This is a genomic window from Streptomyces sp. NPDC021224, assembly GCF_044332905.1.
Classification (GTDB): Bacteria; Actinomycetota; Actinomycetes; order Streptomycetales; family Streptomycetaceae; genus Actinacidiphila.
The window spans coordinates 1-57,671 of record NZ_JBIRPW010000010.1; the positions used below are offsets into that span (position 1 = coordinate 1).

At 73.3% G+C, this 57,671-nt stretch carries 45 protein-coding genes (1 of these 45 running past the window's edge); 15 read left to right on the forward strand and 30 right to left on the reverse strand.

The features are described from left to right. Positions 1-230 precede the first annotated feature (230 nt). The 3 genes from ACH4PY_RS24170 to thyX form a co-directional block, all read right to left on the reverse strand. Positions 231-1,916, reverse strand: a complete 1,686-nt coding sequence (locus ACH4PY_RS24170; RefSeq protein WP_398186524.1) for a ribonuclease J — start codon at positions 1,914-1,916, stop codon at positions 231-233. Positions 1,917-2,081: 165 nt separating this feature from the next. Further along, the gene (dapA, locus tag ACH4PY_RS24175; protein ID WP_398186526.1) at positions 2,082-2,981 is read right to left on the reverse strand and encodes a 4-hydroxy-tetrahydrodipicolinate synthase; all 900 of its coding nucleotides are present in this window, start codon (positions 2,979-2,981) and stop codon (positions 2,082-2,084) included. Positions 2,982-3,167: 186 nt separating this feature from the next. Further along, positions 3,168-3,956 (reverse strand): FAD-dependent thymidylate synthase, encoded by a 789-nt coding sequence (thyX, locus tag ACH4PY_RS24180; protein WP_398186529.1) that lies wholly within the window; start codon positions 3,954-3,956, stop codon positions 3,168-3,170. A gap of 152 nt (positions 3,957-4,108) precedes the next feature. Between thyX and ACH4PY_RS24185 the strand changes: the two genes are divergently transcribed. After that, a complete protein-coding gene (locus ACH4PY_RS24185) occupies positions 4,109-4,648 on the forward strand; it encodes a hypothetical protein (RefSeq protein ID WP_398187068.1) in 540 nt (179 codons plus the stop codon). 47 nt (positions 4,649-4,695) lie between these two features. On the opposite strand, the gene ACH4PY_RS24190 is transcribed toward ACH4PY_RS24185, so the two are convergent. The 6 genes from ACH4PY_RS24190 to eccD all read right to left on the reverse strand — a co-directional run bounded on the left by ACH4PY_RS24190 (position 4,696) and on the right by eccD (position 11,895). Continuing rightward, positions 4,696-5,145, reverse strand: coding sequence for a hypothetical protein (locus ACH4PY_RS24190; protein ID WP_398186532.1), 450 nt, complete (start codon positions 5,143-5,145; stop codon positions 4,696-4,698). 3 nt (positions 5,146-5,148) lie between these two features. After that, positions 5,149-5,922, reverse strand: coding sequence for a 4-hydroxy-tetrahydrodipicolinate reductase (gene dapB / locus ACH4PY_RS24195; RefSeq protein WP_398186534.1), 774 nt, complete (start codon positions 5,920-5,922; stop codon positions 5,149-5,151). Positions 5,923-6,028: 106 nt separating this feature from the next. Continuing rightward, positions 6,029-7,405 carry a M16 family metallopeptidase gene (locus tag ACH4PY_RS24200; protein WP_398186537.1) on the reverse strand — a complete coding sequence of 459 codons (1,377 nt, stop codon included), beginning with the start codon at positions 7,403-7,405 and terminating at the stop codon, positions 6,029-6,031. Then, positions 7,402-9,624: a polyribonucleotide nucleotidyltransferase gene (locus tag ACH4PY_RS24205; RefSeq protein ID WP_398186540.1), complete on the reverse strand. Its 2,223-nt coding sequence runs from the start codon at positions 9,622-9,624 to the stop codon at positions 7,402-7,404. Before ACH4PY_RS24205 ends, ACH4PY_RS24200 begins: the two co-directional genes overlap by 4 nt. Before the next feature lie 345 nt (positions 9,625-9,969). Further along, complete coding sequence (gene rpsO / locus ACH4PY_RS24210) at positions 9,970-10,257, reverse strand: 30S ribosomal protein S15 (protein WP_031521677.1); 288 nt, start codon at positions 10,255-10,257, stop codon at positions 9,970-9,972. 249 nt (positions 10,258-10,506) lie between these two features. Next, positions 10,507-11,895, reverse strand: a complete 1,389-nt coding sequence (gene eccD, locus ACH4PY_RS24215) for a type VII secretion integral membrane protein EccD (protein ID WP_398186544.1) — start codon at positions 11,893-11,895, stop codon at positions 10,507-10,509. Between the two features lie 205 nt (positions 11,896-12,100). Between eccD and eccCa the strand changes: the two genes are divergently transcribed. The 4 genes from eccCa to ACH4PY_RS24235 all read left to right on the forward strand — a co-directional run bounded on the left by eccCa (position 12,101) and on the right by ACH4PY_RS24235 (position 19,292). Further along, positions 12,101-16,003, forward strand: a complete 3,903-nt coding sequence (eccCa, locus tag ACH4PY_RS24220) for a type VII secretion protein EccCa (protein WP_398186548.1) — start codon at positions 12,101-12,103, stop codon at positions 16,001-16,003. Positions 16,004-16,351: 348 nt separating this feature from the next. Next, entirely contained in the window at positions 16,352-16,858 is a 507-nt protein-coding gene (locus ACH4PY_RS24225) for a hypothetical protein (protein ID WP_398186551.1), read from the forward strand. Further along, positions 16,855-17,484: a hypothetical protein gene (locus tag ACH4PY_RS24230; RefSeq protein ID WP_398186554.1), complete on the forward strand. Its 630-nt coding sequence runs from the start codon at positions 16,855-16,857 to the stop codon at positions 17,482-17,484. The genes ACH4PY_RS24225 and ACH4PY_RS24230 overlap by 4 nt, the downstream gene beginning before the upstream one ends. Then, positions 17,484-19,292: a putative T7SS-secreted protein gene (locus ACH4PY_RS24235; RefSeq protein ID WP_398186556.1), complete on the forward strand. Its 1,809-nt coding sequence runs from the start codon at positions 17,484-17,486 to the stop codon at positions 19,290-19,292. The genes ACH4PY_RS24230 and ACH4PY_RS24235 overlap by 1 nt, the downstream gene beginning before the upstream one ends. Positions 19,293-19,733: 441 nt before the next feature. Here the strand turns inward: ACH4PY_RS24235 and mycP are convergent, their stop codons facing one another. The 6 genes from mycP to eccB form a co-directional block, all read right to left on the reverse strand. Continuing rightward, entirely contained in the window at positions 19,734-20,969 is a 1,236-nt protein-coding gene (gene mycP, locus ACH4PY_RS24240; protein ID WP_398186559.1) for a type VII secretion-associated serine protease mycosin, read from the reverse strand. A gap of 5 nt (positions 20,970-20,974) precedes the next feature. Further along, entirely contained in the window at positions 20,975-21,271 is a 297-nt protein-coding gene (locus ACH4PY_RS24245; RefSeq protein WP_398186562.1) for a WXG100 family type VII secretion target, read from the reverse strand. A 67-nt stretch (positions 21,272-21,338) separates the two neighbouring features. Next, positions 21,339-21,677, reverse strand: a complete 339-nt coding sequence (locus ACH4PY_RS24250) for a WXG100 family type VII secretion target (RefSeq protein ID WP_398186564.1) — start codon at positions 21,675-21,677, stop codon at positions 21,339-21,341. Positions 21,678-21,834: 157 nt separating this feature from the next. Continuing rightward, a complete protein-coding gene (locus ACH4PY_RS24255) occupies positions 21,835-23,190 on the reverse strand; it encodes a hypothetical protein (RefSeq protein ID WP_398186566.1) in 1,356 nt (451 codons plus the stop codon). Between the two features lie 20 nt (positions 23,191-23,210). Further along, entirely contained in the window at positions 23,211-23,663 is a 453-nt protein-coding gene (locus tag ACH4PY_RS24260) for a hypothetical protein (protein ID WP_398186568.1), read from the reverse strand. 84 nt (positions 23,664-23,747) lie between these two features. After that, positions 23,748-25,247, reverse strand: a complete 1,500-nt coding sequence (gene eccB / locus ACH4PY_RS24265; protein WP_398186570.1) for a type VII secretion protein EccB — start codon at positions 25,245-25,247, stop codon at positions 23,748-23,750. A 119-nt stretch (positions 25,248-25,366) separates the two neighbouring features. Here eccB and eccE point away from each other — a divergent pair, with 119 nt between their 5' ends. The 7 genes from eccE to ACH4PY_RS24300 all read left to right on the forward strand — a co-directional run bounded on the left by eccE (position 25,367) and on the right by ACH4PY_RS24300 (position 35,215). Next, the gene (eccE, locus tag ACH4PY_RS24270; protein WP_398186573.1) at positions 25,367-26,638 is read left to right on the forward strand and encodes a type VII secretion protein EccE; all 1,272 of its coding nucleotides are present in this window, start codon (positions 25,367-25,369) and stop codon (positions 26,636-26,638) included. Continuing rightward, the gene (locus tag ACH4PY_RS24275) at positions 26,635-27,414 is read left to right on the forward strand and encodes a hypothetical protein (protein WP_398186575.1); all 780 of its coding nucleotides are present in this window, start codon (positions 26,635-26,637) and stop codon (positions 27,412-27,414) included. The genes eccE and ACH4PY_RS24275 overlap by 4 nt, the downstream gene beginning before the upstream one ends. Before the next feature lie 365 nt (positions 27,415-27,779). Continuing rightward, the gene (locus tag ACH4PY_RS24280; protein ID WP_398186578.1) at positions 27,780-31,055 is read left to right on the forward strand and encodes an SCO5717 family growth-regulating ATPase; all 3,276 of its coding nucleotides are present in this window, start codon (positions 27,780-27,782) and stop codon (positions 31,053-31,055) included. Positions 31,056-31,325: 270 nt separating this feature from the next. Further along, positions 31,326-32,255 carry an ATP-binding cassette domain-containing protein gene (locus tag ACH4PY_RS24285; protein WP_398186581.1) on the forward strand — a complete coding sequence of 310 codons (930 nt, stop codon included), beginning with the start codon at positions 31,326-31,328 and terminating at the stop codon, positions 32,253-32,255. Beyond that, positions 32,252-33,100 (forward strand): ABC transporter permease, encoded by an 849-nt coding sequence (locus ACH4PY_RS24290; RefSeq protein WP_398186583.1) that lies wholly within the window; start codon positions 32,252-32,254, stop codon positions 33,098-33,100. The genes ACH4PY_RS24285 and ACH4PY_RS24290 overlap by 4 nt, the downstream gene beginning before the upstream one ends. Positions 33,101-33,110: 10 nt before the next feature. Beyond that, entirely contained in the window at positions 33,111-34,478 is a 1,368-nt protein-coding gene (locus ACH4PY_RS24295) for a sensor histidine kinase (protein ID WP_398186586.1), read from the forward strand. Positions 34,479-34,549: 71 nt separating this feature from the next. Continuing rightward, positions 34,550-35,215 carry a response regulator gene (locus ACH4PY_RS24300; protein ID WP_398187071.1) on the forward strand — a complete coding sequence of 222 codons (666 nt, stop codon included), beginning with the start codon at positions 34,550-34,552 and terminating at the stop codon, positions 35,213-35,215. An 18-nt stretch (positions 35,216-35,233) separates the two neighbouring features. Here the strand turns inward: ACH4PY_RS24300 and ACH4PY_RS24305 are convergent, their stop codons facing one another. The 9 genes from ACH4PY_RS24305 to rimP all read right to left on the reverse strand — a co-directional run bounded on the left by ACH4PY_RS24305 (position 35,234) and on the right by rimP (position 48,289). After that, positions 35,234-36,220, reverse strand: a complete 987-nt coding sequence (locus tag ACH4PY_RS24305) for a bifunctional riboflavin kinase/FAD synthetase (RefSeq protein WP_398186589.1) — start codon at positions 36,218-36,220, stop codon at positions 35,234-35,236. Positions 36,221-36,385: 165 nt separating this feature from the next. Then, positions 36,386-40,546, reverse strand: coding sequence for a trypsin-like peptidase domain-containing protein (locus ACH4PY_RS24310; protein ID WP_398186592.1), 4,161 nt, complete (start codon positions 40,544-40,546; stop codon positions 36,386-36,388). Positions 40,547-41,098: 552 nt separating this feature from the next. After that, positions 41,099-42,001, reverse strand: a complete 903-nt coding sequence (gene truB / locus ACH4PY_RS24315; RefSeq protein WP_398186595.1) for a tRNA pseudouridine(55) synthase TruB — start codon at positions 41,999-42,001, stop codon at positions 41,099-41,101. Then, positions 41,998-42,531 (reverse strand): 30S ribosome-binding factor RbfA, encoded by a 534-nt coding sequence (rbfA, locus tag ACH4PY_RS24320; RefSeq protein WP_398186597.1) that lies wholly within the window; start codon positions 42,529-42,531, stop codon positions 41,998-42,000. The genes truB and rbfA overlap by 4 nt, the downstream gene beginning before the upstream one ends. A 105-nt stretch (positions 42,532-42,636) precedes the next feature. Then, on the reverse strand, positions 42,637-42,930 hold the full coding sequence (locus ACH4PY_RS24325) for a DUF503 domain-containing protein (RefSeq protein WP_398186599.1): 294 nt from the start codon (positions 42,928-42,930) through the stop codon (positions 42,637-42,639). A gap of 76 nt (positions 42,931-43,006) precedes the next feature. Continuing rightward, positions 43,007-46,117, reverse strand: a complete 3,111-nt coding sequence (gene infB / locus ACH4PY_RS24330; RefSeq protein ID WP_398186602.1) for a translation initiation factor IF-2 — start codon at positions 46,115-46,117, stop codon at positions 43,007-43,009. A 162-nt stretch (positions 46,118-46,279) separates the two neighbouring features. Continuing rightward, the gene (locus ACH4PY_RS24335; RefSeq protein WP_398186604.1) at positions 46,280-46,561 is read right to left on the reverse strand and encodes a YlxR family protein; all 282 of its coding nucleotides are present in this window, start codon (positions 46,559-46,561) and stop codon (positions 46,280-46,282) included. A 112-nt stretch (positions 46,562-46,673) separates the two neighbouring features. Further along, on the reverse strand, positions 46,674-47,705 hold the full coding sequence (gene nusA, locus ACH4PY_RS24340; protein ID WP_398186606.1) for a transcription termination factor NusA: 1,032 nt from the start codon (positions 47,703-47,705) through the stop codon (positions 46,674-46,676). 2 nt (positions 47,706-47,707) lie between these two features. Next, entirely contained in the window at positions 47,708-48,289 is a 582-nt protein-coding gene (gene rimP, locus ACH4PY_RS24345) for a ribosome maturation factor RimP (protein WP_398186609.1), read from the reverse strand. Between the two features lie 113 nt (positions 48,290-48,402). Between rimP and ACH4PY_RS24350 the strand changes: the two genes are divergently transcribed. From ACH4PY_RS24350 to ACH4PY_RS24360, 3 genes are read left to right on the forward strand one after another with little or no spacing between them, the layout of a single operon-like run. Beyond that, complete coding sequence (locus ACH4PY_RS24350) at positions 48,403-48,972, forward strand: hypothetical protein (protein ID WP_398186611.1); 570 nt, start codon at positions 48,403-48,405, stop codon at positions 48,970-48,972. 11 nt (positions 48,973-48,983) lie between these two features. Further along, complete coding sequence (locus tag ACH4PY_RS24355; RefSeq protein ID WP_398186614.1) at positions 48,984-49,403, forward strand: ferritin-like domain-containing protein; 420 nt, start codon at positions 48,984-48,986, stop codon at positions 49,401-49,403. 50 nt (positions 49,404-49,453) lie between these two features. Continuing rightward, the gene (locus ACH4PY_RS24360) at positions 49,454-50,404 is read left to right on the forward strand and encodes an aminoglycoside phosphotransferase family protein (protein ID WP_398186617.1); all 951 of its coding nucleotides are present in this window, start codon (positions 49,454-49,456) and stop codon (positions 50,402-50,404) included. Between the two features lie 39 nt (positions 50,405-50,443). Here the strand turns inward: ACH4PY_RS24360 and ACH4PY_RS24365 are convergent, their stop codons facing one another. The 6 genes from ACH4PY_RS24365 to ACH4PY_RS24390 all read right to left on the reverse strand — a co-directional run. Then, complete coding sequence (locus ACH4PY_RS24365; RefSeq protein WP_031521623.1) at positions 50,444-50,977, reverse strand: GNAT family N-acetyltransferase; 534 nt, start codon at positions 50,975-50,977, stop codon at positions 50,444-50,446. An 82-nt stretch (positions 50,978-51,059) separates the two neighbouring features. Next, positions 51,060-51,905, reverse strand: coding sequence for a GNAT family N-acetyltransferase (locus tag ACH4PY_RS24370; protein WP_398186622.1), 846 nt, complete (start codon positions 51,903-51,905; stop codon positions 51,060-51,062). Positions 51,906-52,071: 166 nt separating this feature from the next. Further along, positions 52,072-53,226 (reverse strand): flavodoxin-dependent (E)-4-hydroxy-3-methylbut-2-enyl-diphosphate synthase, encoded by a 1,155-nt coding sequence (gene ispG / locus ACH4PY_RS24375; protein ID WP_398186624.1) that lies wholly within the window; start codon positions 53,224-53,226, stop codon positions 52,072-52,074. 100 nt (positions 53,227-53,326) lie between these two features. Further along, a complete protein-coding gene (locus ACH4PY_RS24380) occupies positions 53,327-54,646 on the reverse strand; it encodes a M50 family metallopeptidase (RefSeq protein WP_398186627.1) in 1,320 nt (439 codons plus the stop codon). Further along, entirely contained in the window at positions 54,643-55,896 is a 1,254-nt protein-coding gene (gene dxr, locus ACH4PY_RS24385; protein WP_398186630.1) for a 1-deoxy-D-xylulose-5-phosphate reductoisomerase, read from the reverse strand. The genes ACH4PY_RS24380 and dxr overlap by 4 nt, the downstream gene beginning before the upstream one ends. Before the next feature lie 78 nt (positions 55,897-55,974). Next, positions 55,975-57,671, reverse strand: the 3' portion of a protein-coding gene (locus ACH4PY_RS24390; protein WP_398186633.1) for an acyl-CoA dehydrogenase family protein. It continues 226 nt past the right edge of the window; the window shows 1,697 of its 1,923 coding nt (coding positions 227-1,923); its start codon lies beyond the right edge, outside the window — the gene reads right to left on this strand; it ends in the stop codon at positions 55,975-55,977.

The window sequence follows — 57,671 nt, forward strand, 5'->3', positions numbered from 1 at the left end:
TGAGTTCTCAAGGAACGGAAGCTTCCTTCGAGACCGTTTCACCGGCCCCTCCGGGCTTTCCCTTCGTTGTGTTCCGACTCTATCAGAAGATTTTCTGTCGGAATTACCACCCCCGATTCAAGAGCGCGCGTTTCCGCGGGTCTCGTTCGGAGCGGTTGTGCCAACGTACTGGAGCGGGCCGCCGGATGCAAATCCGGCGGCCCGCTCGTGGTGGGGATGTTGACGGTGGGTCAGACCTCGACGACCACCGGGAGGATCATCGGGCGGCGTCGGTAGGTGTCGGACACCCACTTTCCGACGGACCGTCTGATGAGCTGCTGGATCTGGCGGGTCTCCATCACTCCGTCCGAGGCGGAACGCGACAGGCCCTCCTCGATCTTCGGGATGACCGCGGCGAAGGCCTCGTCCTCGATACCCGAGCCTCTCGCGTGGATGTTCGGGCCGCCGACGATCTTGCCGGTGGTCGTGTCGACCACGACGAAGACCGAGACGATGCCCTCCTCGCCGAGGATCCTGCGGTCCTTGAGCGAGGACTCGGTGATGTCGCCGACCGAGAGCCCGTCGACGTACACGTAGCCCGCCTGGACCTTGCCGGCGATTTTCGCCTCACCGCCGACGAGGTCGACCGCGACGCCGTCCTCCGCGATGACCGTGCGGTTCTTGGGAATGCCGGTCAGTTGTCCCAACTCGGCATTCGCCCGCAGGTGGCGCCATTCGCCGTGGATCGGCATCAGGTTCCGCGGCTTGCAGATGTTGTAGAAGTACAGCAGCTCGCCGGCCGAGGCGTGGCCCGAGACGTGCACCTTGGCGTTGCCCTTGTGGACGACGTTGGCTCCCCACCGGGTGAGGCCGTTGATGACGCGGTACACCGCGTTCTCGTTGCCCGGGATCAGCGAGGAGGCGAGGACGACGGTGTCGCCCTCGACGATGCGGATCTGGTGGTCGCGGTTGGCCATCCGGGAGAGCGCCGCCATCGGCTCGCCCTGGGAGCCGGTGCAGACGAGGACCACCTGCTCGTCCGGCAGGTCGTCGAGCACCTTGACGTCCACGATGAGGCCGCCGGGGACCTTGAGGTAGCCGAGGTCGCGGGCGATGCCCATGTTCCTGACCATGGAGCGGCCGACGAAGGCGACCTTGCGGCCGCGCTCGTGGGCCGCGTCGAGCACCTGCTGGATACGGTGCACGTGGCTGGCGAAGCTCGCGACGATGATGCGCTTCTCCGCCTTGGCGAAGGTCTGGCGCAGCACCTGCGAGATGTCGCGCTCCGGCGGCACGAAGCCCGGGACCTCGGCGTTCGTGGAGTCGGAGAGCAGCAGGTCGATGCCCTCCTCCCCGAGCCGGGCGAAGGTGGGCAGGTCGGTGAGGCGGCCGTCGAGCGGGAGCTGGTCCATCTTGAAGTCGCCGGTGACGACGACCATGCCCGCGGGGGTGCGGATGGCGACGGCGAGGGCGTCCGGGATGGAGTGGTTGACGGCGACGAATTCGCAGTCGAAGGGGCCGATGCGCTCCCGGTCGCCTTCCTTCACCTCAAGGGCGTAGGGGCGGATACGGTGCTCCTGGAGCTTGGCCTCGATCAGCGCGAGGGTGAGCTTGGAGCCGATGAGCGGGATGTCGTCCTTCTCCCTGAGCAGGAAGGGGACGGCTCCGATGTGGTCCTCGTGGCCGTGGGTGAGGATCACGCCGACGACGTCGTCGAGGCGGTCCCTGATGGAGCTGAAGTCGGGAAGGATGAGGTCGACGCCCGGCTGCTCCTCTTCGGGGAAGAGGACGCCGCAGTCGACGATCAGCAGCTTGCCGCCGAATTCGAAGACGGTCATGTTGCGACCGATCTCACCGAGACCGCCGAGCGGCGTGATGCGCAGGCCGCCTTCGGCCAGCGGCCGCGGCGGGCCGAGTTCTGGATGCGGATGACTCAAAGGTTTTCTCCCTGTCGCGCACGCCGAAAGGGCCTTCCTGGGCCGTGGCGTGCGGCACTGTGTGTGATCGTCATACGTCCGGCGCGCAGCGTGTCGCTGGTCGGGTTTCGTCCCGGGCGGCGCGGCTGCGGTCGGGTCCTGCGTATTCAGTTGTGAAGTCTGTGTTCAGAGGTGTACCCCGCCGGCGGCGAGATCCTTCCTGAGGCGTTCCGTGGCGTCCGGATCCAGTTCGGTGAGCGGGAGCCGGAGCGGGCCCGCGGGCAGTCCGCGCAGCGCGAGGGCGGCCTTGGTGGTCATGACGCCCTGGGCGCGGAACATGCCGGTGAAAACCGGCAGCAGCCGCTGGTGGATCTCGGCCGCCTTGGCGACGTCACCACCGGTGTACGCGTCCAGCATCGCACGCAGCTCGGGTGTGACGAGGTGGCCGACGACCGAGACGAAGCCGACGGCGCCGATGGACAGCAGCGGCAGGTTGAGCATGTCGTCACCGGAGTACCAGGCCAGGCCGCTGCGGCTGATGGCCCACCCTGCGGCGCCGAGGTCGCCCTTGGCGTCCTTGTTGGCGACGATGCGGGGGTGCTCGGCCAGCCGGACGATGGTCTCGGTGTCCAGCGGGACGCCGCTGCGGCCGGGGATGTCGTAGAGCATCACGGGCAGGCCGGTGGCGTCGGCGATGGCGGTGAAGTGCCGGCGGAGGCCCTCCTGCGGCGGCTTGCTGTAGTACGGCGTGACGGTGAGCAGGCCGTGCGCGCCGGCCTGCTCGGCCTGGCGGGCCAGCTCCGTGCTGTGCCGGGTGTCGTTGGTGCCGACTCCTGCGACGACGGCGGCCCGGTCCCCGACGGCTTCCAGGACTGCCCGTACGAGCTGGGCTTTTTCCGTGTCGCTCGTGGTGGGCGACTCCCCGGTGGTGCCGTTGACGACGATGCCGTCATTGCCCGCGTCCACCAGGTGGGTGGCGAGCTGCTGGGCGCCGGCGAGGTCGAGATCGCCGTCCGCGGTGAACGGCGTGACCATTGCGGTCAGTACCCGCCCGAAGGGGGCCTTGGGGATGGAGGTCGGAGCCATGGGTCCCACGCTACTCGGTGTGTACGGGAGCACGCAGCCACGGGACCTGCGCAAAGGACTCCGGCGGTGTCTGCTCGGGGGTTCAGGCACCGCCGGGGTCCGTTTCTGCAGCCTAGATGAACCTCACGAATGCCTGCAATCCGAACACTTCGGACATTTGGCTATGACGGTCGGCCTGGGCCGGGGCTACGGGGCGACACGCCCATTGGCGTTGAACGCCGCATGGGTGAGCGGCATCAGGGCCGCCCAGGCCGCTTCCATGCGCTCGCCGACCATCTCGATCTCGCGCTGCGGGAAGGACGCCACCTTGGCCATCTCGTGCTGTGTCCGCAGGCCGAGGAAGTGCATCAGCGAGCGCGCGTTGCACGTGGCGTACATCGAGGAGAACAGGCCGACCGGCAGTGTGGCGCGGGCCACCTCGCGGGCGACCCCGTCGGCGAGCATCGCCTGGTAGGCCGCGTAGGACTGCGCGTAGGACTCCTCCATGGCCGCCACCGCCTGCTTGTGCTGCTCGGGGCTGCCGTGGACGAACTCGTACTTTCCCGGGCGCCCCTGCTGCACGAGCTTGCGGTCGGGCCCCGGCACGTAGAAGACGGGCTGCAGCTCACGGTAGCGGCCGGACTCCTCGTTGTAGGACCAGCCGACGCGGTGCCGCATGAACTCCCGGAAGACGAAGATCGGGGCGCTGATGAAGAACGTCATCGAGTTGTGCTCGAAAGGGCTGCCGTGACGGTCCCGCATCAGGTAGTTGATCAAGCCCTTGGAGCGCTCCGGGTCCTTGCTCAGCTCGTCGAGGGACTGCTCGCCCGCGGTGGAGACCCGGGCCGCCCACAGGACGTCGGTGTCCGACGCGCTGTGCTTGATCAGTTCGACGGTCACGTCGTCCCGGAACTCGACGGGGGCTGCCGGAGCGCTGGTGGGGGCCCCGTCGGGGAGGTCGGTCGGCACCGGTGGTGTCCTTCCTGTGGGCGGCATTGCGCCGACAAGCCTAGGCGGTGGGTACGACAGTCCGGCCGCGGCCGATCGGCCCACCCGAAGTGGCCGAGTCAGCTTTCGGCGGCTAGCCTCACCCGTCAGAGTGCACTCGCCCGTCCCACCGGAACCCGAAGAGGATCCTCCGCGTGTCCCTGCCCCACACCTTTGCGACCGCCGAAGCCGACGAGCTGGAGGCGGAGCGCCCGCTGCCGCACCTCGACCAGGACCGCTGGATGCGCCCCTACGGCGTCGGTCCGTGGCGGGTCGGGACGGCGGCGCTGGCCCTGATGCTGGCGGCCTACCTGCTGTTCGCCGCGCTGATCATGGTGGCCGCGCAGAACACCCAGGGCGGCGCGTTCTGCCTGCTGGCGGCGCTGCTGGTGATCGCGGCGTCGCTGCGGATGCTGCGGGTCGGCGTATGGGTGAGCGGCCGGGGGCTGCGTCAGACGAGCTTCTTCAGCACCGTGACCGTGCCGTGGCGCAAGGTCGCCGCGGTGCGTACGGCGCAGCAGCCGGTGAAGGTGCTGGGGCTGCCGCGGACCGTCCAGGGGCAGGCGCTGATCATCACCCGCACGAGCGGGGACTCCCTGCGCCCGCAGTTCACCGATCACAACGCGGACTTCCTCGGCCGGGCCGAGGCCTTCGACGTGGCCGCCGACGCCATCGAGGGCTGGGCCACGGAGCTGCGCTGACGGCTGCTGACGGGCCCTGGGGCGGGGCGTACGGCCCCGCCCGGGGCTCAGCGAGGTGTCTTGCCGTCGTGCAGGGCGATGGCCCGCTGCATGGCCTTGCGCGCCCTCGGCGTGTCGCGGGCGTCGAAGTAGGCGACCGCCAGCCGGAACCAGGTGCGCCAGTCGTTCGGCGCCGCCTCCGTCTCGGCCTGCCGCTGTGCGAAGACCGCGTCAGCGGCGTCCCGGTCGATCCGGCCGCTGGGCGTACGGGCCAGGTCGTCGACGGGGAGGCCGCCCTCGGCCTCCAGCTCGCGGCCGAGCCGTCCGGCGTTGCGGGCGAACTGCGTGGTCTGCCACAGGAACCAGGCGCCGATCAGCGGCAGCACCAGCACCGCGAGGCCGAAGGCCACCGTGACCGGTCGACCGTCGGCGATGAGCAGCACCCCGCGGTCGCCGACCAGCACGAAGTAGAAGACCAGCGCGAGGGCCGAGACGGTGTAGCTGAGTCTGGCGCGCATGCCTCAGGCTCCCCGGCCGTCCGGCTCGGTGCCGTCCAGGAAGTGCTCCAGGCCGTAAGTCAGGCCGGGGACGCCGGGGACGGTGCGGGCGGCGAGCAGGATGCCGGGCATGAAGCTGCTGTGGTGCAGCGAGTCGTGCCGGATGGTGAGGGTCTCGCCGGTGCCGCCGAACAGCACCTCCTGGTGGGCGAGCAGGCCGTGCAGCCGTACCGAGTGCACGGGCACGCCGTCGACCGCGGCGCCGCGGGCGCCCTCCAGGCCGTGGGTGGTCGGGTCGTGCTGCGGGCCGAGGCCGGCCTCGGTGCGGGCGGCAGCGATCAGCTGGGCGGTGCGCGTTGCGGTGCCGCTGGGGGCGTCGGCCTTGTTGTCGTGGTGCAGCTCGATGACCTCGGCCGAGTCGAACCAGCGGGCCGCCTGCCGGGCGAACTGCATGGTCAGGACGGCGCCGATGGAGAAGTTCGGTGCGACCAGGGCACCCGTGCCGGGCGCGGCGGCCAGCCACTCGCGCAGCCGGTCCAGGCGCTCCTCGGTCCAGCCGGTGGTGCCGACGACGGTGTGGATGCCGTGCCCGACGCAGAATTCCAGGTTGTTCATGACCGAGTCGGGGTGGGTCAGTTCCACGGCGACCTGCGCGCCCGCCTCGGTCAGCGCCTCCAGCGGATCGTCGCGGTCGATCGCAGCGACCAGGTCGAGATCGTCGGCGGCCTCGACGGCGGCGGCAGCGGCCGAGCCGATACGGCCCTTGGCGCCGATCACGGCCACACGGAGCTTGCTCATCGTTCGGGGGTCCTCCAGGTCTGCGTACGGCAGCGCGTACGGGGCGAGCGGATCGGGGTGCGCGGACGCGCGGCCGGGCCGGACCGGGGCGGCCGCGCACCCGCGGCTAGGCGACGGCTTCGTGCAGGCGGGCGGCCTGTTTCTGCTTGAGCGGGCCGATGACGGCGAGCGACGGGCGCTGCCCGAGGACGTCACGGGCGACCTCGCGCACCTCGTCCGGGGTGACGGCGGCGATCCGCGCGAGCAGGTCGTCGACGGACAGCTGGTCGCCCCAGCACAGCTCGCTCTTGCCGATCCGGTTCATGAGCGCGCCGGTGTCCTCCAGGCCCAGCACTGTCGAACCCGCCAGCTGGCCGATGGCGCGGCGCAGCTCCTCGTCGGTCAGGCCGTGCTCGGCGACGTGGTGGAGCTCGTCCCGGCAGATCTTGAGCACCTCGGGCACCCTGCCCGGCTGACAGCCCGCGTACACCCCGAACAGGCCGCAGTCGGCGAAGGAGGAGGTGTAGGAGTACACCGAGTACGCGAGGCCGCGCTTCTCCCGGACCTCCTGGAAGAGCCGCGAGCTCATGCCGCCGCCGAGGGCGGTGTTGAGCACGCTCAGCGCCCAGCGCCGGTCGTCGGTGCGGGACAGGCCCGGCATGCCGAGGACGACATGGGCCTGCTCGGTGCGCCGGTCGAGGACCTCGACGACGCCCGCTGTACGCAGCGTGCGGCTGCCGCCGCGCGGGGCCTGCGGCACCGCGTCCGGGTCGCGCAGCGCGCCGGCCCGTTCGAAGGCGCGGCGGACCTGGCGTACGACGCTCGCGTGGTCGATGTTGCCGGCGGCGGCCACCACGAGGCGCGTGGGGTCGTAGTGCCGGCGGTAGAAGCGGGCCACCTGGTCACGGGTGAGGGCGTTGATCGTCTCGACGGTGCCCAGCACCGGGCGGCCGAGCGGGGTGTCGCCGAGCATCGCCTCGCAGAACAGGTCGTGCACCTGGTCGCCGGGGTCGTCCTCGGTCATCGCGATCTCCTCCAGGACGACACCGCGCTCGGCGTCGATGTCCTCCTGGCGGATGAGCGAGCCGGTGAGCATGTCGCACACCACGTCGACGGCGAGCGGCAGGTCGGTGTCGAGCACCCTGGCGTAGTAGCAGGTGTACTCCTTGGCGGTGAACGCGTTCATCTCGCCGCCGACCGCGTCCACTGCCGCGGAGATCTCCAGCGCGCTGCGCCGCTCGGTGCCCTTGAAGAGCAGGTGCTCCAGGTAGTGCGTGGCGCCGCTCAGCGCCGGGGTCTCGTCGCGGGAGCCGACGGCCGCCCAGATGCCGAAGGTGGCGGAGCGGACGGTCGGCAGCGTCTCGGTGACGACCCGCAGGCCGCCCGGCAGCACGCTGCGGCGAACGGTGCCGACGCCGTCGGTTCCGGGCAGCAGGGTCCGCGTGCGGACGGCCCGCCCCTTGGTGGAGGGGCGGGCCGTCACGGCGGTGGAGCGGGTCGTCACTTGTCCGACTCGTCCTTCGCGTCCTGGCTGTCGCCGTCCTCGCCCTCGATCACGGGGACGAGCGAGAGCTTGCCGCGCTGGTCGATCTCGGCGATCTCGACCTGCACCTTGGTGCCGACGCCGAGGACGTCCTCGACGTTCTCCACGCGCTTGCCGCCGGCGAGCTTGCGGATCTGCGAGATGTGCAGCAGACCGTCCTTGCCGGGCATGAGCGACACGAAGGCGCCGAAGGTGGTCGTCTTCACGACCGTGCCCAGGTAGCGCTCGCCGACCTCGGGCATGGTCGGGTTGGCGATCTGGTTGATCATCGTGCGGGCGGCCTCGGCCTGCGAGCCCTCCGTCGCACCGATCAGGACCGTGCCGTCGTCCTCGATGGAGATGTCGGCGCCGGTGTCCTCCTGGATCTGGTTGATCATCTTGCCCTTGGGGCCGATGACCTCACCGATCTTGTCCACCGGGATCTTGATGCTGATGATCCGCGGCGCGTTCGGCGACATCTCGTCCGGGGAGTCGATGGCCTCCATCATCACGTCGAGGATGTGCAGCCGGGCGTCACGGGCCTGCTTGAGGGCCGCCGCCAGGACGGACGCCGGGATGCCGTCGAGCTTGGTGTCCAGCTGGAGGGCGGTCACGAAGTCCTTGGTGCCGGCGACCTTGAAGTCCATGTCGCCGAAGGCGTCCTCGGCGCCGAGGATGTCGGTCAGCGCCACGTAGTGCGTCTTGCCCTCGATCTCCTGCGAGATCAGGCCCATGGCGATACCGGCGACCGGTGCCTTGAGCGGCACACCGGCGTTCAGCAGCGACATGGTGGAGGCGCACACCGAACCCATCGACGTCGAGCCGTTGGAGCCCAGCGCCTCGGAGACCTGCCGGATCGCGTAGGGGAACTCCTCGCGGGTCGGCAGCACCGGGATCAGGGCGCGCTCGGCGAGGGCGCCGTGGCCGATCTCGCGGCGCTTCGGGGAGCCGACGCGGCCGGTCTCGCCGACGGAGTACGGCGGGAAGTTGTAGTTGTGCATGTAGCGCTTGCGCGTCTCGGGCGCCAGCGTGTCGAGCTGCTGCTCCATGCGCAGCATGTTCAGCGTGGTGACCCCCAGGATCTGGGTCTCGCCGCGCTCGAACAGCGCCGAGCCGTGCACCCGCGGGATCGCCTCGACCTCGGCGGCCAGCGTGCGGATGTCGGTGACACCGCGGCCGTCGATGCGGACCTTGTCACGGATGACGCGCTGGCGGACCAGCTTCTTGGTCAGCGAGCGGTAGGCCGCGGAGATCTCCTTCTCGCGACCCTCGAACTGCGGCAGGAGCTTCTCGGCGGCCAGGCCCTTGACGCGGTCCAGCTCGGCCTCGCGGGCCTGCTTGCCGGCGATGGTCAGCGCCTGCGCCAGCTCGTCGGTGACGGCGGACTCCAGTGCGCTGAAGACGTCCTCCTCGTAGTCGAGGAAGACGGGGAACTCGCCGGTCGGCTTGGCAGCCTTGGCGGCCAGCTCGGACTGCGCCTTGCACAGCACCTTGATGAACGGCTTGGAGGCCTCCAGGCCGGCCGCGACGACCTCCTCGGTCGGCGCCTCGGCACCGCCCTCGACGAGCTTGATCGTGCGATCGGTGGCCTCGGCCTCGACCATCATGATCGCGACGTCGCCGTCGTCGAGCGCCCGGCCGGCGACGACCATGTCGAAGACGGCCTCCTCCAGCTCGCTGTGCGTCGGGAAGGCCACCCACTGGCCGCGGATCAGCGCGACGCGGACGCCGCCGATCGGGCCGGAGAAGGGCAGGCCGGCCAGCTGCGTGGAGCAGGAGGCGGCGTTGATCGCGACCACGTCGTAGAGGTGGTCGGGGTTGAGGGCCATGACGGTGGCGACGATCTGGATCTCGTTGCGCAGGCCCTTGACGAAGGACGGGCGCAGCGGGCGGTCGATCAGCCGGCAGGTCAGGATGGCGTCCTCGGAGGGGCGGCCCTCGCGGCGGAAGAACGAGCCGGGGATGCGGCCGGCCGCGTACATGCGCTCCTCGACGTCCACCGTGAGGGGGAAGAAGTCGAAGTGCTCCTTGGGCTGCTTGGAAGCGCTGGTGGCCGACAGCACCATGGTGTCGTCGTCCAGGTAGGCCACGGCGGAACCGGCGGCCTGACGGGCCAGCCGGCCCGTCTCGAAGCGGATGGTGCGGGTGCCGAAGGACCCGTTGTCGATCACGGCTTCGGCGTAGTGGGTCTCGTTCTCCACTATGGGGTTTCTCCTCGTCCTCGCCCGCAGGGCGTCTCCCGGCGGGCCATCGGTGGAGGGGCGTCCTGCCGGGGCCGGTCTTCGATCGAAGCCGCCGGGGGTGCAACCACCCGGAGGCCACTACCGAGGACCGGCAGCTGCGGCGGATAGGAGGACGCTCCTCCTCATACGTTGTCAACAGCAGTCAACAGCACCATTGCATCAGACGACGCACGTATCGCGCACGTCCTGTGGGCGATACGTGGCCGACCTCGTACAAGACGGTTGCGTGACCGGTGCACCGTGCCGGTGCATATGGCAAAGGGAGCGGCCCCGTCCGACGGGAACCGCTCCCCTGCACGCGTCCTAGCGAACGCCCGCCGCACCGGCACGGATGCCGAGGCGCTCGCGCAGCTCACGGAAGCGCGTGATGTCCTTCTTGGCCAGGTACTGCAGCAGGCGGCGACGCTGGCCGACCAGGATGAGCAGACCGCGGCGCGAGTGGTGGTCGTGCTTGTGGGTCTTGAGGTGCTCGGTCAGGTCCGAGATGCGCCGCGAGAGCAGCGCGACCTGGACCTCGGGGGAGCCGGTGTCGCCTTCCTTGGTGCCGAACTCGGCGATGATCTGCTTCTTCGTCTCGACGTCGAGCGCCATACGGACTCCTCCAGGGATCGTCTGCCGGCGAGCGCCCCCGGTCTTCTTCGCGGGGAGTTCTCATATGACTCGCACGGCTCTCGGTCACCCGGTGTGAGCACACAGGTGACCGTCACCCAGGGTACCAGCCGGTTGCCGGGCGATTTACCGCGGGTCACCGGGCGGACGGTGGCACAGGGTGGCCGGTCCTCCGGCGGTCCGTACGACGGTACGTCCGACGGTGGCGCCCACCGCGCGGGGGTGTGCGACTCAGCCGCCGCCCAGCCCGCGCACCGCGCCGTACGTCCCGAGCACAGCCAGGCACAGCGGGACCAGCGTCAGCAGCACGGCGCCCTCGACGACCTCCAGGCAGCGGCCCCAGAACGGGGACACCCCCCGGCCCGGCACGGCCAGTCCGACCGCGACGAGCGCCCCGGCCGCTGCCGCGACGGCACCGGGCAGCCACAGTGCGCGCGGCCCGCAGGCGCCTGCGCCCGGTGCGAGCCAGGCCACGGGCAGTGCGAGCGCGAGGACACCGGCCGCGACCAGCGCTCCGACCTGGGCGGTGTCACGGAAGAGCCGGGCGCGCAGCAGGACGGCGAGGCCGGTGGCCAGGGAGAGAAGCTGGGCGGGAGCGGTCCGGGAACAGCCGAGGACGGCGGCGGCGCCCACCGTGGTGGCCGCGCAGCCGCCGACCATGCCGAGCAGGAGTTCATGGCCGCGGCGGACGCGGGCGGCGACCGCCTCGTGGCCGAAGGGCGCCCGCGGATCGCGTTCGCCCGCGCGGTGCTCCGCGACGGCGCCGGTGCCGGGCTCCGGGTCGCCGAAGCCGATCGGCAGCCGGGCCAGCTGGGCGGACCAGCCGGGCAGGAAGCCGATCAGCCCGACCGCTGCGACCGCCACGACGCAGGCGGCGTTCTGCGGCTCCGCGTCGGCGGCGACAGCGCCGTACGCCCCCAGGGCGCCCGCGGCGGCCACGACGGCGGAGGCCACGAAAGGCGCGTCCCCGGCCGGGAGCACCGCGACCAGGACCGCCGAGGCCACCAGCACGGTCGCGCAGCCGGACAGCAATTGCAGCCGGCCCGCTCCGTGGTCTGCCGCGGGGGCGGTGAGGCCCGCCCCGGCGACCAGCAGGTACGGCATCGCGGCCAGGCCCAGGGCGGCCGCGGCGGTGCGGTCGCCGTAGACCCTGGCCCGTACGGCGGCGCATGCGGCGAGCACCGTGCCCGTCACTGCGGCCACGACGCCCGGCGGGCCGTGCATGTCGTGCCGTACCGGGTCGGTCTGCCACAGCACCCAGCAGAGCGCGGCCAGGAGCACGGCGCCGCCGGTGAGCGCGGTGGGGCGGGTCAGGTCGTCGGTCCAGTGGCGGCGGCCGCGCACCGTCGCTGCCGAGACCGCGTCGCACACGTCGTCGTGGACGGCAGGTGGCAACGACGTGGCAATGGTGCGCAGAAGGATGAATTCCCCGTCCAGGACGCGCTGGGCGGACAGCGACAGCGCCGGGTCGAGCGGCGTGCCGTCGCGGCGGACGAGGTGGTACCCGGTCGGTTCCGCCGCGTCCTGCACCTGCCCGGACAGCCGCAGGATGTCCGGGCGCAGGTCGGCGACCGGCAGGTCGTCGGGAAGGGCGACGTCGGCCCTGCTGTCCGGCGTCACGATCGTGACGCGGCAGAATCCCGCGGATCCCCTGTCGGGGGCGGCGTTCGCGGTGCCCCCGACCTGCGTGCGCCGCTGTGCGGGAACGTCCGGGGCCTGCCGCCCTGCATATAGGTGACGAAGAGTGTCCATATGATTGCCCTCCGTGGCATCTGCGGCGGCACCGTATCAGCCGCGGCGGCGACTTCCTGGGGCGGGCACATCTGTGGGTTCGGTCATCGTCAAACGCCCGGCGCGCGTGCGGCCGCCCGAGGTGCCCTCCGGGGAGATCCGTCTCGAACCGCCGCCGGAGCTGCGGCGCGGACAGGAGCAGGGGCTGCTGGCGCTGCTCCTGCCGATGCTGGCGATGGGCGGTTCGGCGGCGTACTTCTTCATGCCGGGATCGCAGCCGGTCATGAAGGTGATGGGCGCGCTCATGCTGGCGTCGGCGGTCGCGCTGGGCGCCGTACAGTTCGTGCGGGCCCGGCAGGGCGCGAGCGGGCACATGGCCGACAGCCGCCGGGACTACCTCGCCCACCTGGCGCGGCAGCGCGGCGCGGTCCGCCGCACCGCCGCCCTCCAGCGCAGCGGCAGGCTCTACACCCACCCCGCGCCGGACCAGCTGTGGGCGCTGGTGGCCGAGGGGCGGCGGGTGTGGGAGCGGCGCCCCGGCGACGACGACTTCGGGCAGGTCCGGATCGGACTCGCGCCGCAGCAGCTGGCGACCCCGCTCGTCGTGCCGGAGACCGCGCCTGTGGACCGGCTGGAGCCGCTGACCGCGCACGCCCTGCGGTCCTTCGTCGCCGCCTACGGGACGGTCGAGGACCTGCCGCTCGCGGTGTCGCTGCGGGCCTTCTCACACGTGGTGCTGACCGGTGACGCCGCCGCCGTCCGCGGGCAGGCACGGGCGGTGGTGGCGCAACTGGCCGCGCTGCACTCGCCCGCCGACATGGTCCTGGGCGTCGCAGCTTCCCGCGCGGCGCTGCCCGCGTGGGAATGGGTCAAGTGGCTGCCGCATGCCCAGTCACCGACCGCGGCGGACGGCGCCGGAGCCCGGCGCCTGGTGGCGGACGGGGCGGCAGGCCTGGCCGAGCTGCTCGGCTCGGCGCTGGAGGACCGCCCGCGCTTCCAGCCGGACGCGGCGCCGCTGCTCGACCGGCCGCACGTGCTCCTCCTCCTCGACGGCGGCGCGCTCCCCCCGCCCGCCGCCGTGGGGCTGCAGGGCGTGACGGTCCTGGAGCTGGTTCCCGGGGAGGACGGCGAGCCGCACGGCGATCTGCGGGTGCACTGCACGGCCGGGAAGATGCTGCTGCGCTCACCCACGGGCCAGGTGTACGGCGGCGTGCCGGACGCGCTGGGCGAAACGGAGTCGGAGGCGCTGGCCCGCGGGCTCGCCCCGCTGCGGCCCGCGGGCGGCGACGGTGAACCGCTGTCGGCGGACCTCGATTTCACCGACCTGACGGGTATCGGCGACGCGGGCTCCTTCGACGCGTCCCTCGGGTGGGCGCCCCGCGACCGCCAGGAGCTGCTGCGGGTGCCGATCGGTGTGGGAGAGGACGGCGAACCTGTGCACCTGGACCTGAAGGAGGCCGCGCAGGAGGGCATGGGCCCGCACGGTCTGTGCGTGGGGGCGACCGGCTCGGGCAAGTCCGAACTGCTGCGCACCCTGGTGCTCGGCCTGGCCGTCACGCACTCCCCCGAGAGGCTGAACCTCGTCCTCGCCGACTTCAAGGGCGGTGCGACGTTCGCGGGCCTGAGCGGGCTGCCGCACGTGTCGGCCGTCATCACCAACCTGGCGGAGGACCTGACCATGGTCGACCGCATGCGGGACGCGCTCACGGGGGAATTGCGCCGACGTCAGGAGCTGCTGAAGTCCGCGGGCAATTACGCCGGTGTCCACGACTACGAGCGGGCGAGAGCCGCGGGCGCCGACCTGCGGCCGCTGGCGACGCTGGTGCTGGTCATCGACGAGTTCAGCGAGCTGCTGATGGCCAGACCGGAGTTCATCGACATGTTCCTCCAGATCGGCCGTATCGGCCGCTCGCTGGGCGTGCACCTCCTGCTGGCCTCCCAGCGTCTGGAGGAGGGCCGGCTCCGCGGCCTCGACACCTACCTGTCCTACCGGATCGGCCTGCGCACCTTCTCCGCGTCGGAGTCGCGCGCGGCCCTCGGCGTGCCGGACGCGTACCACCTGCCGCCCGTACCGGGGTCGGCGTGTCTCAAGACCCCCACGGGGGACATCGTCCGCTTCAAGGCCGCATATGTGTCGGGTCCGTACCGCGGCGGCCCGGAGGCCGCCGCCGAGGCGGCGGGGCAGCCAGCGGTGCCCTTCACCGCCGCGACCGTGCCGGTGGGCAGGCCCCCGGCACGGTCGGACGAGCGACGCGCGGGGACCGCGGCGGAAACTGTGCTGGACGTCCTCGTCGGCCGCCTCACGGGACGCGGGCCCGAGGCCCACCGGGTGTGGCTGCCGCCGCTGGGCGCCGCGCCCGGGCTGGACGCACTGGTGCCGCGCGGCGCCGTGCCCGGGCAAGGCCCGCGGGAGGCCGGCTCACAGGCTCCCGGGACGCTGCGGGTCGCGGTGGGAGTCGTGGACAGGCCGTTGGAGCAGCGGCGCGATCCCCTGGTGCTCGACTTCGGCGGCGCCGCGGGCAACGCCCTGGTCGTCGGCGGCCCGCGCAGCGGCAGATCGACGCTGCTGCGCACCCTGGTGGCGTCCTTCGCACTGACGCACACCCCCCGAGAAGCGCAGTTCTACTGCCTGGACTTCGGCGGCGGCTCGCTGCGTACGGTGGCAGGCCTGCCCCATGTGGGCGGCGTCGCGGGGCGGCTGGAGGCAGACCGGGTACGGCGCACGGTCGCCGAGGTCGCGGGCGTGCTGGCGCGCCGCGAGGAACTCTTCCGCAGCCGCGGTATCGACACGATGGCGTCGTACCGTGCGCTGCGGGCGGGTGGTGAACGGCCGGGCGAGCGCTGGGGCGACGTCTTCCTGCTCGTCGACGGCTGGGGTGCCTTCCGCCAGGACCACGAGCAACTGGAGCCGGTCGTCACCGACATCGCCGCCCGCGGCCTCGGCTTCGGCGTGCACGTCGTGCTCACCGCGTCACGCCATCTGGAGGTCCGCGCCGCGCTGAAGGACCAGCTGCTCAACCGCCTGGAGCTACGCCTCGGCGACGCCATGGACTCCGAACTGGACCGCAGGGCGGCGGCGAACGTCCCGGCCGGTGCGCCCGGCCGCGGCATCGTCCGGGGCGGACTGCACTTCCTGGCGGCCCTGCCGCGGATCGACGGCGGCCACGGCGTGTCGGACCTCGCGGAAGGAACGGCGGCCCTGGTCGCGGCGGTGGACGGCGCGTGGAACGGCGAGCGCGCCCCGGCCGTCCGGATGCTGCCCCGCCTGCTGCCCGCCGCACAATTGCCGGGCGGTGCCGCTCTCCCCCGTCGCGGGGTGGCCATCGGCGTGGACGAAACGGCGCTGGCACCGGTGGTCGTCGACTTCGACACCGACCCCCTCCTGCTCGTGCTCGGTGACGGCGAGTCCGGCAAGACGGCCGTGCTGCGGCTCATCGCCCGGCAGTTGAGCCGCCGCTGCACCCCGCAGGAGGCCAGGCTGGTCGTCGCCGACTACCGGCGGACCCTGTTCGGCGCCCTGCCCGAGAGCCACCTGGTGGAGTACATCACCGGTCCTGCCGAGCTGGAGACGCACATGGCCGAGGTCGCCGCACTCGTACAGCGGCGCATGCCCGGCCCCGATGTGACGCCGCGGCAACTGCGCGACCGCAGCTGGTGGACGGGCCCGCAGCTCTTCGTGCTGATCGACGACTACGAACTGGTCGCCGCGGGCGGCAGTCCACTGGCGGGGCTCGCGGACGCGCTGCCCTTCGCCCGGGACGTGGGCCTGCGCTTCGTCCTGGCCCGTGCGGCGGGCGGAGCGGGGCGGGCCATGTACGAGCCGTTCGTCCAACGGGCCAGGGAGCTTGGGGCGCAGGCCCTCGTCCTGTCCGGGGACCCCGACGAGGGTGAACTGCTGGGTGGCGTGCGTCCGCGACGGATGCCGCCGGGGCGGGCGGTCCTCGCCGCGCGCCGGGGCGGCACGCGGCTGGTGCAGCTGGCGTGGGAGGCGGAGTGAGGGTCTGGCCTGTCAGGCCTGTGGACAACCGGATTCGACGGCCGCGACTTACTGCTACCTTTTGATCACTGAGAGTGGTTGAGCAGTTCGGGGTGCGGGGAACCCCGCTCCGGGCTGCGGTATCGACGGGGGACGGTCATGACGTCGCAGTGGGAGTGGAGGTCCGGATCCGGCGGTGAGGCGGAACCGTGGCCGGGCCGCGAGTCCGGTGGGCCGTCCGATGCACTGTTGCCTTCGGGGGGTGCCCCCGCCGGGCCGGCCGGGCGCGCGGGTCCGCACCTGCCGGGGCCGCGGCTGGCGGATCTGGTGGCCGCCGCGGGAAATGCCCCGGCCCCGTCACCATGTGCGGTGCTCCCGGATCCTGCACGAGGGGACGCGCACGGCGAACTGGTCGCCGAGCTGGGCGAGTTGCACGCGGGACACGGCGATCCGGACGCGCTGGTCGAAGCCTTCCGGGAGAGCGTGCTGCTGGTACCGATGGTCGAAGGCGGGTTGCATACGGCGACCTCGGGCGGTGTGCACTGGGTGTTCGCCTTCTCCGACGGCGCGGAGTTGGCGCGGTTCGCCGCCGGTACGCGTCCTCCCGCGGACCGTGGCGCAGCCGCGCCCGCGGGTGAGCACTCGGATGTGTCCGCCTGCGGGGACGTGGACTACGTGACCGTGCACGGGTGGCGGCTGCTCGACGAGGTCGTACCCGCGGTCGGCGCACCGGCCGGTGTGGCCCTTGACGTGGCAGGACGCCTGCCGATGCTCTTCCCGCCCGTCGTGGGCGTGGTGCGCGACGACGCGGCGGTGCACGCCGCCGCGTCGGGAGGTTCAGGAGGTTCGGGAGGTTCGGGAGGTGAGGACCGATGACCGGGGGCGGCGGCTACGACGTCGGGGAGGCGGCACTGCGGCAGACGGCCGCGGGGCTGGGCGGCGTGATCCACGAACTCCAGACGATGGGCCAGGAAGCCGCGGCGGACATCGGCCGCGGCTTCGACCACCTGAAACTGTCGGGCATGCAGGTCGGGCACGACGGGCTCACCGCCGCCCTCGACCGCTTCTGCGACCGCTGGGAGTGGGGGGTGCGCACCCTCGTCCAGGACGCCGACCGGACCGCGGAGCGGCTGGGCCTGGCAGCCGGCACGTACTACGAGATGGACCACTACGCGGGGCAGACCCTCAAGGTGGTCGCGGCCTCCGCCCTCGGCAACCCGGACCTGACGGAGGACCAGGAGGAAGCCATGCCCTGGAGCAGGATCGGCTCGGACAACCCCGTCGAGGACTTCCTCCACCCCGACCTCAGTGCCGCGTCGGCCCGGCAGGGCCTGTCCGACGTGGGGCAGACCTGGCAGGACACAGCCCGCGACATGGGCCGGAACCTCGTGTCGGAGACCGCAGCCGCAGTGACCGGAACGGGTGAGGAGTACGACCGCTGGCTCGCCGGGGGTCCGGCAGGCACGGACGGCGGGAGCAACCGGTCGCAGGGCGGCGACTGATGGGCATCGAGTGGCTCGTCGACGAGGCCGGCACCGTGGGCGGGCGGCTGCTGGACTCCGCCGAGCGCAAAACCGGCGCCCTGATCGACGACGACGCCCGCCTGGTGGCCGGCGGCCTCGACGCACTGGGTCTGCACGGAGCCGCCGACTGGGCCCTGAAGACCGGCGACCACATCGCCGACTCCCTCGGCGCGCACGTCCCGGAGATCGACCTCGGCGGCAGCGACGACCCCGGCGAACTGCTGCACGGCGACCCCGCGCGCATCCGCGCCACAGCCGGGCACCTACGGCGGTTGAACACCGCCTTCGACACCGGCCACCGCGGCATCTCGCGGCTCGGCGCCGACGGCTGGCTCGGCCAGGGCGGTGACGCCTTCCGCGCTGCCCTCACGCCCCAGCCCGCCGCCTGGGGCCGCGCCGCGACCGCGTGCCGGGACGCCGCCGACGCCCTGGAGCATTACGCGTCCACGGTGGACTGGGCGAAAGGCCGGGCCGCCGAGGCGGTACGCCTGTGGGAGAGCGGGGTCCGGGCTCGCAAGAAGGCCGCCGCCGCCCACGACGAGCAAGTGGCGCAGTACGAGGCGGCGCGGGCGGCGGGCGGAACGCCCACCGCGCCCGAGCCCTTCACCGACCCGGGGGCGGAGGCCCGGGAGGCCGCGCACGACATGCTCGTCGCCGCCCGCGAGCAGCGCGACTCCGTGGCCCGCTCCACCGCGGCCACGCTGCATTACGCGGCCGGACTCGCGCCGAAGATGCCGAGCTTCACGGACCGCCTGGCCGCCCGCACCGACGACCTGCTGAGCACCGTGCCGATCCGGCTGGAACACGTCGCCGGCGGCATGGTCCGCGCCGCGTGCGACGCCGTCCGCTTCACCCGAGGCCTCGACCCCTACGACCCGTACAACCTGACCCACCCCGCGCAATACCTGACCCACCTCAACGCCACGGCCGCCGGGCTCCTGGACCTCGCCGTACACCCCGAACGGCTCCCGTCCGCCGTCCTCGGCACCGGCTGGGGCCGCGACGCCGACGAGGCGGCAGGCCGGCTGTTCGCCAACCTCCTCTACGCCGCAGGCACGGACGGCGCCGCGGCCGCCCGCGCACGAGCCCCGGGCTGGCGCAGGGCGGTGCCCACGCACGGCACACCGCTGAAGGAGATCCGCGCGTCTCTACGCGGCGGCCCCGACGGACTCCAACCCGTCGACCCCGCAGACCAACGCGCCCTGGAGGCGGCGATCCCGCGCAACCGCAACGGCAGCTTCCAGCGCTACCCCGACCCACGCGGCCCATGGACGGCCCGCCTCAACGCCGGCGGGATGAGCGTGCCGGGCCGCTCCAACAACTGTGCGGATGCGGTGCGGTCGGCTTTGGAAACCTGGTACGGCAACCCGCAGGTTGCAGCGGCGAGGACGGTGTCGCCAATGCCGAACGGCACGCTGGACGTGCGGACAGCCGAGCAGCGAGGAGTGGAGAACGGCAACGCCTGGGGAGGCACAAGTATTCGCTACACGGGACCAGGCCCAAACGCCTACCAGGAAGTGGCTGACGAAATTCGCATCTCGGGGCATGGTTCAAGTGCTCTTGTGCACATCGAGTGGCCCCTGCAGGAGAACGGCGATCTCACCTCGCACGTCTTCACGGCTTTGAATCACGATGGACAGACCTTCTGGTTCGACCCGCAGTCCGGCGCTGTAAGTACCGAGCCGATTCACCTACAGGCTGCACACGTCTACCACTACGCCCTGGACCCTGATCGGCAACCCATCGTCACGGCCGGGACAGCGGTGGCCGACTCAGCGACCCCATGAATAGGAACCTCGTAACGGAAGGAACGGCCATTCCTATCAACGCCCAAGAGGCACAGCGTATTGCTGCCAGTCGCTATGGCTGCCAACTAGCAGACGGCAGCATGGCGCCGATGCTTGCCACCGAATTTGATGAGGGATTCATCGTGATGCCCTCATTCCCGTCTACAACGCCACTACCACCGCCGTGCCTGGGCGATCCCCCGCGAACGGACTCGCCCGGCGCCGCAGCCATCATCGTGGACAAGCAGACCGGCGAGATGACAGTGCTGCCCTACCACGGCGAGGAAGGAACCGCCGAGCTGTATCGGCGCTTTCGCGCTCAGCCACCGCCACCTCCCCCCGTGCCCAGCCCTCGCGGGCGCGCACGGCGTCGTTGGGGTTTCCGGAAGTCAGGGGAATCCGGCGGGTCCGGGACGGCGTGGCCGTAGAGCACAGCCTCTCCTACCAAGGGCGGCGTCTGCGGTCGCGGAGGACGATCGCCGTGGCGGTGACGAGCAGCAGGGCTGCGACCGCCCCGGCCACCAGGTAGTCCGCCGTGCGCTTCTCGCGGTGCCGGGCGGGATCGGCCACGGTGAGGGCGGCAGGGATCGCGGAGGCGTGATGCGGGCGTTCGGCCGGGTCCGGAGTTGGCGTCTCGATCGCCGTGGCGCCGTCGGTGAGCGCGCGGACGGGGTCCACCACACCCCAGCCGAGAAGCGCGTCGTGCCCTGGAGAGATGCGTTGCGCGGTTTGCTCGATCTGGGCGATCACCTCCGCCGCGGTCCACGTGGGGTGCTCGGCTCGGATCAGCGCGGCGACGCCCGCCACGTACGGGGCGGCGAAACTGGTTCCGTTGTCGAGGCACTGGCCACCGCCGGGCACCGTGGACAGTATGTCCACGCCCGGCGCGGCGACTCCGACGAAGTCGCCCGCCTGCGAAAAGGGGGCACGTTCGTTGTTGCGGTCCGAGGCGCCGACCGCCAGTACGCCGGGATAGCCGCCGGGGTAGGTGGTGCGGAATACACCGTCCGATCCGCCGTTCCCCGCGGAGGCGACGATCACGGCGTCCGCCGCCACGGCAGCCGCGACGGCAGCCGCCAGGCCAGGGGTGCCGCGCGGGGTGTCCTGGGAGATGTTGATGACCCCGGCGCCCTCGGCAACCGCCTTCCGCAGCGCGCGGGCCAGGCCGTCCACGGTTCCCGTCCCGTCCTCGCCCGCTTGCCGGAGCGAGATCAGGGTCGCCTCAGGAGCGAGTCCGACGAAGCCGGTCGCCGGGGAGGGCCGGGCCGCGATGATGCCTGCCACTTCCGTACCGTGGCCCACCGGGTCGGTGGTGCCGCGGCCGCCGGGGGCTGTCAGGTCGAGACTGCGCGAGACGTCGACCGCGGTGGCCAACTGCGGGTTCCGGGTGTCGATCCCGGAGTCGATCACGGCGACGGTCACACCCTTGCCCCGCGTGTTCTGCCACAGCCGGTTGAGCAGCACGCGTTGCAGCGACCACGGCGTCTGCGGAACGTCGGGGGCGGGGAAGGTGCATTCTCCGTCGCCGTCGAGGACCGGTGCGGTGTGCGCGGCAGGCGCAGCGGTCAGTGCGGCCGTCCCTGGACACCCCGTCACGACGGCGGCAATCACCGCAAGCGCCGTCGCCACGGGGGCCCGCCGCACGCGGGGGCAGCCCTCCACTGCCAGCCCAGGCATCGTCGTCAGCCGAAGTAGGACGCGGCCTTCCTGTCCGCCGCGTGGTAGTGGCCGCCGGCGATCTGCACCTTGCTCGCGATCGACTCCAGCACGTCGTGCATGTGATGTGTACGGTGCGCCCACTCGTGTGCGACGGCAAGGAAGGCGTGCTGTGCATCGCCCTCCCAATACCCGGCGACCGCGCGGACGCGTGTCAGCAGGTTGTCCAGGTCGCTCTGCAGTTGTGTGGCCTGATGCCTGATCACACCTGCGGCCTCGTCGAGGGAGGCGTAGGTGACTTTGAGCTGGCCGGGATCGAGCATGGATACCTCGTGGGTGTGGTGCGGCCGGCGTCGAGCGGACGGCGGCGGCAGGGGGCGCGGCGCGGTGTCAGAGGCCGGCGATGCCGCTTCCGGGGGCGCTGCCGTTGATGTCGATGCTTTTCATGTCCTGGAGGACGCCCTCCTCGGTGGCGGCGGCCGTGACGTTCGTGTCGCGCACGGCCTGCACGATCCTGCCGAGCAGCATCGCGAGCACGCGGTGGTCGTCGTTGATGAGCGCCTGCTGGGCATTGAAGGCGTTGGCGCCGATGCCGTGCCAGTGGCCTTCAAGGTTGTCGATCACGGCCTGGAGTGCCCGGACCTGGCGGTCCATCGAGCCCACCATGACGTCGAGATCGCTTTCGAGCCTGGCCAGCGAGGCGGTGGTGACTTTCATACCGGCTGTCACGACGCCCATTCCTCCCCCGCGCACATACTGTGCACGTAAAACCACGGATGGTCACCTTGCGTGTTCACTGTACCGGCGTTCCTCCGCCCAACCTCAACGTGACACCCTGCGAACCGAGTTGCTGACCAGTGCGCGATGAATGCGAGCCCCGGACGCCTCAGCGGATGACCGGCGGCGCCACGTCGTCGCGACGCGGTCCCCAGTCGCCCATGCCGAGAGGGCCGTCCGCACGCTCGGTGCCGTCGCGCTCTTCGCCTCTGTCGCCCGTTGTGCCTGTAGTGCCCAGAACACGAGGTGCGAAGACGGCGGCGGGAGCGGGGCCCACCACACCACCCGGTTCCGCTGCGAGGCGGCGTGCCTCCGTCGCGCCGGAGGCAGGTCGGCCGGCACCGTGGCCGCTCACCGTACCGACTGCGGGCGGCCGGGTGGGCGGCCCGTATCCACCGACAACGCCGTACGCGGCCACCCCCTGCGCGGGGTTGCCCGAAGCTGCCGGTTCATCGACGGGGCTGCCGCCGACGATGCCGTGGTTGTGGCCTGCGCGGGTGGGAGAAGCGTCCGGGAACGGCTCGTACGCGCCTCTCGGCTGCTTCTGCCGGGGGATTTTCCTCGACAGCTGCCATCCCGTTCCGGACGCCTCGACGTCGCCGGAACGGTGGACGAAGGGGCCGCTGGTGAGTGACGGGGCGACGTACCCTCCCGGAGGCGCGGGCGAGCCGGTGTGCAGGCCGTCACCGAACGGCGCACTGCCGCTCGGTCGCGGATCGGACCCCGCAGGCACCGGCACGTCCGCCGACTGCGTGCGCGTCAGAGGCGGCGCCTCGCTGGCATGTCCGGCCGCATCGCTGAGGGATGCCGCCACGGCGCCGCGCACGTGCGGTGGTTCGCCTGGGCTCGTCACGGCGTCGTCGTAAGCGACGCCGATCGGACGGGCCCGCCCGGCCGGGGGCACGAACGGCGACGGCATCGGTGGATACTCCGGCGCCTCCGCCGTGTTCATGACCGTCGCCGAGAGGGAGTACGCCTGCGCCAGCTTGCGCATCTGATCCGCCGCCTCGATGCGGGCGGCCTCCATCTCGGCGTGAGCGTGGGCCATCAGTGCCTGGGCGTCCGGGTCGTGGCGAACCGTCGGGTCGTTCCCGAGGCCGGTGAAGGTGCTCCGGGCGGCGGCCGGAACGGGCGGCATGTCGCGGGTGACCGTGCGCAGGGTGTCCGCCGCATGGGTGAGGGCCTTGGCGGTGGAGCGGGCGTAGTCGCTCAGCCCGAAGGTGGCGCGGGCGACCTTGCTGCCCCAGTCCCGGAAGGCGACGCCAGAGGCACCCTCCCAGTCGACGTAGGCGATGTGCCGGTCGAGGTAGGCGCCGATACGGGCGATGTCCTCGACGGCCCGGCCCAGGTGATCGCCGACGGACTCGATCGTCCCGGGGTCGGCGTGCCGGATCATGGCCAGCAGTTGCTCGTGCGAGCAGTTCTCGAAATCCGCCCGGCTCGGGTCCGCCGCCTGATCGTCCACGCGAGAGTTGCGGCTTCCTGTCATCCCGGGTTTCCCTCGCGCGTTTCGGTTCCGGCAGTTCCCGGCGTTCCGGCAGTTCCGACGGCTTCGGCATCGCGGTCCGGCCCTGGGCCATGGGCCGGACGGAGGAGCCGATCGCCTAGAGTCCGGAGCCTGCGCTGCGTGTCGAGGTCGACGTCCGCGAACGTCTTGTGCCCGATCCGCAGCGAAAGGCTCATGGCCTCGATCTGGTCGGCCAGCGTCTGTGAGAGCTGTTCGAACCGGCCGTGGACGTCTGTGTATGCCGCGGCCAGGTTCTCGGCCGCGCCGAATCCGGTACCGAACCGCGCGGAGGCGACGCGCTGCTCAGCGACGCGTTGCGGGGCGGCGTAGGAGGCGTCCAGATCGGCGAGCAGGGCGTCCACGCGGGTCCTGAAGGCGCGCAGATCCTCCAGGGCGACGTACAAGCCGCTGCCGCCACGGGATGCGCTCATCGGATGATCACTCCTGCCTCTTCGGTATTGACAGTCGCACTGTTCAACGCAGGCAGCTTGGCGGCGCGTTCGTACACGGCCACGTCACGATCCCTGTGGCCGAGCAGCGCTCCCGGTGTCCAGTACCGGGCCCCTGGGGAGGAGTTCGGACCACCCGATCGGGATCGGCAGCGGGTTGACGTCCGCGTAGCCCAGCCGGGTCGCGACCTCGTCGGTCGGGCGGCTCGCGTCAGCGGGGCCGCCGCCGGTACCGGTGCGGGGAACGGCGTAGCGCAGCCCCGTGTCGGTGACGAGGTAGCGGGTTCCCCCGCTGGTGTCGCTGCCGCTGACTTCCTGGTAAAGCAGGCCGCTTCCGGGTGTGACGTAGGCGGATGTGGTGCCTTCGACGACCCGCTCGGGATATTCCCGGCCGGTCCACATCCGCAGGCGCGGCGCGCTCGGCGCCACAGATGTGCCGTGGAGGACGACGCACACCACCTCACGGGGTGATTCGCCCGTCGTGGCGTTGACCTGGTGCGGGTCGCCGCGGGGCCAGTCGGCGGGGAGGAAGGCGGGTTGCGGGGCGGGCGGGAGGCTGCTTCTGACCGGGTCGGTCTGGGCGTTGGCCTGGAGCAGCAGGAGCGCCGCGAAGCGGGTGACGGGGGCGGCTCCGCGCCGCGTGACGACGTAGTACTCCTCACCGGCTGCCGACGTGGCCCGCAGCACGGTGCCGACGGTGGCGTGGCCGGAGGGCACTCCGCCGACCCGTACGAGGGTTCCGCGGCCTTCGACGGCCGGGAAGTCGACAGGCGTCCCCGAGGTGAGTGAGCCGAGCCAGTCGTCGGTCACGGTCTGCGGCCGCGGGTCCTCGCCGAAGAGGGTGCGGGGCAGCAGGTCCGCGTCCCCGCCGCCCTTGGCCCGACCGGCGGGCCCCGCCCTGCCGAGCCGGAATCTGGTGCCCCCGGCGTCGACGAGGTACTGCCTCGCCTGCTCGTCCTGTACGTAGAGCACTTGGTCGCCGGTCAGCAGGGACGGTCCGCCCACGTCTGCCGCCTCGTCGCGGCCGAGGACGAAGACGGCCTGGCGCACGGTCCGGCCGCTGCCGCCGTCCGGACGGTCGCAGACGGCCCAGACCTTCGCTTCGGCGGCGTCGGCGGGCCGGGGCAGGCGGTCGGGCGCGTAGGGGATGCCCAGCGGCGCGCCGTGCTCGATCCCGCTGTGGTCGAGTGCGGATTCCCTGACCTTGATGACGTCGTAGCCGCCGGGGTCGAGGAGCAGCCGCGCCGAGGCCATGTTGAGCACCGGGTGCAGTACGGGCTCATGGGTGCGGGAGTCGTTCAGCACGACGTAGCGGGTGGTGGATTCGTCGGCGACGATCACGTGCTTGCCGGGCGTGTCCCAGCCGGTCGGCGCGGAGGGTCTCATGAGGCCCCAGGCGCCGGATGCCGCGAGCAGTACGGCGCCGAGGACGGCTCCGGGCAGGAGGGCGTGCAGCGGGCGCGGGGCGCCGTCGTCGGAGCCCGCGGCCCCGGGGTGGAGAAAGGCCGCCACGACGCGCCTGCGCGCGAACCCGTGAGCGTTGAGCTGTTCCTTGCGTGAGGCCATGGTCCGGCGTTCTTCCTCCGGGGTGGTGTCCGCTGCGACGGATCCGGCACGCGTCGCCCTATGGGCGGGATCCACCCTCACTATGCCGGATGTGCCGAATGTCAGAGGGTGCCGCTACCGTGAGGGAAAGTCAGGGTGCGGCGGGAAAGGGGGTGTTGGGCATGCTTACGGGTACGGCATCGCGTCGTGGCGGCGAGGCGACCGCGGCGCCTCCCGCGCGTCCGAAGCCGCGCGCCGGGCGGACCGGCGTGCCGGGGCTGTGGCGCCTTGTGCTGCTGGAGGTTGCAGTGGCCCTGGTCCTGGTCGGCGCGGTCGCCGGGAGGACGGCGCCGGGTCTGCTCGGTCTGACGTCGGCGGTAGCGGTGGCCGCGGTTCTGGTGGCCGCGGCGACCGTGCACCACCGGGGTCTGCCGTTGCCCGAGCGGTCGGTCGCCGTGCTGGCGATGCGCCGGAGGCAGCGGCAGGCGGCGACGGACCCGGTGGGGTTGCTCGGCCTGGCGCTGGCACCGCTCGGCGCTTGCGCACCCGCGCTGCGGACGTACGCCTTCGCCGGACGCAGCGGGCGCCGCGTCGGGATGGTGGGCGACGGTACGTTCCTGACGGCGGTGCTGGTGGTGCGGGCGGACGACGCGCTCCTGCGCGCCGCACGGCCGTTGCCGTTGGGGCCGCTCCTCGACGCCTTGGAGGTCGAGGATGTGCGACTGGCGTCGGTGCAGGTGGTCCGGCAGGTACGCGCGGTTCCGGCCCCGCGTCCGGCACCGCGGGCACCGTCGCCGGATGCCGGCCTGCCGCACCATGGAATACGCGCCACCCGCGTCACCTGGGTGGCGTTGAAACTGGATCCGCACCTGTGCCCGGCAGCGGTTCTGGCCCGGGGCGGCGGGGTGGGCGGCGCCCAGCGCGCCGTGCTGCGGGCGGCGGACCATCTGGCGAGCCGTCTGGTGGGCGAGGGCTTCGACACGGCGGTGCTGGACGAGGAGGAGCTGATCGCGGCGCTCGCCGCCTCGGCATGCCTCGGTGCGGCGGAGGCAGCCCCCTCGGGCACGGGAAGTCGCAGAGGGACGGAGCAAAGCCGCGCGTGGCATTGCGACGGCCGCCGGCACACCACGTACGCGCTGGGCAACGCGCCCGCCGCCACACGGGCGGTCACCGCTCTCACATCGGTGCCGGCAACGGCGTGCACCTTCGCGCTGGCACTGGCCCGCGGGCCGGGAGGCGCGCGGACGGTCTGCGGATTTCTGCGGCTCACGACGGATACCGACGCCGAACTCATGGCGGCCTGCGATGCGTTGGAGAGCACGGCGGATCGGCACGGGGTGGAGCCCGCACGGCTGGACCACGAGCAGGTTCCGGGCCTGCTGGCCACGATGCCCCTGGGCGGCACCCGGTGACGGCCCCGGGACGGACAGGCCGGACAGCGGGCGATCCGCGGTCGGCCGCCTCGGAAGGGGCGTCGGCCCTCCGCACGGCGCGGCCGGGCCTCGGCCTGCCCGGTCCGCGGCGCGCTGCCGAGACCTGGTCGAGGTCCCAGCTGACGGGCCTGTCGCTGCCGCTCGGTGACGACGGCGTCCTGGCCGGGACGGACACTGCGGGCGACCCCGTGGTCCTCGGCCTTTTCCGGCCCACCCCGCTGGACGCCGTGGTGATCGGCAGCGTGTGGACGGCGCAACTGCTTGCCGTCCGCGCCGTCGAGGCGGGGGCGGAGGTCTCCGTGGAGTCGGCCCGCCCGCGGCTCTGGGCGCCCCTGGCGTCAGGGGCCGCGGCGGGGCGGTGGCGCCTCACGGTGTACGGCGTGGAGGAAGTCCCGCACCGGGAGCCGGGGTTGCGGAGCCCTGTCCTCGTCGTCCGGGACTGCGGGGCGCAGCCACCGCCGAGCACGCTCGCGCGGGCGCCCTGGCAGGCAGCGCTGACCCTGCTACCGTTCCTCGGCCCGCAGGCGGGAGAACTGGCGGCCGAGGCGGAACTGGTGGGCGTCCAGCGGGTCTCGCCACAGGAAGCGGAAGTCCTGGCCGGCACGCTGCGGTTGGACCCGCAGCAGACAGCAGCACTTCCCGGTCTCGACGACGACGCCGTGCTGTGGTGCACCGCGCGTCACCGGCGGTTCGCGCGACTGGCGCCGGCCCCCGACGAGTCGCAGCTGCTGGGCGAGGCCCGGCGTATCGACTGAACGAGCCCCCCTCCGCCGGGGAACACGCCCCGAGGCGGAACCGCACGCCCCCGCACCACGGTCTCCCACGGTGGCGGCGAACGGGCCCCGGAGAACGCGGCAATGTCCCCCGCGGTGCGGGTATATACCGAGCGAGGGAAACACTCGGCGCAGGCGCCGACGGATCCCCGCAGCGTCCGCCCGCCTGCCACCGGGCCCTCCTGCGGGGACGAGCGGAAGCCGGAACAAGACGGCCTGACAACGGACGTACCCCGGCGATTAGGCTGTCCGTCGAGAGCGGCAGGAAGCGGCGGAGGGCCTCGCCCTGCGGCGTACGGGGCGGGGAGAGCTACGGGGCAACTCCCCGACGCAGACCGGGAGGCACAGTGAACAGCGATCGGGACGACAACCGCGCGGGCGGGGCCGCCCCTGTCGACGCACCGGCCGAAGGCGACGTGACGGGCGAATACCGCTTCGATTTCACCCCGCCGGCCTGGTACATGCAGAACGGCAGCGGGGGCGCGGACGAGGAGGAGCCGGAGGAGGCCGGGCCCGTCACGCCCGCGGCCCCGGCGTCGCCCGGCCCCGAGGCCGCGGTACCGGAATCCGGCCCATCCGCGGTGGAAGAGGCCCCGCGGGTGCCGGTCTGGGAACCGCTGCCGCCGCGCGCTCCGCAGGAATCCGCCTCGGGTCCCACCGCGTTGGCCGGCGCCGGATCCTGGTCGGCCACCGCCGTACCGCTGCCGGCCGTGTCCACCGACCCGGCCGAGCAGCCGGTCTGGTCCGGGATCCCGGTCACGTCGGTGGTCTCGGTGCAGGTGACCGCGCCCGACCGGGCGGAAGCGGAACCCGCTGTGGAGACCGCGCCGGAAGCGGAAGAAGAGGCAGCGCCCGCGCCGTTCACGGCGCAGGGGCAGGGGGAGGAAGCAGAGCCGGAGGAGCCGGGGGGCCGCGCCACCGTGCGGTTCTCCGCGGCGGCCCTGCGCCAGGAGATCGAGGAGCGTGCCGGGGTGCGGATCGAGGACGTGGGGCAGGCGGGTCCACTCGGGCCGCCGCGCCCGACGGGAGAGCCGGAGGACGCCGTGCCCGAGCCGCCCGCGGCCGAGCCCGCGCCCGAGCCCGAGGACGCCCGACGGGAGGCCCCGGCGCCGCCCGCCGCCGCACCCGAGCCGGAGGACGCGCGACCTCATGTGCCCGTCTGGACTCCGCTGCCCCAGCCGCCTGTGGCGGAACCCGCGCCCTGGGCCCCGCCCGGTCCGCAGAGTGCGATGCCGCCGCTGCCGCCGCACTTCGAACGTGCGGAGCCGCAGCCGCCTACGCCGGAGTCCTCGCAGGCCTTCCCGGAGCCCGCCGCCCCGCCTGTGGCACAGAGCGCACCGCCGCCGAGCACACCCCCGCAGGGTGCGCCCCCGCAGACTGCACCGCCGCAGGGACCCGCCGCCGCGTATCCCCCGCCGCAGGGGCCGGCCGCCGCCTACCCGCCGCCGCAGGAGCCTGCCGCCTACCCCGCGCCGGGGCCCGCGGCCCCCGTCCCGTACCCGGGTCAGGGCTACCCCGCACCCGTGCCGCCCGCCCCGGCCCAGCCCGAGGCACAGAGCGGTTACGGCTTCCCGCAGCCCGCACAGAACCTGCCCACGCCCGCGCCCGCCCCGGCTCCGCCCGCTCCCGAGCCCGCCCCGGCCCCCGCCGTGGTCGAGCCCGCCCCGCAGAGCGGCTACGGCTTTCCGCAGCAGGCCCCGCACCTGCCCGCTCCGGCGCAGTCCGGCCCCCAGAGCGGCTACGGCTTCCCGCCCGCCCCGCAGGGTCAGGGCGTGGTGCCGACCGGGCTGCCGCAGCAGCCAGCGCCCGTGGACGCCGGACCGGTGGTGCCGCCGCAGGGCGGTTACGGCTTCCCGCCGGCCCAGCACCCGGCGCACGCGCAGGGCGCGGCGGCCGAGCCGGAGGCGGCGGGACCGCTGCCTCCGCTGCCCGCGCAGGGCGGTTACGGATTCCCGCAGCAGCCTCCCGCGCAGAACCTCCCGGCTCCTTATGCCGCGCCACAGGGGCCGGCGGCCGTCCCGGGGCAGGTCCCCGGACAGTTCCCGGCGCCGGGACCTGTGCCGCCGCAGGGCCAGATCCCGGCACCGGGCCCCGTGCCCGCTCCCGTACCGGATCCGCGGCAGCAGAACGACCCCGCGGGGCAGGCACAGGCGCACGCCTTCGGCCAGCCTCAGGCGCAGCAGCCCGCTCCTCCTCCCGCAGGTCCGGTGGACCCGCGGTCCGGCGGCTGGCCGACGGTGACGCCGGATCAGCGGCAGCGCACCGCGCAGGGCGGGGCCCCGCTGGGCTATACGGCGGCCGTCGAGCTGTCGTCCGACCGCCTGCTGCGCAACCAGCCCAAGCCGCGGAAGCCCGGGGCCAACGCGCAGCCGAGCCGTTTCAAGCTCGGCGGCAAGAAGGAGGAGGCGGAGCGGCAGCGCAAGCTGGAGCTGATCCGCACCCCGGTGCTGTCGTGCTACCGGATAGCCGTGATCAGCCTCAAGGGCGGCGTCGGGAAGACGACGACCACGACGGCGCTCGGGGCGACGCTCGCGAGCGAGCGGCAGGACAAGATCCTGGCGATCGACGCGAACCCGGACGCAGGCACGCTCGGCCGCCGCGTGCGCCGGGAGACCGGCGCGACGATCCGCGACCTGGTGCAGGCGATCCCGTATCTCAACAGCTACATGGACATCCGCCGCTTCACCTCGCAGGCGCCCTCCGGGCTGGAGATCATCGCCAACGACGTGGATCCGGCGGTGTCGACGGCCTTCAGCGACGAGGACTACCGCCGGGCGATCGACGTGCTGGGCCGGCAGTATCCGGTGATCCTCACCGACTCGGGCACCGGCCTGCTCTACAGCGCCATGCGTGGGGTGCTCGACCTGGCCGACCAGCTGATCATCGTGTCGACGCCGTCGGTCGACGGTGCCTCGAGTGCCAGCACGACGCTGGACTGGCTGTCGGCGCACGGCTACGCCGACCTGGTGGCGCGCAGCATCACGGTGATCTCGGGGGTGCGCGAGACCGGCAAGATGATCAAGGTCGAGGACATCGTGGCGCACTTCCGGACCCGCTGCCGCGGTGTGCAGGTGGTGCCGTTCGACGAACACCTGGCGGCCGGTGCCGAGGTGGACCTGGACATGATGCGGCCCAAGACCCGGGAGGCCTACTTCCACCTCTCGGCGATGGTCGCCGAGGACTTCGCCCGGGCACAGCAGGCGCAGGGGCTGTGGACGGGTGACGGCCAGAGCCAGCCGCCGCAGCTCGCGCCGCCGATGCCCGGGCAGTACGGGGCCGCCCCCTACGCCGGAGCGCCGGCCGGCTACCCGCCGCCGGGTCAACCGGGTCAGCCCGCACAGCCGGCTCAACCGGGTCAGCCCGTCCCGCCCGCGCAGCCGCAGCAGCCGTACGGCCAGCCCCCGATGCCGCCCGGTCAGTTCCCGCCCGCGCAGTACGGGGCTCCGGCGCAGGCTCCGCAGGGGTATCCGCCGCCCGGTCCCGCGGGCCAGCCGCCGGCCGCGCCGTTCCAGCCGCAGTCGCCTCAGCCGCAGGCACCCCAGCCGCAGCAGGGCTGGCCGGCGCCGCAGCAGGGCGCCGAGCAGGGGTACGGCTACCCGCCGCCGCCTCCCCCGCAGCAGTAACGGCCGCGGGCCGCCCGGCCGGAGCGTGCCGGGCGGCTGCGCGCAGCTCACGCGGTCATCGGGCCGTCGCCGTGGACACCCACGGCGACGGCCCTTGGCGTGTACGGGTTCTCGGGGTCGGAATACCCCGGCGGTCGTACGCCGGGTCCCCCCGGGGATGCAGTGGCGCGGGGGAAGAATCCGCCCGTGGTCCGTCGCGGACGGGGTCGGCGAGAACGGACGATAGGGACATCCTGATCGTCCGTACCGCGCACCTCACGAGGACCAGTCATGATCGAGGCCCACGCACTGACCAAACGCTACGGTGAGCGCACCGCCGTGTCCGACCTCAGCTTCACCGTCCGCCCGGGTGCCGTGACGGGTTTCCTCGGGCCGAACGGTGCGGGCAAGTCGACCACGATGCGCATGATCCTCGGGCTCGACGCGCCGAGTTCGGGATGGGCGACGGTCAACGGCAAGCGGTACGCGGAGCACCGGGCACCGCTGCACGAGGTCGGCGCGATGCTGGAGGCGCGCGCGGTCCACACCGGTCGCAGCGCGTACAACCACCTGCTGGCGCTCGCCGCGACGACCGGAATCTCCCGTCGCAGGGTGGACGAGGTGGTCGACATCGTCGGCCTGCGCGACGTCGCGCGCGAGCGGGCGGGCGGATTCTCCCTGGGCATGGGCCAGCGGCTCGGTATCGCCAGCGCGCTGCTCGGTGATCCGGCGACGCTGGTGCTGGACGAGCCGGTGAACGGCCTGGATCCCGAGGGGATTCTGTGGATCCGCAACCTGCTCAAGGGGCTTGCCGCAGAAGGCCGGACGGTCCTGCTGTCCTCGCATCTGATGTCGGAGATGGCGCTGACGGCGGAGCATCTGATCGTGATCGGCCGGGGCCGGCTGATGGCCGACGTGTCGGTGGCGGAGTTCGTCACGGCAGCGGGCGGCACCGTACGGGTACGGACGGACGAGGCGGCGCGGCTGCGAGGCCTGCTCGCGGGACCGGACATATCGGTGAGCTCCACCGAGCGCGACGTCCTGGAGGTCACAGGTCTGAGCAGCGACCGGATCGGCCGCACGGCGGCGGACGCTGGGATCGCCCTGGCCGAACTGACACCTCGGCAGGCGTCTTTGGAGGACGCCTTCATGGAGATGACGCGGGGGGCGGTCGAGTACCAGGCCGGCCCCGCACACGAGCGGGAAGGACAGCCGGCATGAGTACGACGACGGGCACGGCCGTGACGGGCGGCTTCCCTCCCCCGGTCCTGACGACCGGCGAACGCGGCGAAGTGACCCAGCTTCGGGTGCTGCACTCCGAGTGGATCAAGATGCGCAGTCTTCGCTCCACGTTCTTCACCCTGATAGCCGCCGTGGTGGCGCTCGTCGGGCTCGGTGCGCTGTTCGCGGCCTTCACCGCGGGCCACTGGGATCACATGAGCGCACGGGAACGGGCGAGCTTCGAGCCCGGCATCACCAGCCTGCGCGGGTTCTTCCTGGCACAGCTCGCGGTGGGCGTGTTGGGGGTGCTGATGGTCAGCGGGGAGTACGCGACGGGAACGATCCGGGCGTCTCTCACGGCGGTGCCGCGCCGACTGCCCGTGCTGTGGGCGAAGGCCGCGCTCTACGCGGTGGTCGTGTGGGGGCTGATGACGGCGGGCGCGTTCCTCGCCTTCGCGGTCGGGCAGGCCCTGCTGTCCTCCCAGCATGTGCAGACGTCGTTGGGCGCCCCCGGGGAGCTGCGCCAGGTGATGGGCGTCGGGCTGTATCTGACCGTCGTGGGGCTGCTCGGGCTGGCGATAGGCGCTCTCATCAGGAACACGGCGGGCGGCATAGCCACGGTGTTCGGCCTGCTGCTGGTGGTGCCGGTCCTCGCGGAGGCGCTTCCCACCTCGTGGGCCAACCACATCGACCAATGGCTACCGAGCAACGCGGGCCAGTCCGTTCTCACCCTGCACCGTGAGGCGCATACGCTGGCGCCGTGGACGGGATTCGCGGTGTTCTGCCTGTACGCGCTGATGGCGCTCGCGGCTGCCGCGGTGCTGTTGCGGCGACGCGACGTATGAGGGCGGCGCCGTGACGGTGGCACCACAGCTTCCCGGCGGTACGACGCCGGGGAGGGCGGAGGGGCCGGGCGCGGCGGTACGGGGGCCGGGGTTGCCGGGGACGCTGTCGCCGGACGGCGGTTCGCCCGCGGTCTCGGTGCGGCTGTGGTGGCGGGGCGAGGAGGCCGTGGGACGGGCGAGGGTGCGGGCGGAGCGGGTGGCCCGGGAGGGTTACGCGTGGGTCGGAACGTGGCTGCGGTTGTCGCCCACGGCGGTGGACGCGGTACTGGCGACGGGGCTGTTCATGGCGACGGTGGCGGCGCTGCGCGTACCCATCGGCGACCGGCCGGCGCTGCTCCTGCCGTTGCATGCCGCCCTGGTACTGCCGCTGGTCCGGCGGCGGCGCGCTCCGATGACGGTGTTCTGCTGCATCGCGGGAGCGGCCTTCGTCCAGTGGGCGTGCGATGTGCGGATCCCGACCGACATCACACTGCTGCTGGCCCTCTACGCGGTGGCCGCCTACAGCACCCGGCGCCGTACGCTGCTGGCCTTCGGCCTGCTGGAGCTCGGCATCCTGCTGGCCACCCTGCGGTGGTCGGTGCACGACCGAGGCACGGGGACGTTCGTGTCGCTGTCGGCGATGGCCACCGCAGCGATGGTGCTCGGGCTGAACATGCGCAGCAGGCGGGACCGGCTGGCGGCGCTGGAGGACCGGGCGGTGCGGCTGGAGCGGGAGCGGGACCAGCAGGCGCAGCTGGCCGTGGCCGGGGAGCGGGCCCGGATCGCCCGGGAGATGCACGACATCGTGACCCACAACCTGTCGGTCATGGTGGCGCTCGCGGACGGTGCGGCCTTCGCGCAGCAGCAGTCGCCGGAGCGGGCGACGGCCGCGATGCGGCAGGTGTCGGCGACCGGACGGCAGGCGATCACGGACATGCGGCGCTTCCTCGGAGTGCTGCGAGCCGACGAGCCCGACGCGCTGCGGCACCCGATGCCGGGTATCGGCCGGCTCCCGGCACTGGTGGAGCAGGTGCGGGCGGCGGGGCTGCCGACCCGGCTGAGTGTGACGGGTGATCCGGCACCGGTTCCGGCGGCGGCTCAGCTGACGGTCTACCGGCTGGTGCAGGAGGCACTGACCAATACGCTCAAGCACGCCCCCGCGAAGACCCGGGCGGATGTGCGGATCGGCTGCACTCCGGAGGAGGTGACCGTGACGGTGACCGACGACGGCGCGGGCGCGGGGCCCGTACCCGACCCGGGGCGGCCCGCGGGGCACGGGCTGCACGGAATGCGGGAGCGTGCTGCGGCGTACGGCGGGCGACTCACGGCTGGGCCGCTGCCCGGCGGTGGCTGGCAGGTGGCCGCCGTTCTCACCCTGACGAATCCGGAGGAGTTGTGACCGCAGAATCAGCACCGGCGACCGCTCGGCAGGGGACGGCTTCCCCCGCGACGGTACAGGCGGCTCCGGCGATCCGGGTGCTGCTGGTGGACGACGAGCCGTTGCTGCGCATGGCCTTCACCATGGTGCTCGACGCGCAGGCCGACATGGCCGCGGTGGGCGAGGCCGGCGACGGGGCGCAGGCGGTGCGGATGGCGCGGCAGTTGCGTCCGGACGTGGTGCTGATGGACGTGCGGATGCCGGGTACGGACGGGATCGAGGCGACGGCGAGGATCGTCGAGAGCTGCCCGCAGTCGCGGGTGCTGATCCTGACGACCTTCGACCTGGACGAGTACGCGTTCGCCGGGCTGCGCGCGGGAGCGTCCGGCTTCCTGCTGAAGAACGCGCTGCCCGAGGAGCTGCTGACCGCGATCCGCTCGGTGGCCGCGGGTGACGCGGTGGTGGCACCGCGGATCACCCGGCGGCTGCTGGAGCACTTCGCCCACCAGCTGCCCGCGGCGGGCGGAGCGGAGGGGCTGGAGAGCGCCGAGCGGCTGTCGCGGCTCACGGCCCGGGAGCGCGAGGTGCTGGTGGAGGTCGGCCGGGGCCTGTCCAACACCGAGATCGCGGCGTCGCTGCATCTGGCGGAGGCCACGGTGAAGACGCACTTCAGCCGGATCCTGGTCAAGCTGGAGCTGCGTGACCGGGTCCAGGCGGTGGTCTTCGCGTACGAGTCGCGGCTGGTCCACCCGGCCTGAGCCGCGGGCACGGTCCCGTCAGGCGGGGAGAGGGCCCTGCGCGGCGGGGTCCCCGGCCTGGTCGGCGGCGGTGACGAGATCGCGGGCCCGCTTCACGTCGTCCGCCATACGTTCCAGCAGCGCCTCGATCGTGTCGAACTTCTCCATGCCCCGCAGGTAGGTGAGGAAGTCGACGGCGACGTGCAGCCCGTAGAGGTCCAGGTCGACGCGGTCGATGGCGTAGGCCTCGACGGTCCGGGCGGTGCCGTCGAAGGTCGGGTTGGTGCCGACCGAGATCGCGGCGGGCATGGCCTCGTCGCCGACCCGCAACCAGCCCGCGTAGACGCCGTCGGCGGGAATCGCGGTGTGCGGCAGCGTCTCGACGTTGGCCGTCGGGTAGCCGAGGTCGCGGCCGCGCTGCGCGCCCCGGACGACGACGCCCTCCACGCGGTGCGGGCGTCCCAGCACCTCCGCGGCGCCCTCGACGTCGCCCGCGCCGATGAGCCGCCGGGTGAGGGACGAGGAGAAGGGTTCGCCGCCGCCGGCCTCGCCGCGCACGAACAGGTCGACGACCTCCAGCTCGTAGTCGTACTTGAGGCCCAGTGCGGAGAGGAACTCCACGTCACCGGCCGCCTTGTGGCCGAAGCGGAAGTTGGGGCCCTCCACGACATGGCGGGCGTGCAGGCCGTCCACCAGGACCGTGCGGATGAAGTCGCTCGGCGACAGCTGGGAGAACTCGCTGGTGAAGGGGAGGATCAGCAGGGCGTCCACGCCCAGGGCGGCGACCAGCTCGGCGCGGTGGTGGTGCGCGGAGAGCAGCGGCGGGTGGCTGCCCGGCCGGACGACCTCGCTCGGGTGCGGGTCGAAGGTCACGACCACCGAGGGAAGCCCCAGCTCGCGCGCCCGCTGCACCGCACGGCCCATGATCAGCTGATGGCCGCGGTGGACTCCGTCGTAGGAACCGATGGTGACGACGCAGCGCCCCCAGTCACCGGGAACGTCGTCCAATCCCCGCCAGCGCTGCACCTTGACGCTCCGCTTCCTCGCTGAATCACTGACTCTCACTTTTCTGCAAGGCCAAGACTGCCATGCCGGTGCCCGCAGGCGCGCGTCCCCCCTGGACGGCGGCCCGCGATTCGGCGCACATCCGCCCGGCGGCCCGGCGCAGGAGGGCCGTCCGCCGCCCGCGGGTCACGGGGTGCGGGCGAGGCGGCGGCGGGCGCTGGGGCCGAGCAGCGGGTCCCAGACGGCCGTGTCCGTCAGCCAGGTCAGCAGGAGCCGCGCGAAATCGGGGGTCGTGGCGGCCAGTTCGACGACGCGGCTGTCGAAGCGCGCGGCGCCCTCCGGGGTGCGGCCGAGCAGCAGCGCGACCCGGCGGACCAGGTCGTGGGTGAGCGGCGGTGGCCTGCGGCCCGCGCCGTCCGCCGCGGCGGTGAGGAGCGCGTCGAGCACGTCGGGGTCACGTTCGGTCTCCAGCGCGACGTCCAGCAGTTCCTGCCGCAGCGGGCGGGACAGATGGCTCCCCGGCGCGGCCAGGACGGCCACCAGGGCGCCGCGGACGGGGGCGGGGTGGTCCCGCAGCAGCGCGGTGGTCAGCGGCAGCACGACCGACCGGACGCCGGGGCCCTGTTCGAGCCGCACGTCCAGGAAGCGGGCGGCCCCCGCCGCGCCCGAGGGGCGGTACCGCAGGTGGTCCTGGACCAGCGCGGCCGTCCGGCGTGCGAGCGCCGGTTCGGTCACGGCGGCCAGCTCCGCGAGGAGGTCCGCCTCGTCACGGCCGGGCGACGCGGCCCGCAGCCGGGTCCGGAAGGCGGCGAGTACGGGCTCGGGGTGGGTCGGCAGGGCGGCGGCCAGTGCGGCGGCGGGCAGCCGCGGGTCGGCGGCGGCGAAGCGGTCGAGCGCGGCGGGCAGATGGCGGCCGCGGGTGGCCGGGTCCCGGACCAGCATGCCCAGCGCGGCGCCGTGCAGCGAGGCGTCGCCGGGCCGGGACAGGAGGGCGAGCGCGGCGTAGCGCAGCAGTTCCCGGTCGGCGCCGGAGCGGACGGCGAGCGCGGTGCGGGGCCCGTACGCGGCCGCCGCCGCGTGGCGTACGGGGCGCGGATCGTGCGCCCAGCGGTCCACGGCGCGGCACACCGCCGAGGGCTCGTCCTCGGCGAGCGCGGCGAGCAGCTCGTCCGCACACGGGTGTGCGGCGGCGACCAGGGCCTCGGTCAGATCGTCGACGGCGAGCCCCCGGTGGGTGTGCAGCAGGGCCTGAGCGGCCGATGCCACGGTCAGCCGCGGCCCCGGCATGCCCGGCGACGCCTGGAGCGGGCGGTCGTCGTCGAACCAGCCGCACACGACGGGCAGCACCGCGGCGGGCGCCGCGCACAGCAGGCCGGCCACGGCGGTCAGGAAGCGGTCGGCGCGGTCCGGGCCACCGGAAGCGCCGCCACCGGCCCGGCCACCCGGGAAGCCACCCGACGAACCGCCGGGCGGGCCACCCGGCGGCCCGTCCGCGGGGAGCAGCAGGCGCAGCAGGTCGAGGCGCTCGGCGAGCGGCAGCCGTACCCGGCGCCAGAACCACGGCCCGAAGTCGCCGAGGGCGCCCATGCCCTCCGGGGTGAAGCCGCCGCGCTCGACGGCGCGGACCGCGACGCGCGCGGCCAGGTCGCGCAGGACGCCGAGGCACACCGCGGCGTCCGGCAGCCGCAGCAGCACCTCGCGCAGCAGATGCGCCGCCCACCACAGGGCGTCGTCCTGCCGTTCGGCGGGGCCCGGCGCGGCCACCCGCCCGGCGGGAGCCACCTCCTCCGGCCACCCGCCCGGCTCGCCGTCCTGCCGCCACGCCTGCGCGGACCCGGCGGTCGGGCGGGCTCCCGGTCCTCCGCGGCCTGCGGGCCGCCAGGCCGCCGTGCCCGACCCGCTGCGGGTCGTACCGCCACCGGCCGGGAGGGCCGTAGCGCCCGCCGCGGACGCGGCAGGTCCGCCGTGCGGCAGCTCCCACACCCCTCCCGCCGGGCCGCCCGTCGCGCCCCAGCCGGGCCAGGGCGGCGGCTCCTGGGTGCGGCCACCGCGCGGCGAGCGCCGTCCCGGACGGGTCGGCGGGCGTTCCTCGATGCCCCGGGCCAGCCATCCGGGCAGACCGGCCGGAGGCACGGGGATTCCGGGGGCGGAGGAGGCCGCAGGGGGCGCGGGGGCCGCGGGAAGGACGGGGTGCGGCGAGCGCGGGTCGGGGACGGTGTCCGCGTACAGGTCCAGATCGAGTCCGGGGGCGGGAGGAGGTGGCGGCGCGGGCTTGCGCGGCGCGCAGCGGGTGGGTGGCGGGGTCCGCCGGTCCAGTGCGCGGAGCAGGCCGGTCAGATGCCGGCGGAGCGCTTCCGGCGGAGCCGCCAGCAGCCCCTGCACCACAGGGCCCGCACGGTGCCGCGGGACGGGCAGGGAGCGGGGCGCCGACGGCGGCGCGACCGGCGGGGCGGGCGGCACCGGCGGCAGCTGCCCCGCGCGGGCCGCCGGACGGGACGGCAGCCGGACCGGTGCTTCGGCGGCGGCCGCGGGGGGAAGCGCGAACCAGCGGTGCACCAGGGCGTGCAGGGCCGCGTCCAGGTCCAGGTGCAGGGCCTGGAGCCAGTCGGCGGCCTCCTCGTGGGCGAAGCGGTAGCCCGCGCCCGCGGGCACGAGCAGGCCCTCGGTCAGCACGGCCGAGGCCCAGCCGGTGCGCCACGGGAAGAGCTCCTCGAAGGCCTCGCGGTCCAGTTCGCCCTGGCCGGGGCCGAGGCAGCGCCGGGCGGCCTCGTGGACCTGCCCGGCGACCCGCGCGGCCAGCCGTCGCACCCCGCCGCCCCGCACCGGGGGCTCGGCGGCGGCGGCGAGCCGTACCGCGACGCGCAGGCACACCAGGTCCAGGTGCGCGGCGAAGACCTCCGCCCGTGAGGGGCTGCCGCCGGCGTCCTCCGGCAGGGCGGCACGCACCTCGGACAGCAGGCGCAGCGTGAGCGGGTGCGCCGCGTCGGCCTCGCCCAGCGCGCCCTCGGGCACGCCGTAGCGCAGCCGCGCGGCCGCGGCCTGCGGGCCGTCCAGGTCGCCGAGCCGCAGGCACGCGGGCAGTGCGGGGGCGCCGTGCGCGTGCGGCGGGCCCGGCGGCCCGTACAGCAGCGCGGGCGGGAGCAGCCGCCCGGCGCGGTCCCAGAACTCCGGGCGGCAGGCGACGACCAGCCGCGCGTTCCCCGCGCGCAGCCAGTCCGCGGTGCCCGCCGCCCAGTCGGCGAGCGCGTGCGCCAGGACCGGCGGCATCTCCTCCGGCGCGTCCAGCAGGACCAGCAGCGGCCGGCCCGCGGCCCTGGCCAGCGCCGCGACCGCGTCCGGCGAGGCGTACGGCGGCTCGCCGGACGCCCCGGCCCCGACGATCCGGGCGGCGGTGCGCAGCGAGCGCTCCACCGCGTCCCGCACCCCGCCGTCCGCGGGCCGCAGTTCCGCGCCGCGCAGCCACACGGTCGGTGCGGGCAGCGGGCCGCGGGCCCGGCGGGCGGCGAGCCGGGCCAGCTCCGTGGAGCGGCCGCTGCCCGGCTCGCCGACCAGGCCCAGCACCAGCGGGGCGTCGTCGCCGAGCGCGAGGAATTCCCGGAGCACGACGGCCACGTCGGGACGCGCGACGGGCTCGCGCCACTCCCCCGGGCCGGTCGCGGTGCCGACCGAGGTCGCGGTGAGCTGCAGGGCCCCGGCGAGGTTGAGGTGCGGACCGTAGCCGGGAACGGTCGTGGCGTTGCGGTCCAGCAGCTCGGCGAGGGCGGGCGGGGCGCCCGCGCGGCGCAGCGGCAGCGCGAAGCCCGCCGCCCGGTGGCCGGTGTGCAGCGCCGTCGCGACGACGCCGAGCACCGCGCCGGTCGCCGCGTCGATCACCGGCGCGCCCGAGGCCTGCGGCGCGACCCGGCACATGTCCGCGCCGTCCAGGGCGAGTTCGTAGACGTTCTCGATCAGGTGGAAGCGGTCGGTCGCGGTGTAGGTCACCGCGGCCGCGCCGATGACCGCGCCGTCCGTGCGGTGCGGCAGCCGGACCCGTATCCGCCGCTCGGGGTGGGCGGGGCCGCCCACCGCCACGGGGAGCGGCGGCACGCCCAGGCCCTCGGTGGCCACCAGCGCGAGGCCCTGCTCGGGCAGCGGGGTGATCGCGGCGGACTCCGCCAGGCAGAGCCGGCCGCCGGGGGCGTGCAGGACGAGGCGGGCGAGGCCGTCGACCGCCTCGTGGCTGGTCACCATCGTGCCGTGGGCGTCGGCGAGGAAACCGGTGCCGCGGGGGCGGCCCGCGAGGTCGCAGACACGGATCAGGGCGGAGTCCGGTCCGCCGTTCTTCGCTGCCGCCACTGTCACTGTCATCCGGACGTCGCCTCCCCCCGTGCTGCCGTGCCCCGTTCGTCCCGCTTCGACGGTACGGCGCGATGTGTCGCCGGACGACACTTCGAGGGGGGTTACGCCACCTGTGCGCCGCGGTTTCGCGCCGCGCGCTCCGCCATTCGGGGGGCTGCCGCTTGCCCGTTCCGCCGCCGGACGCTCCGGGATGCCGTTCGCGGCGGTGCCGCGGCCGTCCGTCGGCGGGGGTTGCGCGCGCAGTTCCCCGCGCCCCTTCGACGCGCTCGGCCCGCGCCGTCGACATCCTCCCCGAGGGCTGCCACGACTCGCCGTCGAGGGACCTTCACCACGGTGGGGGTTGCGCGCGCCGTTCCCCGCGCCCCTGATGCGTCACGCCCTCCGCAGGGGCAGCGCCTCGAAGGGGCGCGGGGAACGGCGCGACAGGCCCCCACCCGCGGAAGGTCGCGGCACCACCGCAAGGGGCAGCCCGAGGCGAAAGGGGCGCGGGGAACGGCGCGCGCGACCCTCACCCGCGGACGGCGGCTGCACAGCCGCAAGGGACAGCCCGGGGAGGGAACCTCAGGAGGGGAAGCCCGCGAGGATGCGGGCCTGGCCCTCGTGGGGTTCGACGAGGGCCAGCAGGCGGCCGTCGGGCGCGAAGGCGGCGGTCGGGCCGGGAGGCAGGTCGGGGACGGCGATGCGGACGCCGTGGGAGAGGAGCTGCGCCTGGTCGGGATCGACGTCCCAGCGGGGGAAGGCCGCGGCCGCTGCGTCCTCCAGGGGGAGGACGGCGAAGTCGTCGGCCAGCTCGTCGAGGGTGCGCGCGCCGGTCAGGTCGTAGGGGCCGACCCGCGTACGGCGCAGCGCCGTGAGGTGCCCGCCGACGCCGAGACCCGCTCCCAGGTCGCGGGCCAGCGCGCGGATGTACGTACCGGACGAGCAGACCACCGTGACGTCCAGGTCGAGGACGCCCTCGTCCGGCGCGCCGGGCCGTACGTCCTGGACGGTGAAGGAGTGCACGGTCACCGGGCGGGCCGCGAGCTCGAACTCCTCGCCCTCCCGGACCCGGGTGTAGGACCGGACGCCGTTGACCTTGATCGCGCTGACCTTCGACGGCACCTGCTGGATGGGCCCGGTGAGCGCGGCGATGCCCGCGTCGAGGGCCTCCCGGGTGACCGCGGCGACGGCCGCGGGCGGCGCGGAGTCGGTGACCTCGCCCTCCGCGTCGTCGGTGACGGTGTTCCGGCCGAGCCGGATGGTGGCCCGGTACTCCTTCTCGGTCAGCGCGAGGTGGCCGAGCAGCCGGGTGGCCTTCTCGACGCCGACGATCAGCACACCGGTCGCCATGGGGTCGAGCGTGCCGGCGTGGCCGACCCGGCGGGTGCCGGCGAACCGGCGCACGCGGGAGACCACGCCGTGCGAGGTGAGCCCGCCGGGCTTGTCGACGACGACGAGCCCGGACGGGGCGGTGGGACGCGTCATGCCTGCGACGTACCGCCCTCGGTGCCCTTGTCCTGCGGAGCCGCCGAGTCGTCGTCGGGCCCGTCCTCTTCTGCGTCGTCGAGGTCCGCGTCGTCGAGGTCCGCATCGGTGTCCGCGGGCTTGCGGTACGGGTCGGCGTCCCCGGCGTACTGCGCGTCCGTGGCGGTCTTGCGGACCTCCTCGTCGGCCGCCCGCGCCTTGGCGAGCAGGTCGTCGATGGTGCGCGCGTTGTCCGGCAGGGCGTCGGCCACGAAGGCCAGGGTGGGCGTGAAGCGCACCCCGGTCTGCCGTCCGACCTCGGACCGCAGCACGCCCTTGGCGCTCTCCAGGGCCGCGGCGGAGGCCGCCCGCTCCTCGTCGTCGCCGTAGACCGTGTAGAAGACCGTCGCCTCCCGCAGGTCGCCGGTGACCCGGGTGTCGGTGATCGTCACGTAGCCCAGCCGCGGGTCCTTGATGCGTCGCTGCAGGGTCTCGGCGACCACGACCCGGATGCGGTCGGCCAGCTTGCGCGCCCGCGCGGTGTCGGTCATCGTCTTCTTCTCTCTCTGTCCTGGTTCGTCGTGCTCGGCGGCGGGGAGGCGGCGCGGGCGGCCGCCGCCGGGCCGTCACCGGCCGGGCGGCGGGCTCCCGCCCGCTCAGTCGTCGTCGCCGTGGATCCGCTGCCGTGTCGACAGCAGGTCCACCTCGGGCCGGTCGAACATCCAGCGTTCGCACCAGTCGAGTACGTCCTTGACGTGCCCGAGGTCCCCGGACACCACCGCGAGTCCTATCTCCGCCCTGCGGTAGAGGTCCTGCTCCCCGGTCTCGGCCACGCTCACACCGAACTTGCGGTGCAGTTCGGCGACGATCGGACGGACCACCGACCGCTTCTCCTTCAGGGACCGTACGTCACCCAGGAGCAGGTCGAAGCGCAATGTGCCTGCATACATGGATACGACGGTACAGGCGACGGCCGGGGCCATCGACGGGATTTCCCCGCCGACGGACCCCGGCCCCTGACGCGTGTCAGCCGCGCGGCTTCTCGCGCATCTCGTACGTCGCGATGACGTCGTCGATCTTGATGTCGTTGTAGTTGCCGAGGTTGATACCGCCCTCGTAACCCTCACGAATCTCGGTGACGTCGTCCTTGAAGCGGCGCAGGCCCTCGATGTTGAGGTTCTCGGCGATGACCTTGCCGTCGCGGAGCAGTCGGGCCTTGGTGTTGCGCCTGACCTCGCCGGAGCGCACGAGCACACCGGCGATGTTGCCGAGCTTGGAGGAGCGGAAGACCTCGCGGATCTCCGCGGTGCCGAGCTCGACCTCCTCGTACTCCGGCTTGAGCATGCCCTTGAGGGCCGCCTCGATCTCCTCGATGGCCTGGTAGATCACCGAGTAGTAGCGGACGTCCACGCCCTCGCGTTCGGCCATCTGCGCGGCACGGCCGGCCGCGCGGACGTTGAAGCCGATGACGATGGCGTCGGAGCCGGTCGCCAGGTCGATGTCCGACTCGGTGACCGCACCCACACCGCGGTGCAGCACGCGGATCTCGACCTCTTCGCCGACGTCGAGCTGGAGCAGCGAGGACTCCAGGGCCTCGACCGAACCGGACGCGTCGCCCTTGATGATGAGGTTGAGTTCCTGCACCAGACCGGCCTTGAGGGCCTCGTCCAGGTTCTCCAGGGAGAACCGCACGCCCTTGCGGGCGAAGCGGACGTTGCGCTCGCGGGCCGCACGCTTCTCGGCGATCTGCCGGGCGGTGCGGTCCTCGTCGACGACCAGGAAGTTGTCGCCGGCGCCGGGCACGTTGGTCAGACCGAGGACGAGGACCGGGGTCGACGGAGTCGCCTCGTCCACGTTCTCGCCCTTGTCGTCGAGCATGGCGCGCACCCGGCCGTAGGCGTCGCCCACGACCATCGTGTCGCCGACCCGCAGCGTGCCGCGCTGGACCAGGACGGTCGCGACGGCGCCGCGGCCCTTGTCCAGGTGGGCCTCGATCGCGATGCCCTGCGCGTCCTGCTCCGGGTTGGCCCGCAGGTCGAGCGAGGCGTCCGCGGTGAGGATCACGGCCTCCAGCAGGCTGTCGATGTTCAGACCCTGCTTGGCGGAGATGTCGACGAACATGGTGTCGCCGCCGTACTCCTCGGCCACCAGACCGAACTCGGTGAGCTGGCCGCGCACCTTGGTCGGGTCGGCGCCCTCGACGTCGATCTTGTTGACCGCGACCACGATCGGCACGTCAGCCGCCTTGGCGTGGTTCAGCGCCTCGATCGTCTGCGGCATCACACCGTCGTTGGCCGCGACCACCAGGATCGCGATGTCGGTGGACTTCGCACCACGGGCACGCATGGCGGTGAACGCCTCGTGACCCGGGGTGTCGATGAAGGTGATCGCGCGCTCTTCGCCGTTGACGTCGGTGGCCACCTGGTAGGCACCGATGTGCTGGGTGATGCCGCCGGCCTCGCCCGCGACCACGTTGGTCTTGCGGATCGCGTCGAGCAGGCGGGTCTTGCCGTGGTCGACGTGACCCATGACGGTGACCACCGGCGGGCGGGAGACGAGCATCTCCTCGCCGCCCTCGTCCTCGCCGAACTCGATGGAGAAGGACTCGAGCAGCTCGCGGTCCTCCTCCTCCGGGCTGACGATCTCCAGCACGTAGTTCATCTCGCCGGCCAGCAGCTCCAGGGTGGAGTCCGAGACCGACTGGGTGGCCGTGACCATCTCACCGAGGTTGAGCATCACCTGGACGAGCGACGCCGGGTTGGCGTTGATCTTCTCGGCGAAGTCGGTGAGCGAGGCACCGCGCGACAGGCGCACGGTCTGGCCGTTGCCGCGGGGCAGCAGCACGCCGCCCACGGACGGGGCCTGCATGGCCTCGTACTCCTGGCGCCGCTGGCGCTTGCTCTTACGGCCGCGCGCCGGGCGTCCGCCCGGGCCGCGCCCGAACGCGCCCTGTGTGCCGCCACGGCCGCCGGGGCCGCCGGGACGACCGCCGAAACCGCCGGGACGGGGACCGAAGCCGCCACCGCCACCGCCGGCACCGCCGCCGGGACGCGGGCCGCCGAAGCCGCCGCCGCCACCGCCGGGACGGCTGCCGGGACCGGCCGGACGGCCGGCGAAGCCGCCGCCACCGCCGCCGGGACGACCGCCCGGACCGCCGGGACGACCGCCCGGACCGCCGGGACGGCCACCGGGACCGCCGGGACGGCCGCCGGGGGACGGGGCGGGACGCTGCGGCATCATGCCCGGGTTCGGGCGCGGGCCGGAGCCCTGCGGACGGGGCATGCCGCCCGGACTCGGACGGGCACCGCCGGCGCCCGGAGCACCCTGGCCCGGACCCGGACGCGGAGCGCCGCCGGGACGCGGGGCGCCGCCGCCGGGCCCTGCCGGGCGCGGGGCACCGCCCTGGCCGCCGCCGGGACGCGGCGCGCCACCCGGGCGCGGCATGCCGGTGGAGCCGGACGTGAACGGGTTGTTGCCCGGACGCGGGCCCGCGGGACGCGGCGCGCCGGGACGCGGGGCACCGCCCTGACCGGGCGCGGGACGCCCGCCGGGACGGGAGCCGGAGTCACGGCCGTCACGCTGGCCGCCCTCACGCTGACCGCCGCCCTGTGCGGGACGCGCCGGGCGCGGACCGGGGGTGGGGCCAGGACGGCTCTGCTGGTTCTGATTCTGGTTCTGGTTCGCCGGGGGCGCGGCGGGCGGCGCCTGGAACTCAGCGGCCGGCACAGGGGCGGCGGGGCTGGGCTTCGGCGCGGCGGGGCCGGGCTTGGGCGCACCGGGGCCGGGCCGCGGGCCGGAGGACGGCGCGGAGCCGCCGGCCGGCGCGGCGGGGGCCGCGGGGGTGGAGCCGCCGGCCGGCTTGGGCGCCGGGGCAGCAGGACGGGCCGGCGCACCCGGGGTGGGGGCAGCCGGCTTGGCGGGCGCGCTCTTGCGCGGCGCCGAGGGCTTCGCAGCGGACTTGCCGGCGTTGCCGCCGCCCGGTCCCTGGAAAGCGTCGGTCAGTTTACGGACGACCGGTGCCTCGATGGTCGAGGACGCCGAACGGACGAATTCGCCGAGTTCCTGGAGCTTGGCCATGACGACCTTGCTCTCGACTCCCATCTCTTTGGCGAGTTCGTAGACCCGGACCTTAGCCACATCGCTCCTTTTAGGTCCGGGGTGTCCACCGGACCGTCGCTACTTCATGGGCGTACTCATCGCGTACTCATCGAGTGCTCATCGCAATCTCGACCTACTTCCATCTCGCGAGGTACCTGATCGCACGGGACGGGCCCGTGCCGTACTTCTTCACTGCACTTCTTACGGGGCTGCCTGCTGCTCGACAAACCGGCGCACTTCCGCGGTGTCGGGCGCCACCGGGCTTTTGAAGGCCCGGCCGAACGCCCGGCGGCGTACCGCCAGGTCGAGGCAGGCAAGGGCGGGATGCACATACGCACCCCGACCGGGCAGCGTACCGCGACGATCGGGGACGCACGCGTCCCCGCTCCTCACCACACGCAGCAGTTCGCTCTTGGCCGCTCGCTGACGGCACCCGACGCACGTACGCTCCGGGCATGCTGGCGACAGCGTCCGACCAGACACTCTTTAGTCTACCTCCCCGCACGGACGTCACTCCTTCGAGTACGCCCACGTACGGCTGTTCGTTTCTGGTTCGCCCCGCGGAGCACGTGATCCGGCCGCGCAGGGGCGGGTTTCAGCCTTCCGGACGCGACTGCACCGGTGACTGGCCGCCGGACGGCGGCTGCTCGGTGCCCTCGGTGTCGGGACGGATGTCGATCCGCCAGCCGGTGAGCCGGGCGGCGAGCCGCGCGTTCTGGCCCTCCTTGCCGATGGCCAGGGACAGCTGGTAGTCGGGCACCGTCACCCGTGCGGAGCGGGCGCCCGCGTCCACCACCTCGACCCGGGACACCCGGGCGGGTGACAGCGCGTTCGCCACCATCTCGGCCGGGTCGTCCGACCAGTCGACGATGTCGATCTTCTCGCCGTTCAACTCGGCCATCACCGCGCGCACCCGGGCGCCCATCGGGCCGATGCAGGCGCCCTTGGCGTTGAGCCCGGAGCGCGCCGAGCGGACCGCGATCTTGGTGCGGTGGCCGGCCTCACGCGCGATGGCCTCGATGGTCACCGAGCCGTCGGCGATCTCCGGCACCTCCAGCGCGAAGAGCTTCTTCACCAGATTGGGGTGCGTGCGCGACAGGGTGACCTGCGGCCCACGGACACCCTTGGCCACCCGTACGACGTACGTGCGCAGCCGGGTGCCGTGCTTGTACTCCTCGCCGGGGACCTGCTCCTGCACCGGCAGCAGGGCCTCCAGCTTGCCGATGTCGACCAGGACGTTCTTGGGGTCCTTGCCCTGCTGGACGACACCGGTGACGATGTCGCCCTCGCGGCCGGCGTACTCGCCGAACGTCACGTCGTCCTCGGCGTCGCGCAGCCGCTGCAGGATCACCTGCTTGGCGGTCGACGCGGCGATGCGGCCGAAGCCCGAGGGGGTGTCGTCGAACGCGCGGGGCTCGGCGCCCTCGGCGACCTCGTCCGGCTCCTCGGTGGCCCACACCGTGACGTGTCCGCTGGTGCGGTCGAGCTCCACCCGGGCGCGCCGGTGGCTGCCGGGCTCGCGGTGGTAGGCGATCAGCAGCGCCGACTCGATGGCCTCGACCAGCAGGTCGAACGAGATCTGCCGCTCCTGCACCAGACCCCGCAGGGCCTTCATGTCGATGTCCACGGCTACGCCTCCTCGGTCGTCTCGTCGATGTCGCTGTCGGTATCGGTGTCGCTGTCGAGGTCGTCGCCGTCGAGGTCCGTGTCGCCGTCGGCGTCCTCGGGCGCGCCGTCACGGCGGGTGAACTCGACCTCGACCCGGGCCTTCGCGATCTCCGCGAAGTCCGCTCGGGCGGGCTTGGGCTTGCGGCCCTTGACGCCCGGCACCTCCAGGTCGAGACCCGTCTCGTCCACCGCCATGATCCGTGCGATCAGCTCGCCGCGCTCCTTGAGCGCCAGCTTCACCAGCCGCCCGGTGTTGCGCCGGAAGTGCCGGGGCTCGGTCAGCGGCCGGTCGGTGCCCGGCGAGGTGACCTCCAGGACGTACTCCGCCTCGCCCATCACGTCCGAGGCGTCCAGCGCCTGCGACAGCGAGCGGCTGATCTCGGCCACCGCGTCGAGCTGGACGCCCTCCTCGGAATCCACCACGACCAGCAGCTGGCGGCGACGGCCGGAGGCACTCAGCGTGACCTCCTCCAGTTCGAGGCCCGCTTTGTCGACGAGCGGCTCGAACAGCGCGCGCAGCCTCTCGCTCTGGGTGGTGCTCATCCGGGTGACTCCTCGGCCGCGTGTGCTGTTGTGGTGGAAGGTCGTGTGTAAAGGCAAGGCTACCCGAGCCGGGGCGGCGCACCGCGCCACTTCGGCCCCCGTACACTCCCTCCATGATCCCGGAGGCGGCGGCTCGGCTGAGCAGGCGGAGCGTGATGGCGGCGGCGGTCGCGGCGGTCGGCACCGGGTGCTCGGCGCACACGACCGGCGCCGACGGCAAGGGCGGCGCGCGGCAGGCGGCCGTGCCCGGCGCGGCGGAGCAGGCCGGGGCCGCGCGCGACAGCGTGGAACTGGCGGGACGGTACGACGCCGCCGTGGCGGCGCACCCCTCGCTCACTGCCCGGCTGGCCCCGCTGCGGGACGAGGTCGCCCGGCACGTCGAGGCCTTCGGCGGCCGCCTGCCCGCCGCTCCGGCTTCTCCCGCCGCCGCAGCGGCGGCCACGCCCGCCAAGGCGCTCGCCGCGCTGGCGGCCGCCGAGCGCAAGCTCGCCGACGCCAGGGCGGCCGCGCTGCTGACCGTGCCGGGCGGACTGGCCCGGCTGCTGGCGTCCGCCGCGGCCTGCGGTGCGGGCCATGCGGCGCTGCTGAGCGGCAAGGCCCCCGAAACGGTCAGGGCGGGCAAGGACGACCAGGACGGCAAGGGCGGGCACGGGACCGCGAGCGACGACGGGGACGAGGGCTGAGGGGTGGATCGGTGAACGCGGTCATCGACGCGGCGCAGGCGGCGCTGGCCGCCGAATACGCCGCGGTGTACGGCTACGGCGTCGTCGGCGGCCACCTGACCGGCTCCCGGCAGGACGACGCGCGGCAGGCCTACGACGCCCACCGCGCGCGCCGCGACGCCCTGGTCCGCACGGTCACCGACCTCGGCGCCCGGCCCGCCGCCGAGCCGGCCGGATACACGCTGCCCTTCGCCGTGACCGGGCCGGAATCCGCGGCCAGGCTCGCGGCCTCCATCGAGGAGCACGTGGCGGGCGCCTACGGAGACGTGGTGCGCACCGCGCTGGGCGGCCTGCGGCAGGACGCGGCATCGGCGATGCGTGACGCGGCGGTGCGTGCCGTACGGTGGCGCGGCGGCAGCGTAGCCTTCCCGGGTCTGGCGGAACGCGGCTGACCGCGCCCGCCGGGCGAGCGACGGGCCGCACGGAGGGCAGGGCAGAGCGAATGGGTTCAGCAGCGCACCATAGTCAGCCGTCCGCCGACGGCCCGCAGCCGCCGGAGCGGCTGGTGCGTACGGTCACCGCCTGGGAGGGCGAGGCGGGCCGGGAGTGGCTCGCGCAGCTGCCCGGCCGGGTGGCCCGGCTGCTCACCCGCTGGGAGCTGACGGTGGAGCGGGTCGTCGCGGCCGGCGGCCAGATCAGCATGATCCTGCTGGTGCGCACCGCGGAGGGCGACCCGGCGGTGCTCAAGGTCGGCATGGTCAACCGGGAGACCGAGCACGAGCACGCCGCGCTGGCGCACTGGAACGGGCGGGGCGCCGTACGCCTGCTGCGGGCCGATCCGGACGAGGGCGCGATGCTGCTGGAGCGGCTGCAGGCCGATGTGTCGCTGCGCTCGCTGGCCGAGGCCAAGGCGCTGCTGGAGGCCGAGGAGGTGCTGCAGCGGCTGTGGGTGCCGCCCGCCGCGGACCACCCGTTCCGTGTCGTTTCCGCGATGACCGGCGAGCTGGCGGAGCTGCTGCGCGGCCGCCGCGCGGCGCCCTGGGCGGCCGACGCAGCGCCGCTGATCGACGAGGCGCTGGCGGCGCAGGCCGAACTCGCGGGCTCCGCGGGCGAGGTGGAGACGGTGCTGCTGCACGGCGACTACCACCAGGGCAACGTGCTGGCCGGTGAGCGGGTGCCGTGGCTGGCCATCGACCCCAAACCGCTGGTCGGGGAGCGGGCGTTCGACCTGGCGTGGCTGGCCAGGGACCGGCTGTCGACACTCGCCGCGCAGCCGGGTTCGCGCAGCACAGCGCGGCGCCGGATCGCGAAGCTCGCCGACGCCCTGGAGGTGGACGCGGAGCGGCTGCGCGGCTGGTCCGTCTTCCGCGCCGTCGAGGCGGGCGTGTGGTACCTGTCCGTCGGCGGGCGCGAGGACGGCGAGCTGCTGCTGGAGTTCGCGAGCTGGCTCTAGCGGTACGGGCCTGGGCCTGCCGACAGGTGTGCGTACGGCTCAGCGCAGCAGCGGCAGCGGGGCGCCCATCACGGCGTACGGGCGGGCGGCGCTGGGAAAGTGGACCGGGCGGGCCAGATCGCGGTAGCCGAGCGCGTGGTAAAGGTGCCGGGCGGGGGTGTCGGCGTCGATGGCCGACAGGATGCTGCGCGGCTCGCTCGCGGCGTCGGTGAGCGCGGTGATCAGGGCGCGGCCCAGGCCCCGGCCCTGGAAGTCGGGGAGCACGTGCAGCTCGGTGATCACGAAGGAGTCGTCCAGCCAGCCGTCGTTGCCCTCCCGGCGCAGGTACGGCTGCACGACGCTGGACCACCAGTGGCCGCGGTCGTTGGGCAGTCCGTAGACGAAGCCGACGATGCGGCCGCCGGGGGTGTGCGCGGTGAGGGCCCGAGCGCCGGGGTCGGCCAGGTGCCGCAGCACGATCTGCCGCCGGATGGCCACCTCCTCGGGCCCGAGCCCGAAGGCGACGGCCTGGACGGCGAGGGCCTCGTCGACATGCGCGGCGAGATCGGCCGGCTCGACCACCACGTTCTCCATGGGCCCGGAGACTACCCCGCCGTCCCGCCCGGCCCATGATCGCGCAGGCCAGCGCCGCCGCCGGACGAGACGCGGACGCACCCTAGAAGAGCACCGACATGAACGAGCCGACCTCGGTGAAGCCGACCCGCTCGTAGGCGGCGCGCGCCGGGGTGTTGAAGTCGTTGACGTAGAGGCTGACGACCGGCGCCACGTCGCGCAGCGCGTAGCTCAGGACGGCGGCCATGCCCGTCTCGGACAGCCGCCTGCCGCGGTGCGCGGGGGCCACCCAGACGCCCTGGATCTGGCAGGTCTGCCGGGTGACGGCGCCGATCTCCGCCTTGAAGACCACCTGGCCGTCCTCGATCCGCGCGAACGCCCGCCCGTTGGAGACCAGTTCGGCGACCCGCGCCTGGTAGAGCAGCCCGCCGTCGCCGGCCAGCGGGGAGACGCCGACCTCCTCGGTGAACATCGCCACGCACGCCGGCATGATCACGTCCATCTCGTCCTTGCGCACCCGGCGCACCAGCGGGTCCGGCGCGACGTCCGCGGGCAGCGAGCGGGTCGTCATGAGCGGCTGGTGGCGGCGCACCTCACGGGCCGGGCCCCAGTGCGGCTCCAGCCGGGCCCACAGGTCGGCGGTGGGTCCGGCAGGGCCGACGACGGACGAGCAGCGGCGGCCGGATCTGCGGGCGCGTTCGGCGAAGGCGGCGACCGCCTCGGGGGTGGCGCAGATGGGGACGAGGTTGGCGCCCGCGTAGCACAGCGAGACCAGCCGCCCGGCCTCGTACCAGCCCCACATCTCGCCGCCGAGCCGCCACGGGTCGAGCCCGGCGATGTTGACCCGGGAGGTGACGAACGCGTTGGCGACCGGTTCGCGGTGCAGCACCGCGAGGGCGGCGTCGAGGTCACCCGGTTCCAGGACGCGGGCTGTCGAGTGGGTCAGCACGTGGGGGCCTCACCGTCTTCGGCCCGTGGGCCGCTGCCGCAGGCGTGGGGTGGAGTGCGCACTTTACCCCGCCCGGGTGTGCCCCACCCCGCGCGGGCCGCAGGCGGGCGCGGGGCGGGACGGGAGCGGCGGGCGGGCCGTGCGGCCCGGTGCGGGAGGGTGCCGGTCAGGACACGCTCACCTGGGGCTCGCCGGAGGCCACACCGGCGTCCTTCATCTGGTCGGCGAGTTTCATGGCCTCGTCGATCAGGGTCTCCACGATCTTCGACTCCGGCACGGTCTTGATGACCTCGCCCTTGACGAAGATCTGGCCCTTGCCGTTGCCGGACGCGACACCGAGGTCGGCCTCACGGGCCTCGCCGGGACCGTTGACGACACAGCCCATGACGGCGACGCGCAGCGGCACCTCCATGCCCTCCAGGCCGGCGGTGACCTCCTCGGCGAGCTTGTAGACATCGACCTGGGCGCGGCCGCAGGACGGGCAGGAGACGATCTCCAGCCGCCGCTGGCGCAGGCCGAGCGACTCCAGGATCTGGATGCCGACCTTGACCTCCTCGGCCGGCGGCGCGGACAGCGACACGCGGATGGTGTCGCCGATGCCCTCCGACAGCAGCGCACCGAAGGCGACCGCCGACTTGATGGTGCCCTGGAAGGCCGGGCCCGCCTCGGTGACGCCGAGGTGCAGCGGGTAGTCGCACTTCTCGGCCAGCAGCCGGTAGGCGTTGACCATGACGACCGGGTCGTTGTGCTTGACCGAGATCTTGATGTCGCGGAAGCCGTGCTCCTCGAAGAGCGACGCCTCCCACAGCGCGGACTCGCACAGCGCCTCGGGGGTGGCCTTGCCGTACTTCTCCAGCAGGCGCCTGTCGAGGGAGCCCGCGTTGACGCCGATGCGGATCGGCACCCCGGCGCCGGAGGCGGCCTTGGCGATCTCCCGTACCTTGTCGTCGAACTGCTTGATGTTGCCGGGGTTCACGCGGACCGCGGCGCAGCCGGCGTCGATCGCGGCGAAGACGTACTTCGGCTGGAAGTGGATGTCGGCGATCACCGGGATCTGCGACTTGCGGGCGATCGTGGACAGGGCGTCCGCGTCGTCCTGGGTCGGGCAGGCCACCCGGACGATCTGGCAGCCGGAGGCGGTCAGCTCGGCGATCTGCTGCAGTGTGGCACCGATGTCGGAGGTCCGGGTGGTGGTCATGGACTGCACGGAAACCGGAGCGTCACCGCCCACGGCGACGCTGCCGACCTGGATCTGACGGCTCTTGCGGCGGTCGGCGAGCTTGATCGGAACATCCGGCATACCGAGCGAAATCGCTGTCATCTGCGTGGCATCCCCATGGTGTGGCACAAGTCCCGGCGTGGGCGGGCTCCGGGGTCGAGATTACGTCACCCGCTCCCCGCGGCTCACCCGGCTCGGGACATCAGGAACTGAGTTTGACGGGGTTCACCACGTCGGCGATGAGAACCAGCAGCGTGAAGCACACGAAGATGCCGGCGACGACGTAGGCGACAGGCATGAGCTTCGCCACATCGAACGGCCCCGGGTCGGGCTTGCGGAAGACCCGGGCGGTGTGCCGCCGCAGCGACTCCCACAGCGCCCCCGCCACGTGTCCGCCGTCCAGCGGCAGCAGCGGAAGCATGTTGAACAGGAACAACGACAGGTTGAAGCCCGCGACGAGGATCACCATGGTGGCGATGCGGTCGATGGCCGGTTCGTGCAGCGAGAAGACCTCGCCGCCGACACGGGCCGCGCCCACCACGCCCATCGGCGAGTCGGCCTTGCGCGGGGCGCCCTCGAAGGTGGCTCGCCACAGGTCCGGGATGCGCTGCGGGAGCCGCAGCAGCGAGTCGACGCCCTGCCGGGCCATGTCGCCCATGTAGTTCACCGAGCCAGTGAAGCTCAGCGGGGAGATCTGGCTGGCGGGGCTGAAGCCGAGGAAGCCCGCGATGACGGTGCCGTGGTCCGTCGGCTGCCCGTCGCTGTCGGTCTTCGGGACCTCGTTGGTGGTGATCACCGGGTGCAGCGTGACGCGCTTGCCGTCGCGCTCGACGACGATGGTGGCCTGGCCGACGCCCGTGCGGATGTCCTGGGAGAGCTGCGCCCAGTCCTTGACGGGGCGTCCGTTGAACTCCAGGAAGCGGTCGCCGGGCCGGAGTCCCGCGAGCTTGGCGGGCGCCACCCGGTCGGTCGCCTGGCACGGGTTGTCCGCGTCGCGCTTGGCCACGTCGGTCTGCGCGATCACGCAGTCGCTGACGGAGGCGACGGTGGTGGTGTCCTTGGCCACGCCGATGCCCATGAAGACCGACAGCGCGAGGCCGAAGGCCAGGATCAGGTTCATGAACGGGCCGGCGAACATCACGATGACGCGCTTCCACGGCTTGCGCGTGTAGAACAGCCGCGTCTCGTCGCCCGGCTGCAGCTCCTCGAAGGCCGCCGAGCGGGCGTCCTCGATCATGCTGCGCCACGGCGACGTGGAGCGGGCGGTGATCCGCCCGTCCTCACCGGGCGGGAACATGCCGATCATGCGGATGTAGCCGCCCAGCGGGACGGCCTTGAAACCGTACTCCGTCTCGCCCTTCTTGCGGGACCACACCGTCGGGCCGAAGCCGACCATGTACTGCGTGACCCGGATCTTGAAGAGCTTGGCCGTGGACAGGTGCCCCAGCTCGTGCCAGGCGATGGAGACCATCAGGCCGACGGCGAAGACCACTATGCCGAGGACCGTCATGAGACCGGTCATACGCGTGCTGCCTCCGTTGCCTGGGCCAGTTCCACCGCCCGGGCGCGTGCCCAGGCCTCCGCTTCCAGGACGTCCTCGACCGTCAGGGAAGTTCCCGTCCCGGGTGTGCCGTGCTCCTCGACGACCTTCGCGACGGTGTCCACGATGCCGGTGAACGGCAGCCGGCCCGCGAGGAAGGCGTCCACGCACTCCTCGTTGGCCGCGTTGAACACCGCGGGCGCGGTGCCCCCGAGACTACCCACGTGGCGGGCCAGCGCGACCGAGGGAAACGCCTCGTCGTCGAGCGGGAAGAACTCCCACGACATGGCCTGGGACCAGTCGAAGGCGGGGGCGGCGTCCGGCACCCGGTCCGGCCAGCCCAGGCCGAGCGCGATCGGCACCTTCATGTCCGGCGGCCCGGCCTGCGCGATCGTGGAGCCGTCGACGAACTCGACCATGGAGTGGATGTAGGACTGCGGGTGCACGACGACCTCGATGCGGTCGAACGGCACGTCGTACAGCAGGTGCGCCTCGATCACCTCGAGGCCCTTGTTGACGAGTGTCGCGGAGTTGACGGTGATGACCGGGCCCATGGCCCACGTGGGATGGGCGAGCGCGTCGGCCGGGGTGACATGGGCCAGCTCCGCGCGGCTGCGGCCGCGGAAGGGGCCGCCGGAGGCGGTCACCAGCAGCTTGCGCACCTCCTCGCGGCGGCCGGACATCAGCGCCTGGAAGAGCGCGGAGTGCTCGGAGTCGACCGGCACGATCTGGCCCGGCTTCGCGAGCGCCTTGACCAGCGGGCCGCCGACGATCAGGGACTCCTTGTTGGCCAGCACCAGCACCCGCCCGGCCTCCAGCGCGGCCAGCGTCGGGCGCAGGCCGATCGAGCCGGTGATGCCGTTGAGCACGGAGTGGCACTCCAGGCTCGCGACCTGCGTGGCGGCCTCCGGCCCCGCGAGGATCTCCGGCAGTACGGCCCCCGCGCCGTACTGCCCGGCGAGTGCCTCACGCAGCGGGCCGACGGCGGCCTCGTCGGAGACGGCGACGGTGCGTACCCCGAGCCGGTGCGCCTGCTCGGCGAGCAGCTCGACCCGGCTTCCGGCGGCGGAGAGCGCCGTCACACGGAAGCGGTCCGGGTTGCGCAGCACCAGGTCGATCGCCTGGGTGCCGATGGATCCGGTGGAGCCGAGGATCACGATGTCGCGGGGGCCGTCCGCCGGGTCGCCGGTGACGTGCGGGCGGTAGTGCGGGTCTGCGAGAGCGTCCGTCATGGGGCCATTGTGTCGTGCGCGGAGCACCCCGCGTCCAGCACCCCGCACTCCCTGTGGACAACCCGCGGCAGCCGCAGCTCAGCGCAGCGACCGGTGCACGTCAGGGGTCTGCGACGGGCCCGGCGTCGCGTCCGCGATCCACGGCCCCTCGCGGCTGGGGTCGACGACGCCCGCCTCCAGCCACTCGGTGTCGCCGCCGAGCACCGCCCGGGTCAGGGCGCGGTCCGGCCCGTCGGTGTTGGTCCACAGCCGGGCGAACAGCTCGTCGGTGCGGATCCGCGCCTGCCGGCAGAAGGTGTCGGCCAGCAGCCGGGCCTGGGGCCCGTGGTCGCTGCTCGCGGCCAGGTGCTGGGCGCGCACGCACGCGGCGCTGATCGCGAACAGCTCGGCGCCGATGTCGACGATCCGGGCCAGGAAGTTCTGCTTGGTCTCCATCCGGCCCTGCCACCGCGACATGGCGTAGAAGGTGCAGCGGGCCAGCTTGCGGCAGCCCCGCTCGGCGTACCGCAGGTGCGTGGCCAGGCCGTCGAACTCGGCGTACGCGTTCGGCAGCTGCCCCGGCCCGGCGACGAGCTTGGGCAGCCACTTCGCGTAAAAGCCGCCGGCCTTGGCACCGGCGCGCGCCTTGTCGCCGAGCGAGGTGTCCGGGTCGATGAGGTCGCCGGCCACCGACAGGTGGGCGTCGACGGCCTCCCGGGCGATCAGCAGGTGCATGATCTCGGTGGAGCCCTCGAAGATGCGGTTGATCCGCAGGTCGCGCAGCAACTGCTCGGCGGGCACCGCGCGCTCCCCGCGCGCCGCGAGCGAGTCGGCGGTCTCGAAGCCGCGCCCGCCGCGGATCTGCACCAGCTCGTCGGCGATCCGGCAGGCGGCCTCCGAGCCGTAGAGCTTGGCGAGGGCGGCCTCGATCCGGATGTCGTTGCGGTCCTCGTCGGCCATCTGCGAGGACAGGTCGAGCACCGCCTCCAGCGCGAAGGTCGTCGCGGCGATGTACGCGATCTTGGAGCCGACCGCTTCGTGCCGCCCGATGGGCCTGCCCCACTGCTCGCGGGCGGCGGACCACTCGCGGGCGATCCTCAGGCACCACTTGGCGGCGCCGACGCAGCCCGCGGGCAGCGACAGCCGCCCGGTGTTCAGGGTGGTCAGGGCGATCTTCAGCCCGGCGCCCTCGGGCCCGATGCGGTTCGCGGCGGGGACCCGCACCTGGTGGAAGCGCGTGACACCGTTCTCGATACCGCGCAGCCCCATGAAGGCGTTGCGGTGCTCCACGGTGATGCCCGGCGAGTCGGCCTCGACGACGAAGGCCGAGATGCCGCCCTTGTGCCCCTCGGACTCCGGGACGCGGGCCATGACGACCAGCAGGTCGGCCACGACGCCGTTGGTGGTCCACAGCTTCACGCCGTCCAGCACGTAGTCGTCGCCGTCGGGCACCGCCTGGGTGGCGAGCCTGGCGGGGTCCGAGCCGACGTCGGGCTCGGTGAGCAGGAAGGCGCTGATGTCGGTGCGGGCGCAGCGCGGCAGGAAAGCCTGCTTCTGCTCCTCGGTGCCGAACATCTTCACCGGCTGCGGTACGCCGATCGACTGGTGGGCCGACAGCAGCGCGCCGACCGCGGGGCTCGCCGAGCCCACCAGGGCCAGGGCCTTGTTGTAGTACACCTGGGTGAGGCCGAGGCCGCCGTACGCGGGGTCGATCTTCATCCCGAGGGCGCCCAGTTCCTTCAGGCCGCGGATCGTCTCGTCCGGGATGCGGGCCTCGCGGTCGATGAGGGCGCCGT

Bases quoted from the DNA above. Each gene is read 5' to 3' on its own strand.
- dapB (WP_398186534.1), bottom strand. From the start codon at position 5,922: ATGAGCAAGCTCCGTGTGGCCGTGATCGGCGCCAAGGGCCGTATCGGC.
- rbfA (WP_398186597.1), bottom strand. From the start codon at position 42,531: ATGACCGACACCGCGCGGGCGCGCAAGCTGGCCGACCGCATCCGGGTC.
- ACH4PY_RS24235 (WP_398186556.1), top strand. From the start codon at position 17,484: ATGGGCATCGAGTGGCTCGTCGACGAGGCCGGCACCGTGGGCGGGCGG.
- mycP (WP_398186559.1), bottom strand. From the start codon at position 20,969: ATGCCTGGGCTGGCAGTGGAGGGCTGCCCCCGCGTGCGGCGGGCCCCC.
- ACH4PY_RS24245 (WP_398186562.1), bottom strand. From the start codon at position 21,271: ATGCTCGATCCCGGCCAGCTCAAAGTCACCTACGCCTCCCTCGACGAG.
- eccB (WP_398186570.1), bottom strand. From the start codon at position 25,247: ATGGCCTCACGCAAGGAACAGCTCAACGCTCACGGGTTCGCGCGCAGG.
- ACH4PY_RS24365 (WP_031521623.1), bottom strand. From the start codon at position 50,977: ATGGAGAACGTGGTGGTCGAGCCGGCCGATCTCGCCGCGCATGTCGAC.
- ACH4PY_RS24260 (WP_398186568.1), bottom strand. From the start codon at position 23,663: ATGAGCGCATCCCGTGGCGGCAGCGGCTTGTACGTCGCCCTGGAGGAT.
- ACH4PY_RS24190 (WP_398186532.1), bottom strand. From the start codon at position 5,145: ATGCGCGCCAGACTCAGCTACACCGTCTCGGCCCTCGCGCTGGTCTTC.
- dapA (WP_398186526.1), bottom strand. From the start codon at position 2,981: ATGGCTCCGACCTCCATCCCCAAGGCCCCCTTCGGGCGGGTACTGACC.
- ACH4PY_RS24380 (WP_398186627.1), bottom strand. From the start codon at position 54,646: ATGACCGGTCTCATGACGGTCCTCGGCATAGTGGTCTTCGCCGTCGGC.
- ACH4PY_RS24325 (WP_398186599.1), bottom strand. From the start codon at position 42,930: ATGTATGCAGGCACATTGCGCTTCGACCTGCTCCTGGGTGACGTACGG.
- rpsO (WP_031521677.1), bottom strand. From the start codon at position 10,257: ATGGCGCTCGACGTCGAGACGAAGAAGCAGATCATCGCCGAGTTCGGC.
- ACH4PY_RS24350 (WP_398186611.1), top strand. From the start codon at position 48,403: ATGATCCCGGAGGCGGCGGCTCGGCTGAGCAGGCGGAGCGTGATGGCG.
- dxr (WP_398186630.1), bottom strand. From the start codon at position 55,896: ATGACGGACGCTCTCGCAGACCCGCACTACCGCCCGCACGTCACCGGC.
- thyX (WP_398186529.1), bottom strand. From the start codon at position 3,956: ATGCCGCCCACAGGAAGGACACCACCGGTGCCGACCGACCTCCCCGAC.
- rimP (WP_398186609.1), bottom strand. From the start codon at position 48,289: ATGAGCACCACCCAGAGCGAGAGGCTGCGCGCGCTGTTCGAGCCGCTC.
- ispG (WP_398186624.1), bottom strand. From the start codon at position 53,226: ATGACAGCGATTTCGCTCGGTATGCCGGATGTTCCGATCAAGCTCGCC.
- ACH4PY_RS24230 (WP_398186554.1), top strand. From the start codon at position 16,855: ATGACCGGGGGCGGCGGCTACGACGTCGGGGAGGCGGCACTGCGGCAG.
- ACH4PY_RS24285 (WP_398186581.1), top strand. From the start codon at position 31,326: ATGATCGAGGCCCACGCACTGACCAAACGCTACGGTGAGCGCACCGCC.
- ACH4PY_RS24310 (WP_398186592.1), bottom strand. From the start codon at position 40,546: ATGACAGTGACAGTGGCGGCAGCGAAGAACGGCGGACCGGACTCCGCC.
- truB (WP_398186595.1), bottom strand. From the start codon at position 42,001: ATGACGCGTCCCACCGCCCCGTCCGGGCTCGTCGTCGTCGACAAGCCC.
- ACH4PY_RS24290 (WP_398186583.1), top strand. From the start codon at position 32,252: ATGAGTACGACGACGGGCACGGCCGTGACGGGCGGCTTCCCTCCCCCG.
- ACH4PY_RS24360 (WP_398186617.1), top strand. From the start codon at position 49,454: ATGGGTTCAGCAGCGCACCATAGTCAGCCGTCCGCCGACGGCCCGCAG.